Source organism: Weissella muntiaci, from assembly GCF_008107635.1.
In the GTDB taxonomy this organism is placed as follows: Bacteria; Bacillota; Bacilli; order Lactobacillales; family Lactobacillaceae; genus Weissella; species Weissella muntiaci.
In genome coordinates this window covers 115,344-161,456 of the sequence record NZ_SDGZ01000013.1, presented here as the reverse complement: position 1 = coordinate 161,456, position 46,113 = coordinate 115,344, and the positions used below count along the sequence as shown (strand labels likewise).

71 protein-coding genes, 18 tRNA genes and 1 rRNA gene (1 of these 90 cut by a window edge) are annotated in these 46,113 nt (G+C 40.7%); 85 read left to right on the top strand and 5 right to left on the bottom strand.

Annotation, left to right across the window (positions count from 1 at the left end):
- Positions 1 to 97: 97 nt before the first annotated feature.
- The 18 genes from rrf (at position 98) to ESZ50_RS05035 (ending at position 2,687) form a co-directional block, all read left to right on the top strand.
- A 5S ribosomal RNA gene (rrf, locus tag ESZ50_RS05120) occupies positions 98 to 214 on the top strand.
- 4 nt (positions 215 to 218) lie between these two features.
- Positions 219 to 291: transfer RNA gene (locus ESZ50_RS05115), tRNA-Val, on the top strand.
- Between the two features lie 2 nt (positions 292 to 293).
- A tRNA-Lys gene (locus ESZ50_RS05110) sits at positions 294 to 366 on the top strand.
- Between the two features lie 45 nt (positions 367 to 411).
- A tRNA-Thr gene (locus ESZ50_RS05105) sits at positions 412 to 484 on the top strand.
- 4 nt (positions 485 to 488) lie between these two features.
- Positions 489 to 560: transfer RNA gene (locus ESZ50_RS05100), tRNA-Gly, on the top strand.
- A gap of 2 nt (positions 561 to 562) precedes the next feature.
- Positions 563 to 646 (top strand) — tRNA-Leu (locus ESZ50_RS05095).
- A gap of 8 nt (positions 647 to 654) precedes the next feature.
- A tRNA-Arg gene (locus ESZ50_RS05090) sits at positions 655 to 728 on the top strand.
- Between the two features lie 40 nt (positions 729 to 768).
- Positions 769 to 842: transfer RNA gene (locus ESZ50_RS05085), tRNA-Pro, on the top strand.
- Between the two features lie 35 nt (positions 843 to 877).
- Positions 878 to 951, top strand: a tRNA-Met gene (locus ESZ50_RS05080).
- Between the two features lie 9 nt (positions 952 to 960).
- Positions 961 to 1,034: transfer RNA gene (locus tag ESZ50_RS05075), tRNA-Ile, on the top strand.
- Between the two features lie 17 nt (positions 1,035 to 1,051).
- Positions 1,052 to 1,141 (top strand) — tRNA-Ser (locus ESZ50_RS05070).
- A gap of 9 nt (positions 1,142 to 1,150) precedes the next feature.
- Positions 1,151 to 1,224: transfer RNA gene (locus ESZ50_RS05065), tRNA-Met, on the top strand.
- Between the two features lie 6 nt (positions 1,225 to 1,230).
- A tRNA-Asp gene (locus ESZ50_RS05060) sits at positions 1,231 to 1,304 on the top strand.
- 5 nt (positions 1,305 to 1,309) lie between these two features.
- Positions 1,310 to 1,382 (top strand) — tRNA-Phe (locus ESZ50_RS05055).
- A 30-nt stretch (positions 1,383 to 1,412) separates the two neighbouring features.
- Positions 1,413 to 1,484 (top strand) — tRNA-Gly (locus ESZ50_RS05050).
- A gap of 7 nt (positions 1,485 to 1,491) precedes the next feature.
- Positions 1,492 to 1,565 (top strand) — tRNA-Ile (locus tag ESZ50_RS05045).
- Positions 1,566 to 1,589: 24 nt separating this feature from the next.
- A tRNA-Ser gene (locus ESZ50_RS05040) sits at positions 1,590 to 1,677 on the top strand.
- A gap of 170 nt (positions 1,678 to 1,847) precedes the next feature.
- Positions 1,848 to 2,687, top strand: a complete 840-nt coding sequence (locus ESZ50_RS05035) for a helix-turn-helix domain-containing protein (protein WP_148622513.1) — start codon at positions 1,848 to 1,850, stop codon at positions 2,685 to 2,687.
- Between the two features lie 32 nt (positions 2,688 to 2,719).
- On the opposite strand, the gene ESZ50_RS05030 is transcribed toward ESZ50_RS05035, so the two are convergent.
- On the bottom strand, positions 2,720 to 3,667 hold the full coding sequence (locus tag ESZ50_RS05030) for an NAD(P)-dependent oxidoreductase (protein ID WP_148622512.1): 948 nt from the start codon (positions 3,665 to 3,667) through the stop codon (positions 2,720 to 2,722).
- Between the two features lie 162 nt (positions 3,668 to 3,829).
- Here ESZ50_RS05030 and ESZ50_RS05025 point away from each other — a divergent pair, with 162 nt between their 5' ends.
- From ESZ50_RS05025 to ESZ50_RS05010, 4 genes are all read left to right on the top strand, one after another.
- Positions 3,830 to 4,507, top strand: a complete 678-nt coding sequence (locus ESZ50_RS05025) for a glycoside hydrolase family 73 protein (protein WP_148622511.1) — start codon at positions 3,830 to 3,832, stop codon at positions 4,505 to 4,507.
- Positions 4,508 to 4,527: 20 nt separating this feature from the next.
- A complete protein-coding gene (locus tag ESZ50_RS05020; protein ID WP_148622510.1) occupies positions 4,528 to 5,649 on the top strand; it encodes an ATP-grasp domain-containing protein in 1,122 nt (373 codons plus the stop codon).
- Between the two features lie 197 nt (positions 5,650 to 5,846).
- On the top strand, positions 5,847 to 6,875 hold the full coding sequence (locus ESZ50_RS11915; protein WP_148622509.1) for a COG3942 and LysM peptidoglycan-binding domain-containing protein: 1,029 nt from the start codon (positions 5,847 to 5,849) through the stop codon (positions 6,873 to 6,875).
- Between the two features lie 178 nt (positions 6,876 to 7,053).
- On the top strand, positions 7,054 to 7,446 hold the full coding sequence (locus ESZ50_RS05010) for a rhodanese-like domain-containing protein (protein WP_148622508.1): 393 nt from the start codon (positions 7,054 to 7,056) through the stop codon (positions 7,444 to 7,446).
- A 111-nt stretch (positions 7,447 to 7,557) separates the two neighbouring features.
- Here the strand turns inward: ESZ50_RS05010 and ESZ50_RS05005 are convergent, their stop codons facing one another.
- Positions 7,558 to 7,740, bottom strand: a complete 183-nt coding sequence (locus tag ESZ50_RS05005; protein WP_148622507.1) for a DUF3042 family protein — start codon at positions 7,738 to 7,740, stop codon at positions 7,558 to 7,560.
- Between the two features lie 90 nt (positions 7,741 to 7,830).
- Here ESZ50_RS05005 and miaA point away from each other — a divergent pair, with 90 nt between their 5' ends.
- From miaA to ESZ50_RS04970, 7 genes are all read left to right on the top strand, one after another.
- Positions 7,831 to 8,802 carry a tRNA (adenosine(37)-N6)-dimethylallyltransferase MiaA gene (gene miaA, locus ESZ50_RS05000; RefSeq protein WP_246111513.1) on the top strand — a complete coding sequence of 324 codons (972 nt, stop codon included), beginning with the start codon at positions 7,831 to 7,833 and terminating at the stop codon, positions 8,800 to 8,802.
- 66 nt (positions 8,803 to 8,868) lie between these two features.
- The gene (locus ESZ50_RS04995) at positions 8,869 to 9,216 is read left to right on the top strand and encodes a MerR family transcriptional regulator (RefSeq protein WP_148622506.1); all 348 of its coding nucleotides are present in this window, start codon (positions 8,869 to 8,871) and stop codon (positions 9,214 to 9,216) included.
- A 28-nt stretch (positions 9,217 to 9,244) separates the two neighbouring features.
- Entirely contained in the window at positions 9,245 to 10,591 is a 1,347-nt protein-coding gene (gene glnA, locus ESZ50_RS04990) for a type I glutamate--ammonia ligase (protein WP_148622521.1), read from the top strand.
- A 165-nt stretch (positions 10,592 to 10,756) separates the two neighbouring features.
- Positions 10,757 to 11,656, top strand: coding sequence for a hypothetical protein (locus ESZ50_RS04985; RefSeq protein ID WP_148622505.1), 900 nt, complete (start codon positions 10,757 to 10,759; stop codon positions 11,654 to 11,656).
- 1 nt (position 11,657) lies between these two features.
- Positions 11,658 to 12,662: a hypothetical protein gene (locus ESZ50_RS04980; protein ID WP_148622504.1), complete on the top strand. Its 1,005-nt coding sequence runs from the start codon at positions 11,658 to 11,660 to the stop codon at positions 12,660 to 12,662.
- A gap of 10 nt (positions 12,663 to 12,672) precedes the next feature.
- Complete coding sequence (locus ESZ50_RS04975; protein ID WP_148622503.1) at positions 12,673 to 13,179, top strand: dUTPase; 507 nt, start codon at positions 12,673 to 12,675, stop codon at positions 13,177 to 13,179.
- A 74-nt stretch (positions 13,180 to 13,253) separates the two neighbouring features.
- Positions 13,254 to 13,327, top strand: a tRNA-Arg gene (locus ESZ50_RS04970).
- A gap of 79 nt (positions 13,328 to 13,406) precedes the next feature.
- Here the strand turns inward: ESZ50_RS04970 and ESZ50_RS04965 are convergent.
- The 3 genes from ESZ50_RS04965 to ESZ50_RS04955 form a co-directional block, all read right to left on the bottom strand.
- On the bottom strand, positions 13,407 to 14,498 hold the full coding sequence (locus ESZ50_RS04965; protein ID WP_148622502.1) for a site-specific integrase: 1,092 nt from the start codon (positions 14,496 to 14,498) through the stop codon (positions 13,407 to 13,409).
- A 698-nt stretch (positions 14,499 to 15,196) separates the two neighbouring features.
- Positions 15,197 to 15,640, bottom strand: coding sequence for a hypothetical protein (locus tag ESZ50_RS04960; protein WP_148622501.1), 444 nt, complete (start codon positions 15,638 to 15,640; stop codon positions 15,197 to 15,199).
- A gap of 11 nt (positions 15,641 to 15,651) precedes the next feature.
- Positions 15,652 to 15,981 (bottom strand): helix-turn-helix domain-containing protein, encoded by a 330-nt coding sequence (locus ESZ50_RS04955; RefSeq protein WP_246111512.1) that lies wholly within the window; start codon positions 15,979 to 15,981, stop codon positions 15,652 to 15,654.
- Positions 15,982 to 16,272: 291 nt separating this feature from the next.
- Between ESZ50_RS04955 and ESZ50_RS04950 the strand changes: the two genes are divergently transcribed.
- The 56 genes from ESZ50_RS04950 to ESZ50_RS04700 form a co-directional block, all read left to right on the top strand.
- Positions 16,273 to 16,500, top strand: a complete 228-nt coding sequence (locus ESZ50_RS04950; protein ID WP_148622499.1) for a hypothetical protein — start codon at positions 16,273 to 16,275, stop codon at positions 16,498 to 16,500.
- Positions 16,501 to 16,513: 13 nt separating this feature from the next.
- Positions 16,514 to 16,837 (top strand): hypothetical protein, encoded by a 324-nt coding sequence (locus ESZ50_RS04945; protein WP_148622498.1) that lies wholly within the window; start codon positions 16,514 to 16,516, stop codon positions 16,835 to 16,837.
- Positions 16,838 to 16,854: 17 nt separating this feature from the next.
- Positions 16,855 to 17,025, top strand: coding sequence for a hypothetical protein (locus ESZ50_RS11670; protein ID WP_187387555.1), 171 nt, complete (start codon positions 16,855 to 16,857; stop codon positions 17,023 to 17,025).
- Between the two features lie 72 nt (positions 17,026 to 17,097).
- Positions 17,098 to 17,436 (top strand): hypothetical protein, encoded by a 339-nt coding sequence (locus tag ESZ50_RS04940; RefSeq protein WP_148622497.1) that lies wholly within the window; start codon positions 17,098 to 17,100, stop codon positions 17,434 to 17,436.
- A 1-nt stretch (position 17,437) separates the two neighbouring features.
- Positions 17,438 to 17,743, top strand: a complete 306-nt coding sequence (locus ESZ50_RS04935) for a hypothetical protein (protein ID WP_148622496.1) — start codon at positions 17,438 to 17,440, stop codon at positions 17,741 to 17,743.
- Positions 17,736 to 18,500, top strand: coding sequence for a phage recombination protein Bet (gene bet, locus ESZ50_RS04930; RefSeq protein ID WP_148622495.1), 765 nt, complete (start codon positions 17,736 to 17,738; stop codon positions 18,498 to 18,500). Before ESZ50_RS04935 ends, bet begins: the two co-directional genes overlap by 8 nt.
- A gap of 1 nt (position 18,501) precedes the next feature.
- Positions 18,502 to 19,449 carry a DUF1351 domain-containing protein gene (locus ESZ50_RS04925; protein ID WP_148622494.1) on the top strand — a complete coding sequence of 316 codons (948 nt, stop codon included), beginning with the start codon at positions 18,502 to 18,504 and terminating at the stop codon, positions 19,447 to 19,449.
- Positions 19,450 to 19,451: 2 nt separating this feature from the next.
- Positions 19,452 to 20,183, top strand: a complete 732-nt coding sequence (locus ESZ50_RS04920; RefSeq protein WP_148622493.1) for a putative HNHc nuclease — start codon at positions 19,452 to 19,454, stop codon at positions 20,181 to 20,183.
- Positions 20,180 to 20,935: a DnaD domain-containing protein gene (locus tag ESZ50_RS04915; RefSeq protein ID WP_148622492.1), complete on the top strand. Its 756-nt coding sequence runs from the start codon at positions 20,180 to 20,182 to the stop codon at positions 20,933 to 20,935. Before ESZ50_RS04920 ends, ESZ50_RS04915 begins: the two co-directional genes overlap by 4 nt.
- 374 nt (positions 20,936 to 21,309) lie before the next feature.
- A complete protein-coding gene (locus tag ESZ50_RS04910; protein WP_148622491.1) occupies positions 21,310 to 21,537 on the top strand; it encodes a hypothetical protein in 228 nt (75 codons plus the stop codon).
- A complete protein-coding gene (locus ESZ50_RS04905) occupies positions 21,521 to 21,997 on the top strand; it encodes a hypothetical protein (RefSeq protein ID WP_148622490.1) in 477 nt (158 codons plus the stop codon). Before ESZ50_RS04910 ends, ESZ50_RS04905 begins: the two co-directional genes overlap by 17 nt.
- A 24-nt stretch (positions 21,998 to 22,021) precedes the next feature.
- Positions 22,022 to 22,198: a type II toxin-antitoxin system RelB/DinJ family antitoxin gene (locus tag ESZ50_RS04900; protein WP_148622489.1), complete on the top strand. Its 177-nt coding sequence runs from the start codon at positions 22,022 to 22,024 to the stop codon at positions 22,196 to 22,198.
- 2 nt (positions 22,199 to 22,200) lie between these two features.
- Complete coding sequence (locus ESZ50_RS11665) at positions 22,201 to 22,353, top strand: hypothetical protein (RefSeq protein WP_187387554.1); 153 nt, start codon at positions 22,201 to 22,203, stop codon at positions 22,351 to 22,353.
- Entirely contained in the window at positions 22,328 to 22,486 is a 159-nt protein-coding gene (locus ESZ50_RS11660) for a hypothetical protein (protein WP_187387553.1), read from the top strand. Before ESZ50_RS11665 ends, ESZ50_RS11660 begins: the two co-directional genes overlap by 26 nt.
- Positions 22,487 to 22,613: 127 nt before the next feature.
- On the top strand, positions 22,614 to 22,994 hold the full coding sequence (locus ESZ50_RS04895) for a hypothetical protein (protein WP_148622488.1): 381 nt from the start codon (positions 22,614 to 22,616) through the stop codon (positions 22,992 to 22,994).
- Between the two features lie 10 nt (positions 22,995 to 23,004).
- A complete protein-coding gene (locus ESZ50_RS04890) occupies positions 23,005 to 23,202 on the top strand; it encodes a hypothetical protein (protein WP_148622487.1) in 198 nt (65 codons plus the stop codon).
- Complete coding sequence (locus tag ESZ50_RS04885; protein ID WP_148622486.1) at positions 23,199 to 23,471, top strand: hypothetical protein; 273 nt, start codon at positions 23,199 to 23,201, stop codon at positions 23,469 to 23,471. Before ESZ50_RS04890 ends, ESZ50_RS04885 begins: the two co-directional genes overlap by 4 nt.
- Positions 23,472 to 23,473: 2 nt before the next feature.
- The gene (locus ESZ50_RS04880) at positions 23,474 to 23,758 is read left to right on the top strand and encodes a hypothetical protein (RefSeq protein ID WP_148622485.1); all 285 of its coding nucleotides are present in this window, start codon (positions 23,474 to 23,476) and stop codon (positions 23,756 to 23,758) included.
- Positions 23,758 to 24,063: a hypothetical protein gene (locus ESZ50_RS04875; RefSeq protein WP_148622484.1), complete on the top strand. Its 306-nt coding sequence runs from the start codon at positions 23,758 to 23,760 to the stop codon at positions 24,061 to 24,063. Before ESZ50_RS04880 ends, ESZ50_RS04875 begins: the two co-directional genes overlap by 1 nt.
- Positions 24,053 to 24,226 (top strand): hypothetical protein, encoded by a 174-nt coding sequence (locus ESZ50_RS11655; protein WP_187387552.1) that lies wholly within the window; start codon positions 24,053 to 24,055, stop codon positions 24,224 to 24,226. The genes ESZ50_RS04875 and ESZ50_RS11655 overlap by 11 nt, the downstream gene beginning before the upstream one ends.
- On the top strand, positions 24,213 to 24,359 hold the full coding sequence (locus tag ESZ50_RS11650) for a hypothetical protein (RefSeq protein ID WP_187387551.1): 147 nt from the start codon (positions 24,213 to 24,215) through the stop codon (positions 24,357 to 24,359). The genes ESZ50_RS11655 and ESZ50_RS11650 overlap by 14 nt, the downstream gene beginning before the upstream one ends.
- Positions 24,359 to 24,955, top strand: a complete 597-nt coding sequence (locus tag ESZ50_RS04870) for a hypothetical protein (RefSeq protein ID WP_148622483.1) — start codon at positions 24,359 to 24,361, stop codon at positions 24,953 to 24,955. The genes ESZ50_RS11650 and ESZ50_RS04870 overlap by 1 nt, the downstream gene beginning before the upstream one ends.
- Before the next feature lie 28 nt (positions 24,956 to 24,983).
- On the top strand, positions 24,984 to 25,454 hold the full coding sequence (locus ESZ50_RS04865; protein ID WP_148622482.1) for a TRM11 family methyltransferase: 471 nt from the start codon (positions 24,984 to 24,986) through the stop codon (positions 25,452 to 25,454).
- Complete coding sequence (locus ESZ50_RS04860; RefSeq protein ID WP_148622481.1) at positions 25,454 to 25,714, top strand: hypothetical protein; 261 nt, start codon at positions 25,454 to 25,456, stop codon at positions 25,712 to 25,714. Before ESZ50_RS04865 ends, ESZ50_RS04860 begins: the two co-directional genes overlap by 1 nt.
- Positions 25,714 to 26,034, top strand: a complete 321-nt coding sequence (locus ESZ50_RS04855; RefSeq protein WP_148622480.1) for a hypothetical protein — start codon at positions 25,714 to 25,716, stop codon at positions 26,032 to 26,034. Before ESZ50_RS04860 ends, ESZ50_RS04855 begins: the two co-directional genes overlap by 1 nt.
- Positions 26,034 to 26,270, top strand: coding sequence for a DUF3310 domain-containing protein (locus ESZ50_RS04850; RefSeq protein ID WP_148622479.1), 237 nt, complete (start codon positions 26,034 to 26,036; stop codon positions 26,268 to 26,270). The genes ESZ50_RS04855 and ESZ50_RS04850 overlap by 1 nt, the downstream gene beginning before the upstream one ends.
- Positions 26,267 to 26,458 carry a hypothetical protein gene (locus ESZ50_RS04845; protein WP_148622478.1) on the top strand — a complete coding sequence of 64 codons (192 nt, stop codon included), beginning with the start codon at positions 26,267 to 26,269 and terminating at the stop codon, positions 26,456 to 26,458. Before ESZ50_RS04850 ends, ESZ50_RS04845 begins: the two co-directional genes overlap by 4 nt.
- 2 nt (positions 26,459 to 26,460) lie before the next feature.
- Positions 26,461 to 27,021, top strand: coding sequence for a hypothetical protein (locus ESZ50_RS04840; RefSeq protein WP_246111511.1), 561 nt, complete (start codon positions 26,461 to 26,463; stop codon positions 27,019 to 27,021).
- Complete coding sequence (locus ESZ50_RS04835; RefSeq protein ID WP_148622477.1) at positions 27,021 to 27,233, top strand: hypothetical protein; 213 nt, start codon at positions 27,021 to 27,023, stop codon at positions 27,231 to 27,233. The genes ESZ50_RS04840 and ESZ50_RS04835 overlap by 1 nt, the downstream gene beginning before the upstream one ends.
- Entirely contained in the window at positions 27,214 to 27,483 is a 270-nt protein-coding gene (locus ESZ50_RS04830) for a hypothetical protein (protein ID WP_148622476.1), read from the top strand. Before ESZ50_RS04835 ends, ESZ50_RS04830 begins: the two co-directional genes overlap by 20 nt.
- On the top strand, positions 27,476 to 27,832 hold the full coding sequence (locus tag ESZ50_RS04825; protein ID WP_148622475.1) for a hypothetical protein: 357 nt from the start codon (positions 27,476 to 27,478) through the stop codon (positions 27,830 to 27,832). Before ESZ50_RS04830 ends, ESZ50_RS04825 begins: the two co-directional genes overlap by 8 nt.
- Positions 27,833 to 27,847: 15 nt before the next feature.
- Positions 27,848 to 28,252 (top strand): ArpU family phage packaging/lysis transcriptional regulator, encoded by a 405-nt coding sequence (locus tag ESZ50_RS04820; protein ID WP_148622474.1) that lies wholly within the window; start codon positions 27,848 to 27,850, stop codon positions 28,250 to 28,252.
- A gap of 23 nt (positions 28,253 to 28,275) precedes the next feature.
- Complete coding sequence (locus tag ESZ50_RS04815) at positions 28,276 to 28,578, top strand: hypothetical protein (RefSeq protein WP_148622473.1); 303 nt, start codon at positions 28,276 to 28,278, stop codon at positions 28,576 to 28,578.
- Between the two features lie 82 nt (positions 28,579 to 28,660).
- Entirely contained in the window at positions 28,661 to 29,071 is a 411-nt protein-coding gene (locus ESZ50_RS04810; protein ID WP_148622472.1) for an ArpU family phage packaging/lysis transcriptional regulator, read from the top strand.
- Between the two features lie 134 nt (positions 29,072 to 29,205).
- Positions 29,206 to 29,439: a hypothetical protein gene (locus tag ESZ50_RS04805; protein ID WP_148622471.1), complete on the top strand. Its 234-nt coding sequence runs from the start codon at positions 29,206 to 29,208 to the stop codon at positions 29,437 to 29,439.
- A 373-nt stretch (positions 29,440 to 29,812) separates the two neighbouring features.
- Positions 29,813 to 29,885 (top strand) — tRNA-Met (locus tag ESZ50_RS04800).
- Between the two features lie 228 nt (positions 29,886 to 30,113).
- Entirely contained in the window at positions 30,114 to 31,295 is a 1,182-nt protein-coding gene (locus ESZ50_RS04795) for a DNA modification methylase (protein ID WP_246111510.1), read from the top strand.
- Positions 31,296 to 31,315: 20 nt separating this feature from the next.
- Positions 31,316 to 31,837, top strand: a complete 522-nt coding sequence (locus ESZ50_RS04790; RefSeq protein WP_148622470.1) for a hypothetical protein — start codon at positions 31,316 to 31,318, stop codon at positions 31,835 to 31,837.
- On the top strand, positions 31,830 to 33,101 hold the full coding sequence (locus ESZ50_RS04785; RefSeq protein ID WP_148622469.1) for a PBSX family phage terminase large subunit: 1,272 nt from the start codon (positions 31,830 to 31,832) through the stop codon (positions 33,099 to 33,101). The genes ESZ50_RS04790 and ESZ50_RS04785 overlap by 8 nt, the downstream gene beginning before the upstream one ends.
- Before the next feature lie 14 nt (positions 33,102 to 33,115).
- Positions 33,116 to 34,423: an anti-CBASS protein Acb1 family protein gene (locus ESZ50_RS04780; RefSeq protein ID WP_148622468.1), complete on the top strand. Its 1,308-nt coding sequence runs from the start codon at positions 33,116 to 33,118 to the stop codon at positions 34,421 to 34,423.
- Complete coding sequence (locus tag ESZ50_RS04775) at positions 34,423 to 35,658, top strand: phage head morphogenesis protein (protein ID WP_148622467.1); 1,236 nt, start codon at positions 34,423 to 34,425, stop codon at positions 35,656 to 35,658. Before ESZ50_RS04780 ends, ESZ50_RS04775 begins: the two co-directional genes overlap by 1 nt.
- Positions 35,639 to 35,830: a hypothetical protein gene (locus ESZ50_RS04770; RefSeq protein WP_148622466.1), complete on the top strand. Its 192-nt coding sequence runs from the start codon at positions 35,639 to 35,641 to the stop codon at positions 35,828 to 35,830. The genes ESZ50_RS04775 and ESZ50_RS04770 overlap by 20 nt, the downstream gene beginning before the upstream one ends.
- A gap of 64 nt (positions 35,831 to 35,894) precedes the next feature.
- On the top strand, positions 35,895 to 36,308 hold the full coding sequence (locus ESZ50_RS04765) for a LysM peptidoglycan-binding domain-containing protein (RefSeq protein ID WP_148622465.1): 414 nt from the start codon (positions 35,895 to 35,897) through the stop codon (positions 36,306 to 36,308).
- Between the two features lie 11 nt (positions 36,309 to 36,319).
- Positions 36,320 to 37,429 (top strand): DUF2213 domain-containing protein, encoded by a 1,110-nt coding sequence (locus tag ESZ50_RS04760; protein WP_148622464.1) that lies wholly within the window; start codon positions 36,320 to 36,322, stop codon positions 37,427 to 37,429.
- Positions 37,430 to 37,432: 3 nt separating this feature from the next.
- Positions 37,433 to 37,873, top strand: coding sequence for a structural cement protein Gp24 (locus ESZ50_RS04755; protein WP_148622463.1), 441 nt, complete (start codon positions 37,433 to 37,435; stop codon positions 37,871 to 37,873).
- Between the two features lie 14 nt (positions 37,874 to 37,887).
- Positions 37,888 to 38,769 carry an encapsulin gene (locus ESZ50_RS04750; RefSeq protein WP_148622462.1) on the top strand — a complete coding sequence of 294 codons (882 nt, stop codon included), beginning with the start codon at positions 37,888 to 37,890 and terminating at the stop codon, positions 38,767 to 38,769.
- A gap of 15 nt (positions 38,770 to 38,784) precedes the next feature.
- Positions 38,785 to 39,132, top strand: a complete 348-nt coding sequence (locus tag ESZ50_RS04745; protein ID WP_148622461.1) for a hypothetical protein — start codon at positions 38,785 to 38,787, stop codon at positions 39,130 to 39,132.
- 3 nt (positions 39,133 to 39,135) lie between these two features.
- Entirely contained in the window at positions 39,136 to 39,522 is a 387-nt protein-coding gene (locus ESZ50_RS04740; protein WP_148622460.1) for a DUF4054 domain-containing protein, read from the top strand.
- On the top strand, positions 39,519 to 40,034 hold the full coding sequence (locus tag ESZ50_RS04735) for a hypothetical protein (protein ID WP_148622459.1): 516 nt from the start codon (positions 39,519 to 39,521) through the stop codon (positions 40,032 to 40,034). The genes ESZ50_RS04740 and ESZ50_RS04735 overlap by 4 nt, the downstream gene beginning before the upstream one ends.
- On the top strand, positions 40,034 to 40,402 hold the full coding sequence (locus ESZ50_RS04730) for a hypothetical protein (protein ID WP_148622458.1): 369 nt from the start codon (positions 40,034 to 40,036) through the stop codon (positions 40,400 to 40,402). The genes ESZ50_RS04735 and ESZ50_RS04730 overlap by 1 nt, the downstream gene beginning before the upstream one ends.
- Positions 40,386 to 40,862, top strand: coding sequence for a phage neck terminator protein (locus ESZ50_RS04725; protein WP_148622457.1), 477 nt, complete (start codon positions 40,386 to 40,388; stop codon positions 40,860 to 40,862). Before ESZ50_RS04730 ends, ESZ50_RS04725 begins: the two co-directional genes overlap by 17 nt.
- On the top strand, positions 40,862 to 41,914 hold the full coding sequence (locus tag ESZ50_RS04720) for a DUF3383 family protein (protein WP_148622456.1): 1,053 nt from the start codon (positions 40,862 to 40,864) through the stop codon (positions 41,912 to 41,914). Before ESZ50_RS04725 ends, ESZ50_RS04720 begins: the two co-directional genes overlap by 1 nt.
- Before the next feature lie 12 nt (positions 41,915 to 41,926).
- Positions 41,927 to 42,349 carry a phage structural protein gene (locus tag ESZ50_RS04715; RefSeq protein ID WP_148622455.1) on the top strand — a complete coding sequence of 141 codons (423 nt, stop codon included), beginning with the start codon at positions 41,927 to 41,929 and terminating at the stop codon, positions 42,347 to 42,349.
- A 48-nt stretch (positions 42,350 to 42,397) separates the two neighbouring features.
- On the top strand, positions 42,398 to 42,838 hold the full coding sequence (locus ESZ50_RS04710) for a hypothetical protein (RefSeq protein ID WP_148622454.1): 441 nt from the start codon (positions 42,398 to 42,400) through the stop codon (positions 42,836 to 42,838).
- Positions 42,801 to 43,025: a hypothetical protein gene (locus ESZ50_RS04705; protein ID WP_148622453.1), complete on the top strand. Its 225-nt coding sequence runs from the start codon at positions 42,801 to 42,803 to the stop codon at positions 43,023 to 43,025. Before ESZ50_RS04710 ends, ESZ50_RS04705 begins: the two co-directional genes overlap by 38 nt.
- A 16-nt stretch (positions 43,026 to 43,041) precedes the next feature.
- On the top strand, positions 43,042 to 46,113 hold the 5' portion of the coding sequence (locus ESZ50_RS04700; RefSeq protein WP_148622452.1) for a hypothetical protein. The gene runs 1,554 nt beyond the window's last position; the window shows 3,072 of its 4,626 coding nt (coding positions 1–3,072); its start codon is at positions 43,042 to 43,044; its stop codon lies beyond the right edge, outside the window.

Sequence of the window (46,113 nt, the reverse complement as noted above, 5' to 3'; positions counted from 1 at the left end):
CCAAGTAAAAGCAGTGTAATAAAATCGGCTAATAAAATGATTGACAAATAGGTTCAGTTTTGAGATAATTAATCTCATAATGCTATTAAATAGCACGTGTCGTGATGATGGCACTGAGGATACACCTGTTCCCATACCGAACACAGAAGTTAAGCTCAGTAGCGCCGAAAGTAGTTGGAGGATCTCTTCCTGCGAGGATAGGACATCGCGATGCATTTGGACGTTTAGCTCAGCTGGGAGAGCACCTGCCTTACAAGCAGGGGGTCACAGGTTCGATCCCTGTAACGTCCATCGGGTTGTTAGCTCAGCTGGTAGAGCATCGGACTTTTAATCCGCTGGTCCAGGGTTCGAGCCCCTGACAACCCATTGGCATGTGTTTGCTTGCCATCCGGTCAAAAACATATACATGTCGCCGACTTAGCTCAGTTGGTAGAGCATCGCTCTTGTAAAGCGGGGGTCGAAGGTTCGAGTCCTTTAGTCGGCATCATGCGAACGTAGTTCAGCGGTAGAACACTACCTTGCCATGGTAGGGGTCGCGGGTTCGATTCCCGTCGTTCGCTTTGCTGGCTTGGCGGAATAGGCAGACGCACAGGACTTAAAATCCTGCGATGGAGACATCGTACCGGTTCGATCCCGGTAGCCAGCATAAGTATTGCACCTATAGCGCAATTGGATAGAGTGTCTGACTACGAATCAGAAGGTTGCAGGTTCGAGTCCTGCTAGGTGCATTGTAAAGAATATATCTTTACAGGTTAATATTGGTTTGCTCGGGACGTAGCTCAGCTTGGTAGAGCACCTGGTTTGGGACCAGGGGGTCGCAGGTTCGAATCCTGTCGTCCCGATTGACGTTTAACGTCTAATATTGGAGTATTTTTTTCGCGGTGTAGCTCAGCTGGCTAGAGCGTTCGGTTCATACCCGAGAGGTCGAGGGTTCGATTCCCCCCGCCGCGATTTGACTCAGGACCTTTAGCTCAGTTGGTTAGAGCAGACGGCTCATAACCGTCCGGTCGTTGGTTCGAGTCCAACAAGGTCCATTGGACTGATACTTCATGGAGATATACCCAAGTCTGGCTGAAGGGAACGGTCTTGAAAACCGTCAGGTCGGGAAACCGGCGCGGGGGTTCGAATCCCTCTATCTCCTTTTTATTATCGCGGGTTGGAGCAGTCTGGTAGCTCGTCGGGCCCATAACCCGAAGGTCGTAGGTTCAAATCCTACACCCGCAATTATTTGGTCGCATGGTCTAGCTGGTTAGGACGCCTGCCTGTCACGCAGGAGATCACGGGTTCGAGTCCCGTTGTGACCGTTTATGGCTCGGTAGCTCAGTCGGTAGAGCAATGCATTGAAGCTGCATGTGTCGGCGGTTCGATTCCGTCCCGCGCCATTGGTGAGAGCCATATAATTTAATAGCTATGCGGATGTAGTACAATGGCTAGTGCTCCAGCCTTCCAAGCTGGGAATGCGGGTTCGATTCCCGTCGTCCGCTTCTTTATAGGATTGTAGCTCAGCTGGTTAGAGCGCACCGCTGATAACGGTGAGGTCGGAGGTTCGAGTCCTCTCAGTCCTATAGTTGAAGAGCAATCTTTGACATGGGGACATACTCAAGAGGCTGAAGAGGCGCCCCTGCTAAGGGTGTAGGTCGGGAAACTGGCGCGAGGGTTCGAATCCCTCTGTCCCCGTATGATGAGCGAAAGCTCTTTTTTTATTAATTAAATTTATTGAAGCAGTGCATTTAATGTACTGCTTTTTTTATCGATACGAATTATGAACGGGGCTAGATTGTTAATGGGGTCGCTTGTTTGTGAAATCACAAATGCTAAACTGAATTTTGAAAAGGAGGTATAGAATTGTGATTGTAAATGGTGAATTCATAAGGAATCGACGAATCAGGTTGGGACTATCACAACGAATGGTGGCGGATGACATTTGCCACCAGTCACTTGTATCTAGATTGGAGAATACGAATCATATTACGAGTATGACAATACTACTCAGAATTTGTGACCGACTACAGATATCAATCTCTGATGTAACAAAGGGAAGTCATAGTGAACTGAGACCTTTACAGACAGCAAGGGAAGCCTTAAATTGTCAGCAATGGCATAAGGTTGGACAAATATTATCAAATCAAAAATTACAGAATTCTTTACTACCACATTCATTGGCTGAGTTTCATCTGCTGTACGCTAAAATGTATATCGGGCAAGAAAACTATATGGCGGCAATTCGTTCCTTACAATTGGCAATAAAGTCTACCGGGGCGAATAAGTTAATCTTGCTCGTAGAAATGTATGCAGAAATGGCCTATGTTTGGCTAGTAATGGGTGATCAAAATAATGCGCAGGAGATGTTGACTGAGACATTGCGTAAACGTGCTCGGCTAACGAAATATCAGATAGAGGCCGGTCGCGAAATAATTGTATTAGTGCATTATCGGATTGCACAGATCTATTATGCGTTTGAGAATTTCTTGCATGCAAATGAAGAGTTAGAAAAAGCAATCGAGCAAATTATTAGCAATGAATCATATCATTTGTTAGTAGAGATTCAAATCTTAAAGGCCCACTGTGCAAAATATCTGCATAAGACGGAGGAGAAGCAGAAGGCACTTATGTTGGCATACGCGGCAGCAGAGTTCTCTAAAGATGCTGGTTTAAAGGAAATGGTCAAACCGTACTTTACCTATTAAAAAAGACATGCGTTTATGCATGTCTGAGCGGGTTAATATCCTTTGGCTAGGTTAACGACGTTTATTGTTAAAGGTCGTCCAGTGAGATAATTAGAAATATTTTGCTCAAAAATATCGAATAAATTACTTGCTGGAGTTTGAGCGTTATGCTCTACCCAACTGGTATGTTGGGTAAGTAATAGTTGCGGATGATTCCAAAGTGGCGAGTCAGCAGGCAAGGGTTCCGGAGTTGTAACATCAAGTGCAGCATGACGGACTTGATGTTGATCAAGTGCGGATAGTAATGCCGATGCGTCTGTTGTCGTACCGCGTCCAACGTTAATGTACAGGAAGGCTTGATCAAGTTGCGCAAAGAATGCTTGATTGAAGAATGCTTCAGTTTCATTAGTTGATGGTAGGACATTAACAATTGTTTGAACTTGGTTAAGTGCATCTTGATAGTTATTGAGAGCAAAGGTTTTATCAAAGTTATTTGCTGGATGTCCGGTTGAGTTTACACCATACACAGTGCCACCTAATGCCTTTAATTGGCGGGCAATTTCTTGACCAATCTGGCCGGTGCCAAAGATAAGGGTTGGTAACTCTGCAATGCTATATTGATCAAGCATGGTTTGCCAACTTTGTTGTTTGCTATAATAATCCAGTCCACGGGCAAAGTATAAGATATATCCCAAAACAGACTGAGCGATTGGAACTGATTTAAGACCACTAGCATTGGTTAGAATGACATTTGCATCTTTTAGTTGTTTTAATGGAAAATAATCGACTCCAGCAGAAATCGACTGAATCCATTGCAACTTATGGTTGGGTGTACTGAGGATTTTTTGTCCAAGTATAGGTTCCCAACCGTACATAATTTCGATTGAGGCATAATCCTTTTCCTGGATGTCAATTGGTGATAGGATGATAAAATCACGTTCTGATAATGATTTTGTTTGCTCAGGCGTTAAGTCTGCGAGCGCGAGTATTGTGTGTGCCATAATAAAATTGTTACCTCTCTAGCGTTTACTTTCCTTATAGTTTAACTGTGACTGGTAAAAAAACAAGCACTTAGGTTGAGATAATTTTAATTTATAAATGATATGCTCAATTATTAAATTCATCATGATAGAATTAAAAGGATTAGGTTTGGAGGTAATAGGATGGCTAAACGCAAAAAAAAAGGAGCTTGGCGAAAAAGGCTTCAACAATTAAAGCCGGCGAACCTTTTTTTGCGAAGAGGCCGAGTCCTTTGGGGACGTGTATTATTAGCGTTGATTCTGATTGTTGGTATTTCAATCTACGCAACGGACTTGGAGCGCCAAGTTAAGGAGCAGGCGGCGGTGAATTTAGCAAAGAAGCCGTTTGATCAACTAACTAAAGATCAATTTATTGCGCGACTTAAACCTGAAGCTGAGAGTCTGGAAACGACTTATAAGGTACGAGCATCGATTTCGATTGCTCAAGCTGCTTTGGAATCTGATTGGGGACACTCAAAACTTTCAACTCAATACTATAACTTCTTTGGTGTCAAGGCTGCTAGTGGCCAGCCGTCAGTAACGATGGCAACGAAAGAATTTGAAAATGGAACATGGATTACGGTTGATGGATCCTTTCGACGATATAGTTCATGGCAGGAATCCTTGGAAGCTCATGCAAAATTACTTGTAAACGGTACGACGGATAATCCACAGCGTTATGCTGGCGTAATTAATGGGGCAACCTATGAAGATTCTGCCAATGCTCTATACCAAGGTGGATATGCGACTGACCCGGATTATTCGAAGAAGGTCATCCAGATAATAAAAACCTACCAATTGTATAAATACGATAAAAGCTAATGAAAGGGATTTTAACAACTATGCAAGAAACACTTTTACCAGGTCTGACAATTGGAATCTATGGACAGAATCGGGCAAGCCAAGATTTGGTTATCGCCGCTAAGAAAATGGGTTACCACACTGCGGTTTTGTCAGTGGAATCGAAGGCCCCAGCTTTAGAATATGCAGATCTGAAGTTCATTGCCCAATCGGAAAACTGGCAACAGGTTCAGAATGAGTTTTCTACACTTTCAAATATGATTACTTATGGTTCATCATGGTTACCAAGTCAGTTGATTGATAAATTGGACCTAGAGAAATTGCCACAGGGTAAGGAAATGCTGGAGCTAACTGATGATCATGCAATGTCACGAGCGCTCTTCGAAAGCCAATCAATGAACATTTTACCTTATGTAATGGTATCAACATTAAATGAAGTGGTTGAGGCTGCTAAGCAATTGGGCTTCCCGGTTGTAGTTAAGCCAATCTTTAAGCATCAACAACATGAACGGACGGTTGTACTGCAAGGTGAATGGGATTTGGGAAATGTGGCCAGTCTGATCGATGGAAGTACGTTGATCGTCCAAACTTGGTTAGACAATGTTCGCGAGTTCGCGATGACTGCGGTTCGTAATCAAAAGGGTGAATTTGTCTTTTACCCATTGCGTCAAACCGAAGTTGATGAAAATGGCCTACGACGAGCGTGGATTGTTGAAAATGTTACGCCTGAATTTAGCGATGAGGTGCGTGCAATAACACAGCGACTAGGTGATGCTGTTAATTATGTTGGTGCATACTCAGTTTCGTTTTTGTATGGTAACAATGGCTTCTTATATGTACGTGATCTAGCGGCTGGAATAACCGAAACTGCGCGTGTTTATGACTTGGCCACAAATATCGCTGTTCCAGAGCAACATTTGAGAGCGATCACTGGTCAAGCCTTGATCAATGTTGAACTGATTAAACCTACGGTGCTCATGCCCTTTGTGGATGGGCAGAAGCCAGCTTTGTACCGTCACTGGCAAATCAAACCGGAATGGCGTATTAGTACATTCTGGGAACATCAAGAAAAACAAGCTGGCTATGTTCTAGCGAGTGGCGAAAAAACAGATGATCTTTTGAATCAGTTAAAGATCGCCAATGTTTGGAATTTTAAAGAATAACGCTGAAAAGGAGTCCTTTCACCATGAGAGGACTCTTTTTTGTAAGGATTTGCCGCTCTAATTAAGAGAGTGGGTTACCTGTGACATCTGTTCAATTGTTAATTTTCTGTAAAGAGTCTGTCATAAATCTGTCGTATAATAAATTTTGGTTAACTCTTTAAAGAAAAATACAACAACTGATAGGAATCTTATTAAACATGAATAAAGATACATTTCTAGCAAAAAATACAAATAAAGGTTTAGTTGCTGCCTCTGTTATGGCCGCTGCCGCTGCAATTCCAATGCTACAGACAACGGATGCTTCAGCTGATACAACAAATTGGCAAGCAAATTCATTGACACAAGTACAACAAGAACTACAAAATGCAGGATCAACTTATAAAATTAACAATGGAGATACAGTTTCAGTAATTGCTCAAGCGAGTGGTTTGACTGTTGAACAAATTGCACAATTAAATAGCTTGAACAATGTTGATTTGATCATTGCCGGAAATGATCTATCATTGGATGAAAATGGGAATGTGACCATTGTTCCCGCTGCCACGTCGGAGGTTGCTACATCAGAGGCTGTATCAACAACAGACACAGGTGCAGCAGATTCAGCAACTGAAGCTGATATTGCCGCATCAGAGGCCGCTGCTGCGTCAGAAGCAGCTGTTGTCGCATCACAAGCCGCTGCGGCATCACAAGCCGTTGCCGCATCAGAAGCAGCAGCGGCATCAGAAGCAGCAGCTTCATTGGCCGCATCGCAAGCTGCAGCACAAAGTATTGAGGCAGCTCAGGCAACTACCACAACTGCCCAGCCCGCACAAACTGCGCAAAGCAATGATACAACAACTGCCAGCACAGCAGATACCAACACAAATGTAACGACAAACACAGATAACACTGCAAGTACTTCAACTGAAGGAAACACGTATCCTTATGGTCAATGCACTTGGTATGTGAAGAGTACGTTAGGTTGGGTTGGTAATTACTGGGGTAATGCTAACCAATGGCCAGCTTCAGCGCAAGCAGCTGGGCACAGCACTAGTTATACGCCAGCAGCTGGAACTGTTGCATACTTTGCTCCTGGTCTTGATGGTGCATCAGGATATGGACACGTTGCAGTAGTTGATTCAGTTAATGGTGATGGGACAATCAATATTTCAGAAATGAACTATGCTGGTTCTTTGTATCACAGTCGTACTGTAAGTGCATCAGGAATCTTGTTCATTTATCAATAAAAAGAAAATGAGAGGCTTAGCAGTTATTTCGAGTAGAATAGCTGGATGGCCTTTTTGTGTGTTATTGTTAATATCTAACTAGGAATTTTTAAAAATTATACAAAAGATGGCTTGAAAGCTAGTCAGGAACAACAGAACTTTGGTAAAGTTACTTGACTAAGTGAAGGGATCAAATTATATGCTTATTACTGTTTTGGTAATCATTGTTGCCATTTGGGCAATCTATACCGTTGGAACGATGTTGTACAATCGAATGACAATCAAAAACTATTCGACCTCGTTGGAGAATATTGCTTTTGATGCGAAGATGACAGGACAACAAATTATTGATTTACGCGATCCAAGTGCATTTAGGGTAAAGCACATTATGGGAGCTCGGAATATTCAAGCGGGTCTATTGAAGAGTTCTTTAGATGCAATTCGAAAAGATAAGCCGATTTTCTTATACGATGAGCGTGGACTACAATTGGCGGGTGCACTGCGTCAATTACATAAGGCTGGTTATAATGATGTTTACACACTTAAAGGTGGGTTTACAACATGGACAGGCAAGACAAAGTCAAATGCATAATTGTGAGATCAAATTGTTAAGCGCATAGCGTATAACAATTTGATTTTTTTTATAAAAAAAGCTCAGCGCAAGTTATTTGCGCTGAGCTGGTAAAGTCATATAAAATAGTAATTAGTAGCGGGCACTGTGTGAGTGAGCAGCTTTACGAGCACTATTACGATTAGTTGCTTCGAACTTAGCTTCTTCTTCTTCCAGAGGCTTGATAGCAACCTTGTGGAATGTAAAAGCTGCCGTGGCAACGGCGGCAACCGTTCCAGCAACGCCTGTCAAAATACCTAAACCGAACTTCTTCATAATGAAGTCCCTCCCTTAATTGTTATTAATATAAGTTTACCATATTTAGGGAAATTTAATATCTTTAACTTTCAGAGCTGCTGGTTAGATATGACTTATGCTGTAAAACTTACATTTGAAATCGGAGTAAATATGGATGCACAAGCAAAAGTGATTGTTATTGTTGGACCGACGGCTGTGGGGAAAACGGCGTTGTCAATTGAAATCGCGCGCCGGTTTAATGGTGAAATTGTATCAGGTGACTCGATGCAGATCTACCGTGGTCTATCAATTGGGACGGCCAAGGCCAGTACCGAGGAACAGGCCTTGGCGCCACATCATTTAATTGATGTAGCGAATCCTGAAGAACAATTCTCTGTAGCACAGTTTGTCGCAATGGCGAAAAAGGAAATTGCTGAAATTGTTGATCGAGGTCACTTACCAATCATAGTTGGTGGAACTGGCTTCTATGTTCAAGCACTGTTAGGGGATCGTCCGTTGGCTGATATCAAATTTGAACTGCCTGAACAAGAAGTGCTTACATGGACAAATCGGGCAAGAAAAGAGGGCGAACAAGTTGTCAGGGATGCGCTAGCGCAACTTGATTCGATAAGTGCTGAAAGAATTTTACCTGGGCAAACGCGACGCTTGGTACGAGCATTGCTGGTTTCAAAGCATAGTGGCAAGCCTTTTTCGGCAATGCGGCCAGAGCAACAGCGAAATTACGATGCGTTTGTGATTGGTTTAAACACCGATCGCACCCTTTTGCATGAACGGATCAATGAACGTGTTAATTTAATGATGGAAACTGGCTTGTTGGATGAAGCGCGTTTGGTAAAAGAATTACCGGATCGGTCCACTGCGAAAATGGCGATTGGGTATAAAGAACTATTTCCATATTTGGATGGAGCAATTACCCTAAACGAAGCTAGTGAGAATTTAAAGACGGCTTCGCGTAGATATGCCAAACGCCAGTTAACTTGGTTTAACAATCAATTCGATGATATTCATTGGTACAACTTGGTTGAACATAAAGGTGATCTGCAACGAATCATTGACGATTTAAAAGAATTCGTGTCATAAAACCTAACATTGACGCAATGTTTATTGATAATTTGAGCTATTATATCTACAAGGAGGTCAGAACGTATGGTTGAACGGGAATTACGGCATGAAATGGCAGTATTACCAATTGGCGTTGTGCGAGAACTGACCGGCTTGTCAGATCGACAAATCCGTTATTACGATCAGCAGGAGCTTATTACGCCACAGCGCGGTAATGGAAAACAGCGACGATACTCGTTAAAGGATGTTGATCGGCTATTTGAGATTGCCGACTATCTCGATTTAGGATATTCGATCGCTGATATTCATGAAATGGATGCAAAGAAGCTGGCCGCATCTCATCGTGAAGATGAAGCGGCTATGAGGCGTGTGTTTGCTGACGAGTTGTTACGGATTGGTCGATTTAGTAAGGGAAATTCGTTTAGACAGTGATGGCGAGGATTAAACAGAGGAGTTTATGATGGTATACAAGGCATACAGTAAAGATGATATTCGTGAATTGATTAAACAAGAGAATGTTGAATTTCTAAGACTACAATTCTCAGATGTATTTGGGACGATTAAAAATGTTGAAGTTCCTGTATCACAACTGGAGAAGGTGCTAGCTAATAATTTGATGTTTGATGGTTCTTCAATTGAAGGTTTTGTGCGAATTGAAGAGTCTGATATGTATTTATATCCTGATCTAACGACCTTTATGATTTTTCCATGGGCTACCGATGAGCGTGGCGGAAAAGTGGCGCGATTGATTGCTGATATCTATACAGCAGATCGTCAACCTTTCGCAGGCGACCCCCGCGGAAATCTAAAACGGGTTCTAAAGGATATGAATGATGGCGGATTTAAAGCCTTTAATATCGGAACGGAACCAGAATTCTTTTTATTCAAGCTAGATGAAAAGGGTAATCCGACAACACAACTAAATGACAAAGGAAGTTATTTTGATTTGGCACCTTTGGATATGGGTGAGAATACTCGGCGCGAAATCGTGCTGGAAATGGAACGGATGGGCTTTGAAGTTGAGGCTGCACATCACGAGGTTGCACCGGGACAACATGAAGTTGATTTTAAATATGCAAATGCTTTGGATGCGGCCGATAATATTCAGACGTTTAAACTAATCGTTAAAACAATTGCGCGTAAGCATGGTTTATATGCGACCTTTTTACCAAAGCCAATTTCTGGAATTAACGGAAATGGAATGCATATGAATATGTCATTGTTCAATGAGGCTGGAAATGTTTTCTTTGATGAACAGGATGAGATGCAGTTATCACAATCAGCATATCACTTCCTAGGCGGACTGTTGAAGCATGGGGCAAACTTCACGGCGGTTACTAATCCTACGATTAATTCCTATAAGCGACTAACACCAGGTTTTGAGGCGCCAGTCTATGTAGCTTGGTCGGGATCTAACCGTTCGCCAATGATTCGCGTTCCTGCTGCACGTGGTAACTCGACGCGATTAGAGCTTCGTTCAGTTGATCCAACAACTAACCCTTATCTTGCATTTGCGAGTGTCTTGGCTGCTGGTTTGGATGGAATTAAGCGTGAGTTGGAACCAAACCATGCGGTTGATCAGAATATTTATCTGATGGACGAAGCAGAACGCAAGCGTGCTGGAATTACGGATTTGCCAGATACGCTATTAGATGCGATTGAGGCACTGGAAGGTGATGTAATCATTAAAGATGCGTTGGGTGATACGTTACTAAGGACGTTTGTTGATGCAAAGCGTTTGGAATATCAAGCGTACCGACGCGAGGTATCACAATGGGAATTGGATACTTATCTTGAGCAATATTAATGTTAATTAGGAGCGTTCAATGCTGAAAAGGCATTGACGCTTTTTTTGTAAGGAGCTCAATAAATATTAAATAAAAATAAGGTTCTGACCTCGAAAGGGCGATTTTATTTTATATTCTAATATATAGATATAAAATAGGGGTAGATAACTATAAGGGGAAAGATCATGGACAAAACACCATATTTGACAACTGAATTGCCTGATGGTGAAAAGGTATTAGGCAGCAAGATTCAAAGTAAGATTACTTATTTGACCCAGATTCAAACGGCGATTGATGCTGGCGATGATCGGCTAGTGTATGAGTTGCTTGATAGCAAGCGTTACAACGAGACTATTCGATCGGTACGACAGGCTGATTCAAATCGTGAGTTGGCTCATCTGATTGATGACCTTCAAGACGAAGTTAGTCATCATTTAGGCAAGAACTTGGTCAAATATTTGGCGCAACGCTTTCCATTCTTTTTCTACGAAGAAATCAAGGTGGGAGTTTTCCAGCTATATTTTGGAAACTGGTGGGATCGACGCCATTTTGGTGTCTTGGATCCACTGACAGTCAGTTTTATTTTTGATGATCAAGAATTTGAAATGTTGGCACAAGCGGTAGCGCTTAGTGAGAACAATGAGCGTTACCATACAAGAATTATTGAAGAAACTACCCAAGCAAATGCTGCATTACAACAAGTGGTCAGTGAGCAAGCCGAACGTGATGCTAAGCGAATGCAACTGATGAGTCAGATTAGTTCAATTGATGAACAACGTGCGGGATTGTTTGGTGGTCGAACCAACACGGATGAACGTCGTCAAATTGAGTTACAATTGCAGCAGTTAGATGCGGCAGATGCCAAAGCCCTAACTGCTCCAGAATTGATTGAGAAGAACAACGCTCAGATTCTAAATTATTCAAAGGCTGATACGATTCTAATTTATGAGCAAAAAGCGATTAATGATGAGTTTGGTGATTTTGAGAAATTTAAGGATGCGCTACGAAACCTATATGCGGATTACTTGAACTCTTTGATAGATGGTTCGGATGCAGCAGATGCCGAGCTGATTGCGGAGGTGTAATATGTCTAAGTTATTAGAGGAACGGGTTGTTGCTTACACCGATTTGCTAACAGAGGACATTAACCGGACCGTGTTAATGACGAATAACTTACGTGAATTGGCACAAACTAAAGATGCACAACGAATTCATCAATTACTCAGCGACTTAAGCGGCGGCCCTTTGCAAAACGAATGGGTTAAAGTCCCACGTCAGTATTCCGTGGCGGACATCTATATGTTGGCTTTGGATCGTTTGATGACCTTTGCAGGTTTGAATTCTTATGAAATCTTTACTCCCGAGGATCGAGAAGAAATTACTTTGATCCCTAACGAAATTAATCTACCAGCAGCATTTCAGTTTGTGGTTGATGAACAGGATCCAGCTGGAGCGTATCTTGTTGAGGTGAATACTGGTCTGCGGATTCTCTATTGGTCGCCAGTCAATAAGCGTTTGTTGTTCAATGCTGATGATTTAACAGATTTATTAGTTGCTCGTTATCGGAAACAGACTACAGCGGCGCGTATTCGTGTATTTACAGAATTGATCACACAATTTGCGTATTATCTTGAGCGCGAATTTGCTTACGATGTTGATTATAATATTTTGGAAACCCAAGATGAATTCTTATATCAGTTGGTTCAGCTTGATATGCCAGCGGGTATGCTTGATCGATTGTTTATTCTTTCAGCTGAAAGTGACTTCTTCCTGCAAGGTATTAAGAACGGTGCAGGGATGGTTCTTAATAACGGCATTGAGATCCGAATATTCTATGTGCCTGATCCAACTGTGGCTGGCGGACAAAGATGGCAGTTCCAAGTCATTGATGGCTTAGATGCTGTGTCATGGCTGGACGTTCTACTGGATTATGATTTCATTGGCGCTTGGTATTTGATTGAGCGACAGTACATTGCAATTAAGAGTGATGGTGTAATTTTTGGGAATCAAGCCGCAGAATTAACGGCTGATCCATTAGTCGAAAAGCGACCAATGATCGAAATTGAAGTGTTGCAACCAAGAAAGGTCTAACGAAATTCAAATGAGCTTAGATTTTGTTGAATATTTGCGAATGGCGCGGGGAACGTTTCGCTCAGCTAATGCAGAGTGGGAAGAGCCCATTAGTCCTAAGGATCTATTGTTAAACGATTATTTAAATCTGGATGTAGCACTAAGTGAGTTATTATTAGCCAGTAAAACATTGAACATAAATAGTAATAATTCAGCTTTAGCACGAGGGACTGCTTCAACAATTAATGAACTGTATGCAACGGCCCTAAGTTCTTTTTTAATGATTAGCCATAAGCAGCAGTGGACACATTTGATGGTGCTAGAGGAGGCAGATTTAGCTAAATTCGCACGTTTTCCGCAACAGCGTTTAGCACACCAATTTGTTGGTATTAAGACAATGTTGTGGAACAGCTACCATCAGCGAACACAGAATGACTTTTCACACGCATGGCGTTCATTTTTAAAATTGGGTTTGAATGAGCTAAAGCTCTCACAAGCGAACTTGGATCAAGCAGTGCGTGAAGTGCTGGCCGATTAGGGATTGACTTAATTAGTGTTTGCCAAATCGATGATAAAACAGTAAAATAGTATGTGGTTTAAATATCCATACTTGTACCTGTAGCACAACTGGATAGTGCACTCGGTTTCTACCCGAGCGGTTGTGGGTTCGAGTCCCACCAGGTACATAAATTGATTCTCGTAAGTCCTTTGTTATAAGGGGTTGCGGGAATTTTTTTGTTAATTGTAGGCATAATGTAGGCACAACTACATTTGACTAAGCAACGAGATCGACCGCTTGATTTCATCTTCTCTCTTTTCTTTAAGGAGATGTGTGTAGGTGCTTAGAGTTATCTCAATGTTGGCGTGTCCCAATCGCTCTGACACGTATTGAATATCGACACCTTTTGAGATGAGCCAACTAGCATGAGTGTGTCGCAATCCGTGAAAGGTGATAACCTTCTCTGCATTTATCGCACTTAGGTCTCTCCTGAGTTGTTTATTAACAGCATTACTAGTTGGTGGAAATTCACTGTTACCACCAAATACGAACTGTGAGCGGGGGTATATTACATGTAAATCTTCTAATTGTCGGATAAAGGGCTCTGTCACTTCGATATCTCGTATTGAGTTTTTGGTTTTAGTACCTTTGAAAACTTTTGTCACTTGATCCCAACTTTTAGTGATTGAAATGATATTGCTTTCGTTATCAATGCTGTCCCATGTAATACCGGCTAATTCAGCATACCGTGCACCTGTTTGAAGGGCAGCCAATATCATCATGTCTGACATTGAACGCTCTGAGATCGGCTTAGAATTGACTGAGGCAATCAAATTTCCCATATCGGTTTGTTCTAAAAATTTTAAATCATCATCTTTGACAGGCTTTCCGGAAAACTTTGCACCGTATGTAAAGTCCTTTTGAATATAACCGTCTGCAACAGCGTCACGGACCATTTGCCTAACTCTTGTATTAAATTTCTTGACGGTCGAAACGCTATGGGTCAAGGCATATTTATTTAAAAATCGTTGCCAATGTACTCGTGTTATTGTTTCTAATTTTGTATTTGGAAAGTTTTCTCGGAGCGTTTTTAGTATATATACATACCAGCGCTGCGCATCACGACCAACTGTATTTTTTTTGAATGTTGTGTACCATTCACTGAAAAAATCTGGAAAAGTTTGCCCGCTGTCGAGAATAAGATCATTGTTTTGTTTTTCAACCTCTGTTTCGTTTGCCCATCTCTGAGCTGAAACTTTTGTACTAAAACCGGACTTTGTTTTATGTTTACGTTTACCATTCATTAAAAGTGAAACGTCGGCTGTCCAAGTTTTACCTCGTTTATATATGTAGGCCATAGCTTAAACCTAACCTTCCTATTAAAAAATTGAGTAGTTTAAAGACATACTCAGGTCTGATATACTAATAAACAGAATCGAGTTTGTCTTTAGATGTGCGAGGTTCAAAGCTCTAACCACATCCTTATGCTTCCAGGCGAGGGGATGTGGTTTTTTATTTTGAACGTAATAAGTACCAAACGATTAATACCAATAACCAGAAGCCACCGGTTAATGCTATCAGTAACAAATTGAATAACACCCAGAATACTCTCACAATTACACTCCGAAGCTTTTAACGTGGATCATTATTGCACGTAGTAAAAAACACTATTTCTTTTTATAAATGTAATTTACGCTTTTATATTGGTTCAGCTGAATGTCAAGTCTAAGCTGGAAAATCCTTAACAAAGAAAAGAAAATCCCCAAAATTAGAAAAAGCCCCATTAGGGTAATAGTAGTTAAATTAGGACTTAGGTTATCCGAAAAACTAGAACTAAAGAAGGAGATTATGCCGAAAATATCAGCTATGGCAAATGAAATCCAACTGCAATTAATAGTCCAAATAAACATAGGCAACTCCTATTGTTACGCTAATAACTAGTTGTTTTAATTGTTGTTAAAAACTTGTCTTGTATAAATAAGAAAGGCTCGTAATATTAATCATTTTAGATTTTAAACTACGACATTCATAAAGTTATACATTTCACTTTGAAGTGTTAAATTAAACTCCCACGGTGGGGAGTGATTAATTCTGTTATTTCTCTATTCGCAATCTCGTAAAATTCCATAGAAAGTTGTGACCATTTTAAAAATATAGTTACGTCAATGGGGACGGGGTAGTTACCTTCAAAACCTGTTAACCATTCCTTTGCTTTGTTATGTACCATATAACGATTAGCAAGGGCTTCATTGGAAAGATGTTGTTGAGGCGCACTTAGATTGGTAAGGGGAATGCCATCTATTTCATGTCCTAATTCATGGAGTAGAACTTTAAGCGTGGCTTCTTCATTCAAATTATCTTTTATAAATATAGTTCCATTTGGGTAGCGAACATCGGCAATAATGTCAGGGTTGTACTTACCTTTTGAATTAAACGGCGCATAACTTGGAACCCAAAGAAGAAGGACACCATAACTCTCAGCAATAATTTCAAATCTCATAGTTAATTACCTCATTCTGGCTTGTTTCGTACGTACGCCTTGATGAGGTCTTTCATCGTTTTTCTATCCTGATCGTTCAATTCTTTACCATCGTATGATTCGGTGCTATCCAGTAATCTGTCTAATTCAGCGTCAGTTGTTTTTTTAGTTACAGTGACGATGTTTTTTTCTTTTTCATCAGTATCTCCTAATAGGTAATCCACGGAAACGTTGAGTGTATCTGCGACCTTTTTAAGATTATCAACTTTAGGGGTGGATTTTTGCCAGTCGTAAATAGCATTCTCATTTAACCCTGATGACAAGGCCAATTGCTTTAATGATATCTTCTTTTCTTTGGCCACATTTTTCGTTCGTTCATAAAGAGTAGTCATAAAATTTCCATTTCCACGACTTTTAGCAAGAAGTTTCTTATTTTGTATTGATTAGTAGGAAGTTTCATGTTAATATAGTCGTATAGCAAAGTTATTTGATAAATTTGTTGCTAAAAAGGATGTACGAAAGCGATTGTTAAGCTGCGCCACAGCTTGCAAATCAAGTACATGCTTGTTAGTTCCTTTAATACTGTCATTATATTAGGAAGTTTCCTGACTGTCAAATAAATTTGGTAAAAAAGTAGGAAGGATGGTGTAAATATGACAGACAAAGCAATCTTAGAATTTAAAACCGCTGACTTGAGTCGCAAAATTTCAGCGATGCGTGAGTTGCGAAACATGTCTAATTCAGAGTTAGCAGATTTTGTTTCAGAAAAGACTAATACAAATACTTCTAGTGCTGATATTAGCAACTTATTAGCGGGAAGAACTAAAGGTCCGGCTGCTGAAAAGAAAATCAGAGTCATGCGTGAACTATTTAATGTATAAGGAGGACTAGAAAATGGCTGAGGCTTCAATAACATTGCCAGACAGTCTATTAAGTGCTTTAGGCAATGAAGTCGTTAATCAACTTATAGAAGTAGTCGAAGCAAAACTTGAACATTATGACGAATTTGTACAAATTTACGCTTCGACAGCTGGAAAGCGTTCTTTGGTTGAAAATTACCTGGGTGGCATGAGCGGTGCGGACTTTGAATATTATTGGGGTGAACGAGTACGAGCTGAACCTGGTCTAACAATTCCTAAAGGACAAAGGGGTGGGCAACTGTTATACCACGGTAGGAAGGTTCAAAAATTTATTGCTGATCATGCTGCTGAAATTTGATATAGGAGGACAAAGAAATGCCACTTTCATTACAAGGGTTTATCGGTACAGCGATCATCATAGGTGGATTTTTTGCTTGGATGGTGTTGGTAGCGATTACTGATGATTTCATTGATCGTTTCAAACAATTTCGTAAAACACAAAAAAACGCACTAGCGGCTGCAACCACTAATGCGCAACGTAAATAACACAGAACCGAAATCTACTCTTCAATTTTAGCATGAAGAGTGGATTTGCACGTATAGAAAAGAGAATAAATTATGTCTCAAAAAACTGCACAGCAAGCTAAGGAAGAACTTATTAAGCGGATATCAGGGATGTCATTAGCTGAAATTGACGCTATGTCATCTCAAGTAGATGAGTTATTAGCGACAAAATATGAGCTTATTGTACCTTGGAGAACAGCAATAGGGATTGACGATTTAAATTTTCTCTGGGACAAGCACTCATCAGCATTTGTACTAGATAACTTGTATGAAAATCCAAAGTCGGAACTTCAACGTCATTTTACTGAAGATGAATTGGAAGATTTTTTAAACAAGGCGCATTCAACAGATGAAGAACGTCAATTAATTTTATCAAGCAAGAAAGAGGTCTGAAATGTCAGTACCTAATAGCATGATTGATCCAGACGAACCAAAAGTTTTTGACGTTGATTGGCAAGACCATGAGATTGCATTTGGCGCTGAGAATGTGTATCAGGACCCGCAAGTACCAAGTCGCTATATACAACTGAATTTCAGTCAATTAACAGAAGTCGATATGTATGCAGAGCAACATTACGAGAAGCTCGGTATGTACCAAGAAGCCATGCTGTATCGACGAGGTAAGAATGATATTTTCACAGCTAAAGAACTTTTGGAAGAAATTCAAAAAGATTGGGAAGAGGTAAACACAAATGACTGAATTGGATATCTATAATCCTAAAAATTTAACAGCAGAAACTATTAAGGCTTTGTTACCTGGTGGAACTAACGCAAGCAATGAAGAAATCGCATCCTTACTTGCTATTGTACGAAATCAAAACATGAACCCTTTTACTAGGGAAGTTTACTTTGTAAAGTACGGAAGTGCACCGGCACAAATTGTTGTATCCCGTGATTTCTATCGGAAACGAGCATTTAAAAATTCTAGTTTCAATGGCATACAAGTGGGCGTGATCGTTCAAAGTGAAGATGGCGAGATTGAAGAACTTGAGGGAGGTTTCTATCCAAAAGAGAAAACTTTGGTTGGAGCTTGGTCGAAAGTATCGCTAAAAGAAATTGATGTTCCTGTGTATGTTTCAGTTCGGTATGACGAATATGTACAAATGAAAGGCGACAAGCCAAATTCAATGTGGAGCAAAAAGCCGGCAACTATGTTAACTAAAGTCGCTGAGAGCCAAGCGCTTCGTATGGCATTCCCTGATGAATTTTCAGGAACTTACGGCGAGGAAGAATATCCAGCTAATCAAGAGAGACGTGATATTACTCCTGATAACAAGCCAACATCAGAAGAGATCGCAAACTTTAACAAGGATGAGTATATCGCACAAAGAACGGCCGCGCTGGAAGAGAAGCAATCAACGGTACATCAATCTAGCGATAATGTCGAACCACCTGCTGATAAGGATGAGCCACTTAACGCACCGTCAGCGGAACGATTAGATATGGGGGCTTTCTAAAATGGAAAATGTAGAGATGATCAATGTTGATTACCAAGCGGCAACAATCAATATTCCACAAAAGCAAAAATTTGAACAGTACGTTAACGATTTGGTCTTGAAGTATCAAGACTTTGCAGTCGATAGCAACAATTTAACAGCTGCAAGAAGTACCAGAGCCGAGATTAACAAGGTGTTGAATGAAATTGATACCCAACGGAAAGATGTAAAGCGGGCTTATAACGAGCCACTAAAAACATTTGAGAACTGGGTAAAACAAGCAACGTCAGCTTTATCGGATGTAAAAAACACCATTGACGAAGGTATTAAAGTTCAAGAGCACGCAGAGCAAGTTCAACGTGTACAAGTGGTAAGAGACCTAATTCATGAGGCTGTTACTGATACCCAGATTGATGAACGTATATTTACGGAGTCAATTGAAGATTGGGCTAAAAACATAAACTTCAACAAGGATTTCAAACCAAAGAAAGTGCTTGTTGAAAGTATCCAATTTGAGGTTGATAAGGAGTTAGAGCGACAAGCTGAACGTGAGAAGGATGTATCAGCCATCGCAAATTTTGCATTTAGTAATAATATTCCAGACAGTGCATACATTCGGATGCTGGATAACGGAGAGAGTTTTGCTAATATTCTGCTGGTTATGCAATCAGACGTTCAAAAAGAGCGGGATCGACAGGCGTATATAGCCAAACAAGCGGCAGAGTCGGCGCAAGAGAACGAAACGGAGGAAGTAGCACCGAAGACACCAGAAAAACTGTTGAAGACGACAGGAGCCGTTACAAGCGATATTTCAGATGTAACAAGTGAATATGCAACCTATCGGGCAAAAATTGAGCTGGACTTTGAAAGTGTAGAAGAGAAGGACCGTTGGAAGCAAGTAATGGCCGACAATGGTTTTGCAGAATATAAGTTGCTTAGTTGGGATCGAATTACCGACAAGAAGGAATAATAATGTCAGAATTTGATATTTTCGGTCATGCCGTAAAAATCGTAGGCAACAAGGTAACTATTGTCGTTGAAAATTCAAAGGACCTGAAGAACTTGTCGTTGCAACTTACACAGGAGCAACCGCAAGTAGTTCTTCATATACCAGATGAACGACACGTTAGCATGATGCAAATTAAGAAAGCCCACGCCTTAATGAACGATATAGCTAAGTCGGTTGGCGATGATGCAAGGGATATGAAACATAGACTTAAATATTTGTTTATGGAAGAAGAGGGAAGTGGGTACTTTAGCTTCGCCTCAACTGATGTGACGACCGCAAGAAAGTTCATTAATTTTCTTTTGGACTTTGCATTAGAGAACAATATCCCTCTTGAACATCGTGGAATAGATTATGTTGATCAGAACTATTTAGAAGCATATATGTATATGGCTTTGAAGCACCGTGCCTGTGTCTTATGTGGACGACCAGCAGATGTGCATCACGTTGATACAGTCGGCATGGGGAATGACAGAAGGTTAGTTGATCATCGGAATAAGCGCTTAATAGCTTTATGTCGTATTCATCATGGCGAGGCTCACGACATGGGATGGGATACATTTTCAGAAGTTAATCACGTTGTCGGGATAATTTTGCCACCTGAGACGTTGAAGAGTTTAGGCATTATGACGCAACAAAGAATGGATGAATTGGATGGTAAACGTCCAGTAACACTATCAGATGAAGGGAGCCAATGATGGCGATATTACGAAAGAAATTAAGGCAAAACTATACGGTAGTTGCCAATGAAATCATTCGTGATGCTACATTGACATGGAAAGCGCGTGGGATATTACAGTACCTTTTGCACTTACCAGAAGACTGGGAAATTCATTTACAAGAAATTGCAAAGCATTCTGTCGATGGATATGCATCATTTATGAGTGGCATAAAGGAACTCAGAGAAAAGGGGTATTTCAAGACTACCAAGGAGAATAGTGCCAACGGAGTCATTTATTCTCATAATGTCTCTGACACGAGAGGATATTTCTTAAAAGATGAAGATAGCCCAGTCGCGATTTTAGCTAGCGGGAAACCCGCAAGCGAAACCCCGTTACGGGAAACCCGTAGCGGGAAACCCGCTGCGGGAAATCGAGACCTACTAAGTACTAACCAACTAATTACTAATGAACTAAGTACTGACTCACAAATTACTGAGATTATTGGTGGCGGTGATGATGATGAACAAATCAATCAGCGTGCGCGCGAAGCGGACCATCATGCGGTAATAGCAAAAGCCAAAGAAGTTTTTGGTGGTAACTTGAATAATGTTCAATTAGAAACTATGGAGCGTTTATATAACAAATACCAGAGTTCGCCAGGATTACTAATGAATGCGATTCACAAAATGGCTAAAAATGGTACAGCAAACTTTACGTACTTACAGAAAACGGCAGAAACGTTGCTGAATGAAGAAAATGCAATGTTAGCAACAATATCAACTGAATAAGAAAGGGGCAGCATCATCTGTCCTAAGTAGCAATTAACTACCAATGAGAGTTTTAGAGCTTGAGACGACTCTATTAGACCACTATGTATCATTTCACATTTTCAACCTTCTCCTTATTTGTTTAAAAGGTGGTTTAGAAAAATGTAATGTGAGGCGGAAAACTTGCAGAGCATTCTCTTGTTGGGTGGACATACCTAGTTAATTGTTACTTAGGGCAGATGATGCGCAGAAGAACATGTATCAAGTGGAATATACAAATGGAGATGGTAAGCAAAGAGTCCAGAAGTGCCTAGGTAAGGTATGGGCTGAAAAAATGGTGCGATCTTATAAAAAGTTTGGTTTCAAAAACGTCTCAATGACTATGGTGACTGATTATGTACGCAGTTAAAAGTCGCAAAGTAATCAATGGCAGAAGGCAACAAGTCATTAGGTATTTCAGTAACAAGAAAGCTGCACTTAGTTATCGTAATTCAATTTACTCAATGGAGTTTCCTGCTTGGATCGAGCAAGGGCAAAGTGACAAAAAGCAGGGCGCACTTTCAGATGCACTGCGCAGAATACAACTTATTCAACGAGGTTCAAACGATGAAACTAAGAGCTGAGTTACCCCATAAAGGCAAACCGTCTGTTGGACAAGCGATTAATTCTAACGATCGAATTAAGAACGTCAACTTAAAGTCAGCAATGGTTAAAGTTATCCGAGATATTGGCGCAGCAGAAGCGTGGGTCTACATGGGAAATCAAGAAACATTCATTCCCTTTAGCGTAGATAAGCCATGTGCAGTTATGTATACGGTTCATCCACCTAAAAATTATAGGTTCGATCCGCAAAATTTTTGGCCCACGATTAAACCGTTTGAAGATGGTATGACAAGCGCCGGTTTTTGGACAGACGACAACTCAAAAGTTATCCCGCTACATCTTTCCATTGCTGGAGAGAAGAGTGGGACGGATAACTACGTATTTGAGTTAGAAATTGTCGACTTGAAGGACCTACCAGAATTGATGATTAAGCATTTCAGTTTAATCGCAGCAAATTACTCAGGCAGCATAGTGCATTAAAAAATGAATTGGAGATTATAAATCATGACAGAGAAGTTAATTCAATTACGAGTATCATCCGACGTTAAGGATAAGGCAGACAAAATTTTAACTGAGCGTGGGTTAAGCACTCAATCTGCAATCAAAATGTTTCTAACTCAGATCGCAAATACTAAAGAGACACCATTTGATAATTTGTTTCTAGCGAAGGGGAAAGAGTGATTATGGACATGCTAATGCACGTGCGCCTTTGGTTATATCTGCATGGGCTTGAGATATCAATGTTTATTGGTGCTCTAGGACTAGTCGTAGTAGCGTGGACGTTTGTTCTTATGAGAAAGGACAAGAAGTATGAAGCTGACAAACATCGCCGGTGAAGTAATTGCCGACGATATGCAAGCAGATAATCAGATAATTCGAACGACGGTCAGCGTTAAACAGTCGAGCAAGATGCCGCAAGAAGCAAGAGATGACTTGTTGGAATACGCGAAGAGGTTGTTTGATGATTGATTGGCTGATTAAAGGTGTGGCATATATCGCACCAAGAATGCTAATAGCTTTTTGGATGTTGTTGGTAGCGTATTTAATAACACGGTATTGGCAACATACTAAACACTGGGACAAGGATAGGTAAAACATGAGTAAAGAAGAATTGTTATTGAAACAACTTACAGATGCTATTTCGGCAGGAGTAGATAAAATGACGCCAGTGGCACAAGAGTATGTGCACCAATTTGTTGTAAGTCAAAGTGTTGGGGCGTTTTTTTGCGGCATTTTAACGGTGGCAACCGCTTGGTTAACTGTATTTTTCTTTAAACAGGGACACAAGAACTCTCAACGTATTTTAGAAACAGACCGATATTCTAACGAAAGAGACATTCTAGATTCAAAAAGAACTTGTTATAACGTTGCGATTGGTGTAACTACTTTTGTGGCGTTAGTGTCATTTTGCTTATTTGCTTCTGATGTTGCAAATGCATTGGCTCCACTACCTGCAATCATTTCAAGTTTGAATTAAGGAGTAAATCATGAGTAAAAGTGTTCGAGCAATTCAGTTTGCGGATAACTATGTGATTGTGAATAAGACTGGAGAATTTTACATGTCCAACGGTAAATTTATGCCATTGGGTCATGGAGCGGCAATTACTTTTGGAGTCTGGGCTGAGGCAAGTTCAGCTGCTAGAAAGCTGGAGAAGCAACTAAAAAAGAACAGGATTAAGTCATGAAAGTTGTAAATAGCGAGACAGGCCAGGTATTTGAAGCCTGGAAGGTTGAAAAAATCGGCATTACGTTAGCTCCAGTATGGGTAAGAGAAGTGATTAGCCACGGAGCAATGAGTATTCCAGCCAACAGGGGCTATTCAGAATACTTTACGGTTAAAGATGGTAAAACGATCGGCATTAATCTTGGAGATTATATTCTCAAAGGACCAAGGTTCTCTGTAATTCCGGTAAACAGGCAAGAATTCGAAAAGACTTACAAGAAGGTGGATTAATCATGAAATTAGTAACTATGCGAGTTGATTTTAATGTTGATGGATTGAAAAGTCATGTTGAATTTGAAATCAAGACAAACCTTAGCAAGGGCGACTTGCTAACTAGAGAGTGGTGGGAAGATTGGGATGTGAACCAGAAGTTCACAAATAATCCTCATGATTTACGGTACGACGAAGGGCAAGATGCATTCTTAATTACTTATGACGGAGACAATATTGAGATTGACCCTGATGAGTTTGGCGACGAAGTAGATGCAATTTCAATTGTAAAAGAGGAGAGGGTCTAATGACATTTGACAAAGTAGAAAAATTAGATGGTTTGGTCCCATTCGCTGTTGCTTTACAGGTAGTAAATGATAAAGATAAGGTCGGCACTTTTGATATTCGAGGAGAAAGTAGCACCGGCATTATTTTGGGACAAGTGGCCGCTGAAGAACGAGAGTACATTGATCGGACCAACTTGGAAAATCCGGAAGACTGGAAAGAGGTATTTGGAAGTGTTGAAAGCCCGAATAAGAGTGCTAAGCTCCATAAACTCTATACTTACGACCAAGTTAAAGAATTGATCGAGGCTTTGAGCAATGAAGGTTAAGGTGAAATACAGTGCACTGGTAAAACGTGGAGATATTGGAGATGTAGTTGAGCGATTTATGGTGCAAGATATTAATCTGAAATTAATGCTTGTTGATTTTGGATATATGACAATTTGGATGATGGAACGTGATGTAGAGGTGGTAGAAGATGACCACGACTAAACAGAAGCAACAAGATCGAGAGTTCTGTCTTGCCTTGGCTAAAAAGTCATGGGACATTTTACTCGCTAATGATCGTCAAGAAGAGTATGCAGATGTGTTGATTGCACAGCAGGAAGCGTTAGGAGTTAAGTAATGGAAGATCATTTTCAAAAATTGTCTGAAGATATGAATAAACTTGTTAAACCTGATTTGGAGCTTTTCGATTCATTTACATTACAGGGACCTTATTCATTAAACGGTTACGTGGTGGTTCCTAATAGTTTTCCACTTGATTATGTTGATGAGTTCTATTCAGAAATTGACGACCAATTAATTGGAGGACTTACGTATTCTGGTTATGCAGTTGTATATGATGGGGAGTTGTCGTTGCTGTCACTGGATAATAGTCCTTGGCTAAAGCTGGGAACTGTTGAATTGTCTGAGAATGACAGGCGAGTAATAAAACAGGTTAAAAACAACAGTGTTAGAGTTCTTGGGTTTGACGATGCCCACATTGACCCGAATGAGCTTGATGTGAAAGAAGGGGCAGAGGATTTAGCAAAGCAATTGAAGTTATTATTACCAAATTGTGCAGTGTGTAATAACCCAATCACAGAAGAATATTTAATGGTTGGAGATAACTATCTGCAAGTTAAATATTTTGATGATGAAGAATCAAATATATTCTGTTCTGAAGACTGCTTAATGAAATCGCTAAGTGTTCTAAGTGTATATATTGATAGCGAGTGATATGAATATTGATAAAAGGAGTTAAGTAATGGCACGGGTTCTTGATATGACAGCAGGTTCAAGAATGATGTGGTTTGAAAAGGACAATCCAATAGCAACGTTCGTTGATAAGCCTGTGGAGTATGAAGAATTACCAACAGGACATGTGATAGATGTTAATCCGGATGTTGTTGCTGATTGGACTAAGGGATTGCCGTTTGATGATAACAGTTTTGACGGGGCAGTATTTGACCCACCACATCTGATACATGCTGGAGATAGTAGTTGGTTGGCCAAGAAATATGGAACTCTTGATGAGTTGACGTGGCCGTTCATTATCCGTGATGGATTTGATGAAGCTATGAGAGTGCTAAAGCCAAATGCGACTTTAGTGTTCAAATGGAATGATAGTCAGATACCATTGCCAGAGTTATTGGCTGAGATACCTTATAGGCCATTATTTGGACAGAAGCGTAAAAAGACACATTGGTTAGTATTTATGAAATTGGAGGCGGAGTAATGAGTGAAGTTGTTGAGGCATGGTCCTTTTTGCGGGAAGTAGAAAAGACTGAAAAAGAGGAACGCTCAGTGGCAAATATCGACTGGCTGAAAGCAAATAAAATAAATTTTGAATTTGGGTCAAATTGGCAGGTAATCATTGAAATTGGTACACATAAGTTTGATTTTTGGACAACAACCGGAAGCTGGTTCGATCGTAAGAATAGTAAGCATGGTCGAGGGCGAGAATCGTTATTAAGGGCTTTGAAGGAGGCAGAGTAATGAAACGAGTATTGCTATGGGAAAACAAGAAACGCCCTGGAATGTATGCACCGTTTTCTAGTGAGGTTGCTAATTGGGATGATGGCGATGTTGATGCACCAATTGCAATGGGGTTTAATAACGATAATTATGCTGAAGCAGCGGCACATTACCACAGAATAGACAAGTTGTTATCAGATAATTTAGGTGATAAGTGGCCGTTCACACGAGGATTATTTAAATACTATCATTTGACGCCCGTTGAACTAACTGATGAAGAGTTTGAAACGTGGAGACGTAATGAAGAGACTGGCACTGATTCACGTTGGGAGGTGGAGTAATGGCAGAGAATAAAAATTTAGTGAATCATCCAGATCACTATAAGAAATTTAGTTTTGAAGCTATTGAAGTGATTGATGAAGTGGTTCCAGCATTTGGGCCTAAGTTATCGTTCAGTATTGGAAATGCTTTGAAGTATATCTTGCGGGCACCATTCAAAGGAACAACTAGGCAAGACCTCGAAAAAGCTGCATGGTATTTGGAACACGCTATTGAATTATTGGATATGAAGCAATGACAGTCAAACTAACACAGACACAACTTGGTTTAATTAAGGTTGTTCAAAATTTTGAACCAGAGTATATGGCACAACGTGTATTAGCAAATTTTTACATGGATGACAAATTCGGTGAAGAAATTTTATTAACCGATATTATGGCCGTGTATGAGGAGAGAGTGGAAGTTGAGATCGTGGGGGCGAAGTAATTGTGATTACAAAACAAAATGTAGCTAGTCGCTTACTAGATGACGTGTCTACAGCGTTTAAATTCAATGCTGCTGATAGTGAAATAAGCCAAAAATTAATACTGTATGAACAGACTGGAGAAGCAATAAAATACTTTGACGCACATCAAGACGAGTTGTCCGATTATGCATACTGGTTCTTCTTGTCTACACTCTGGGTTAGTTATACAGGATTTAGCGACTTGAATGTTTGGAAACGTCTATTTTCTAGCAGGCGGCCAAACAAAAGTATAAGCATAATGAAACCGAGTGAATTAAAGGCTCTAGCTTTGATGCCAAAGAAATTAGCGGCGTTTAGAGTTCATCGTAAAAATGAAACGGACTGGATTGCCTATACTTTATCATTGGAGACTGCAAAGAGATTTGCGGCAGAACGTGGGGTAACTCATATTGATGTTTACGAAATAAAAAAACGTGATATCACAGGGCTATTCTTACGACGTGGTGAAAATGAAGTGATCTTAGTTGATAAGAAACTTGCCAGGCACATTAATACTTTGCAAGTTAAACAAGGAGAAGATTGATGGAACTAATTGCAAATATGTTTAAATCATTCATTACCGCAATTCTTGCCTATTTGCTACTAGGAATTTGGATTAATTGCGGAAGTCTAGAGCCGACTATGAAAACTCCAGGGATTGCTTGGTGGTTGGATGGTGCAATGTTCCTGTTTTGGATCGTTGGGTTTATAGCATTAAGTTTTAATGGAGGGGACAATGGAAGCACCACCGAATAACGTTATAATGTGGCTTGCTAGTATTGGTTTTAAACCATTGAAACCTGATGCGTTAGCTGACACAATTCAGATTTTGGATAGGGTAAAACCGTCTAATCTTTCTTTCGTATATCACCCTCATGGTGTGCCAGATATGGTAGCGACTGCTACCGTCCCGATGTCTGTTTTAAATTGGTACAGGACTGATAGCGCAGAAGCAGAACTTGCACAGTTATATCTACATGGCACGAAAGGACAACAAGATGGCTGATAAGATTGATAAAATTTTACAAAGCTATTTTAGCGGAGATATGGCTAAGGATATTGAGGCTCGAAAAGAATTTGTTAATGTAAGGGGTCGAGTTGATGATGTCACGCTGGAGAATGATCCACAGCTTTTGGTAATGCAACATCATTTCAATATTTGCAAGATGTGGACTGATGATTTACCTGGAATTCGCTTAGAAGTAATTGGTGGAATTTATAAAAAAGAACTAACTTGGCTAGAGGCGTCATTTGAATATAACGTATCCAGAACGACAATTGCGGAATGGAGAAACTTACTCAAGCGACATATAAAGCCTTGGTTGTTCATATCAACAAATGAAAACAATAAATAACAGGAGTAAGATATTATGTATACTTTGCCAGAGCTAGATAAGTCGGAAACAAAAAAATTGAGTATGAATTTTTTTAAAAAAGAATTAGATAGAATTGAAAATATAGCTGGGTCGAGTTTAGGCGTGTCGTTAAATTTTACAAATATGAAGCATCATTCTAATACAAACGTGACAGAAGAAGTTGCTAGTCAACGTATGGATGCTAGGGAGTTACTGAAATATATATGGGCATCTATAAACGAATTATCAGAGCAAGAGCGTGATGTAATTTTGATGCGATATATAAAGAGATTTATGTGGGCGAAAATTAGCAAAGAACTCCATTGTAGTGAAGTAAGGGGGCATGAAATTTTAAATAAGGCTCTTATCAATTTTGCTGAAAAAACTAACGCTAGGCTGGGATTAGCTGTGTATAGATGAAATAGTTTGAGGACGAAATACTTATGAAAGTTACACATACTGGAATAGAGGATGCCTGGCAAATCAAAGAAATATTCGGACATGATGCGCAAAAGTGGGATTGGCCGGTTTGGGTTATTGAGGCTTTAGATAAAGGTACAAGATCACAAGAAAATAGCATTGAGTGGGATCATGGAATATTAACTGTCCGTGGGAAAGATGCCAACCTTGGTTTTGGTGAAGTTGATGATTGGCTACTCAAAAATGCTAGGGGTGATTTGTACGTGGTCAGTAAGGAGGAGTTTTGGGCAGATTATAAGGTGGTTATTACCAAAGATGGACAATAAAAAACGCCAACTCTGCGAGCTGACGTGTGGTAAAAGAACTATTGGTGAGTTCATTTTATCATACGGAGGCTAGTTGGGGTATATGAGTGATCAGAAAACGGCTTATAACACGAGACATTGGTTAAAAGGCGATTTCCAAATGTTCTTAAAGAAGTCAAAGTTAGCGACAGTTCTTCCTTCATCAATGCAATTATCTGATATGCCTGGTGGTGGTCCGGCTGTCTCTGTTGATGATAAATTGGTGGGTTATTTTGAGGCAAAGGTGGTCGTTGATACGGTTTGTAACGTGTTTAGCGTGCTGGGTCATAAACAGAAGCGTATTTTGGAACTTTGCTTCATTGATGGACTTGAAGATTGGCAGGTAATGGAACGGGTTGAGATTGAATCGGAGCCAACGTATTATCGGACTAAACAAAAAGCACTTGTTGAATTTGCTGAATTATATGGGCCGTTCAATGATCTCAGAGATGAGGGCAGCGAGTATTTATTCTAAGAAGAGCGAATAACTAAATGTTATTTAGCTCTTTTTTGTCTCAAAACAGACATATACACGTCTCCTGATAAACACCTTCACATTAAGGTTCAGAGCTATTATTAATATATAAGGTAAAGGAAGAGGTAAATAAAATGAGTAACGACATGATGATAAAGAAAGCATTGGCCCGAGTAGATGAGATTAAGCAAATGCCAATTGATCAAGCGATCGGCGTTTTGTACTTAGAAGGCAATTCAGAAAAGCTATTCGATGCTGATGATACATACGACGCAATTACCGCACTAGAGGATAGAGATAGCACAACAAATATTGACGATATTTTTAAACGACTTTCCGCACAAATTTGGTTTTATGAATATAAGTAAGAAAGCAGCCATAAGTTAAAAGGCTGCTTTTTTATGTGATAGGTGAGTGATAGTAATTTGATAGCAAATTGAGAGTGAAATGAGAGGTGCGTGATAGGCAGAACGTAATATTATGATATTGTTCAAAAATTGAATAACAGCAGTGGCGAAGTAGGCGTATGCAATTAATGCATGACCGAATAGGCCGTTTGCGTAAGGTGCGAATCTTTACCTGTTGTATATGGACACAGGTTGTTCAGAAAGCCCACGGTAAATCGTGGCACACATCGAGTTGCAGAGTTTGCCTTTATCCACTTTATGCGGATGACATACTAGTTTAGGCAAACACAGCCAACACCAATTAGAGCTGATAGAAATATCAGCTTTTTATTTTGCTCTTTTAACTCAATAGGTAGAGTAGGCAGCTCATAACTGTCCGGTTGTTGGTTCGAGTCCAGCAAGGAGCATATCAACTAGTCAAAGGAGCATAGTCGAGGTTAATGGCACAGTTGAATTATAGAAAGAATGAAGCTCAGATAATTGGAAATCTTGATCGAGAGACAAAAACACCTGCATTGAGAGATTGGCAAATAACTGAGATTAATCAAGAGATACAAAAACAAAGATACAAGCCGCGAACTCGTGTAAGACATTACGGGTAAGTGGTTATTTTTATTTGAAAAGGAGATAGCAACGTGGCACAAAAGATTAATGATGTACCAATTAATAGTATTACCCCTTATGAGAATAATGCGCGGCATAATGATGTAGCAGTTGATGCGGTAGCAGCGTCAATTAGCGATTTTGGATTCCAGGTGCCAATCATTGTCGATGTAGATAATGTGATCATCACAGGTCATACACGATTAAAGGCAGCACAAAAATTGGGGCTAGAGACGGTTCCAGTTATAGTCGCTGATAATCTATCCCCTAAAGAAGTAAAAGCGTTCAGATTGGCCGACAATAAGACTGGAGAGCTGGCTACTTGGGATGAAGGTATATTACGAGAAGAATTAGCAGAATTAGCTACGTTCGACATCGATGTAACTGAATATGGATTCGAACTTGAAGATTTGAATGTTATTGAGGAGACTGAGGCGGTTGAAGATGAGGACTTTGATGTCACTCCACCTGATGAACCAACGAGTAAAGTAGGTCAGATTTACCAATTAGGGCGTCATCGTCTAATGGTAGGAGATTCAACTAATCAAGAACATGTTTCTAAATTGATGAATGGAGAAAAGGCAGACTTATTGATTACGGACCCGCCGTATAATGTGGCTTATGAAGGTAAGACTAAAGATGCTTTGAAAATTCAGAATGATAAGAGCGACTCAGCTACATTCCATGCGTTTCTTTTTGATGCTTTTACTGCAGCTAAGGAAGCAGTGAAGAAGGGTGCATCATTTTATGTATGGTATGCCAGTTCAGAAGTTGTTAATTTCCATACTGCGTTAGTTGAAGCGGGGTTCTTGGTAAAACAGGAGTTGATTTGGAATAAGAATGCAATGGTCCTAGGTCGTCAAGATTATCAATGGAAGCATGAACCATGTCTATATGGTTGGTTAGACGGAGATAGTCATAAATGGCATTCGGATAGGAGCCAAGTTACAGTAATGGATTTTGATAAGCCACAGCGTAACGGGGAACACCCAACGATGAAACCAATTGCTCTATTTGATTATCAGATAAAGAACTCAACCAAGCAGGGGGACCTAGTGTTGGATTTGTTCGGGGGAAGTGGAACAACCATGATTGCCGCAGAGCAAAGTAATCGCAATGCTTATCTAATGGAACTAGACCCAAGATATGCTGATGTGATTATTAACCGTTGGCAGGCGTTCACAGGGCAGACAGCGGAGTTAGTTAGTGAATAAGGAAGTGGAGGTGTAACGGTATGGCTGATAAGCTGACACCGAAGCAAGAGGCTTTTGCTTGGGCTGTTGGCTTAGAAGGAAAGACTTACACACAGGCTTATAAAGATGTGTATGACGTAAAGCCTACAACCCTTGATAAGACAGTCTGGCGGAAGGCTTCGGACGTTGCAAATAACGGCAAGGTTACGGCAAGGATTGACGAACTTAAACGTATGAAAGCTGTTGAAATGCAAAGGTCTTTTCATTGGACTATGCAAGACGCTGTTAATGAATTGCTTTTTGTCATAAAGAAAAATCGTAATGACTTATTGCGTTCTGATAGAGATGGTTACGCTGCACGAGAAGCAAATAATAAAGCTATCTTAGGTGCTGTTAGCCAACTTGAAGATTTGAGGCGTGAAAATGATAAATATCTAAGCGACTCAAACAGGAAGCTGCGTGCTGAGGCTGATATTGCCGAAGCTAAGGCTAAGATGTTGACAGATGACAGCATATCAGTTGACACTACGATTGTAATTGGGGAGAAGTACGAGGATGAATAAGCAAATAACATTGTCGTTTCCTAAGCCGGCAAACGTGTTCAACAAGCAGGTCTTTGAGAATTTATTTGATTATGAGTCACGTATTGACCTTTGGTACGGTGGTGCTTCGTCTGGTAAGTCTCATGGAGTTGTTCAGAAAGTAATAATCAAGGCACTTCAGAAGTGGAAATATCCAAGGCGCATTTTAATACTTCGCAAAGTAAATACGACAATCAAGGATTCAATCTTTCAGGACTTTATTGAACGATTAAGTGATTGGGGGTTGCTAGGCGCAAGTAAGGTGCGTAACTCTGATTATCGTATTACATTGCCTAATGGTGCTGAACTAATCTTCAAAGGGTTAGATAATCCGGAAAAGATTAAGTCGATCAAGGGTGTGTCCGATATTGTTATGGAAGAAGCTACGGAGTTCACTCTGGATGACTTTACACAGCTAAATTTGCGTTTGCGTGAGAAAAAGCATGATAAAAAACAAATATTTATTATGTTTAATCCAGTTAGTAAGGCAAATTGGGTGTATAAAACGTTCTTTGAGAAGAAATTCAGCGATACTCACATACATTTATCCACGTACTTAGATAATAGGTTCAGTGATGAAAACACGGTTAGGACAATCAGGCAGTTAGCGGAGACCAATGCGGCATATTATAAAATTTATGCTTTGGGTGAGTTTGCGACACTTGATAAGCTGATATTCCCGACATTTGAAAAGCGCTTGCTGAACGTTGAGAGCGAAGAAATGCGTAAACTACCCAGCTTCTTCGGTCTTGATTTTGGTTATACGAATGATCCAACTGCCTTTATACACATAAAGGTAGACGAGAAATTACAAACCATTTATGTAATGCAGGAATACACCAAGGTTGGAATGTTGAATAATGATATTGCAGATGTTATTAGTTCATTGGGCTATCGTAAGGAAATAATCATTGCTGACGCCGCAGAACCTAAGTCTATCGAAGAAATACGCAGGGCAGGTATTGCAAGGCTTAGAGCGGCTAATAAGGGCCCTGATAGTGTGCTTCATGGTATATCAGATTTACAACAGTTCAAGATAGTCGTTGATGAGCGAGCGTCGAGGACAATTGAGGAATTTGAAAACTATACCTGGAAGCGTGATAAAAAGACGAGTGAGTATATCAATCAACCGGACGATACAACGCACTTTGATCACGCTATTGACGCTATTAGGTACGCATTTCAACAATATATGGGTACAAGTGGCAATAAGACGATGTTTAACAGATTCGGTATTAAGAAGTAAGAAAGGAGGTAGATATGTCACGTAAGAATAAACGGCATAAGCGGATAACTAAGCGACCGTTGATCACCGATTCAAGTGAGAGCGGGTTAGGATATGCTCCACGTCGTGGAATTGAAATCCCGTCTCAATCCGTTTCAATTTCTGATACATTGGACACATTCCAAGTTGACCGGATATATCATCACAATTCTATTGGCAAGAATATTGTTGATTTACCAGCAGAAGATATGACTCGTAATGGTTGGAAGTTATCAATGGACGATGCAGAACTTGCAGCGGATATCACTGATCGGTTAAAAGAGTTGAATGTTAAATCAGCTTTGACACAGCTATTTAAGTATCAGCGTTTATATGGAACAGGGGCTATATTCATCGGAGTTGATGAGAATAATACGCCTGACCAAGAGATTAACGTTAATAATTTAAAGAAGCTGCTATTCTTGACGCCGTTCTCTAGGAAGAAGATTGGTAACTTAGATTACAGTGATGACGTAACTAACGAACACTATGGGAAAATATCAAGGATTAGTGTAGATGGCACAGACATCGATCACACACGGTTCTTATTGGCAAATGGTGAGAAGTTTGAGACTGAACGATACGGACGGTCAATCTTTGAGTATATTGAAGATGAACTTGAAGCAAGTAAGACTGGTATAACTAGTATTTCAAAGTTACTTGGTGATTTTTCGTTTAAGGTGTACAAAAGCCCAGAGATTGATGCAATGGATCCAGAAGATAAGTTGCTCCTTGGGACAGTTGCTAATCGACAATTTGAGACGGATGCACTAGCCATGATCGGTGAGAATGAAAGCCTTGATAATGTTGGTAAAGCTGTCACAGGTATTAAGGAATTAACCGACTATACTTGGGAAAGAATTGCAGCAGCAGCTCGAATGCCTAAGTCAATCATTATGGGACAAGAATCAGGTACGTTGACCGGAGCCCAATATGATTTGATGAACTACTATTCACGTATCAAGACGCTACAAGAGAACGAATTAAGGCCGCACTTGGAATATATAGTGCGGCTTTTGTTGTGGGCTAGTGATGAGCCTGGTGGTTCTATTGACCCTGATTCGATGGATTGGTCTATTGAGTTCAATGATTTGTTCCAATTAGATGAGTCTACCGCAACTGATATCGGGTATAAAAAGGCTCAAACAGACCAGATTTATCTAAAGGCTGGTGTTGCTTCTCAAGATGAAATAAGAGAAACCAGATTTGGAAACTTTGGTGGTACTGATACTGATAATCTAAATACAGATAGCGCTGATGTGGTTAGTGCGAGCTGGTTTAGTAGGTTGAGAGGTCGTCGCTAATGAGTGAAGCATTTTATCCATTTGCAACTGAGAAGGCATACGAACGAAAATTAGTGGGTTTGATTGATGAACTACATAAAGCGATTAATCGTTTTTTAGTAGGGCTTAATAATAAGGGGTTAATTACTGATAGCAACGATGATGACATAAAGAAGCAATGGAACGATTACTTTAATCAACTATCACAAAGTGTCGGTGTTGAGATGGCTGCTAACTTGGCAGTGACCATGTTAAGCAGCGCTGAACGCATGGCAAATAGTGCGATTTTATCTCAATTACAAAGCGTTGCCGATTTTGAAACCCCTGCTTATGAACGTTATGAGAAGATGTTTGGAATAGAGCCTTCTGATGATGAAAAGACCTATTTAAAGAACAAAATATCGGAGAATGTGAATTATATTAGCGGTCTTAGCAGTGATTATTTAGATCGTGTGTCCGGTATCGTTTATCGGGGAGTAACAAATAATCACAGTTTAAAGTTCATGACAGAGCAGATACAAAATGCTACACAGATATCTGAACGAAGAGCAAAAACGATTGCTCGGAGCGAAACAGGGAGTGCTTACGGGGCATTTACCAAGATGAAGCAAGAAAGTGCTGGCATAAAGTATTTTAGATGGTCAACGGTTGGAGACAGTCGAGTTCGTGATGAACATCAGGCAATTGATGGAAAAGTCTTCCCTTGGTCTGGTGGATGGGGTGGTGTATTTCCTGGAGAGCCAATAAACTGCCGTTGTACAGCTGAACCAGTATTTGATGATGAATTGGACGAGAGTGAGTTGTTTGATCCTGATGATCTGGAAGCGAAAGAGCTTACTAGAAAGCATAGTGCTAAGAACGCTTTGAATTATGACGGACCAATGCCCGCAAAAGAGTTCAAACATGCTACTGATTGGTTTATTAAGCAGGGCGGTGTGATAACAAGTGGACTAGAGATTGATGATTTCCTTGATAAACGGGGTGCACTTGGTATAACATACGCTCAGGATGTGGTCTTTTTAAAGACAGATGCTGATAGAGCAACCGTTTATGAGGAAATGTTTCATGCTAATCAGCTATTCCAAGGGAAAATTCCATCTGGTGATGAACAGCCGATTAAAAATGAGATTGAAGCCCAAAATTACTTAATTAATAATTGGCGTATGTTAAAATTAAGTAAGAAGCAACTGGCAGAAACCAAGGTCAATTTAGAATATTGGAAGGAGCAACTTGAAAATGTACGAAGTAATCGATGAATTCCCTGTTATTAGGGATGAAGTATTGTTGACAGTTAGCCCCCGTCCTAAATCGCTAAGACCAGGGGATAAGCTAGAAACAATTAATGGCACATTTAAGTTTTTGCATTATCCAATGGGTGTTAGGGACCCAGATGATCAATTAACTATCGCCGCAAAGAAATTAATGTAATTAGAAGCACTCTATCAGATGATGGGTGCTTTTTATTTTGCACAAAATTATAGGAGGAACAATCATGGCAACTTATGCAGATGTATTAGTAACTAAGGACAATACAGTCAGCGAGATTAAAGATTGGCTTGTAAAGCACAACCAAGAAGCACCATCAAATGCTACAAAGGCAGAATTGTTGGAGTTGGTTAATGCAACGGTTGCAGCTGAATCCGGAACTAGTGAATCAGAATCCACAACGACAGATACATCAGCATCGGAATCTACTTCTGAATCAGATGTACTGGGGAGCGAATCGGAGACGATTGTTGAACCGGATGAGCCGGCGGTTGATGATCCACGATACACAGTCAAGGATGGCGATACTATTGCCTCGGTTGCAACGTCTTTTCATCTTAGTGTTGCTAAGCTACGTCAATTCAACCTACCGCTTAAGTATACTTTGACAGTTGGCCAGCAATTGAACGTCACACAATAAAGGAAGTTGATATGAATATTATTGATACGATTAGGGCCCCTATCGGTGAATTACAACTCACTGATGAGGGCTATTTGTATATAGAGAGTTCGCCAATAGCTAGACCAGGGGTTTTCCCTTATATGACGATTAGTGGACTCAGCAGGCAAGCCAAGCTACCGGAAGATTTGTTCAGTGAGACAACTATTCAGTCAGCAAATGGCAAGCCGATTACTAATGATCACCCTACAGTTCAAGTGAATGCCGAAAACTTTAAGCAATACGAAGTCGGTATGACCATGAACGACGCAGCGATTAAAAATAACATGCTAACAATCTCTATGAATATTACTGACCCTGAGACAATTAAGGCGGTACAAGCTGGGAAAAGAGAGTTAAGCATTGGGTTTTCAACTGATAACTATGAAGTACCAGGCGCATATAACGGTGTTGAGTACGACATCGAACAGAAGAACATCCGAATTAATCATGTTGCTATTGTTGAAAAGGGGCGAGCAGGTAGTGAGGTAGCTCTCAATTTAGACAAGTCTGATGTTTATGACGCCTATTTGATTGATGAAACATCAAATCATAATACCGGAGGAGGTATGAACGTGGAAACTATTAAGGTTAATGGCAAGGTAATCAAATTATCTGATGAAGACGCTCAAGCACAAATTGACAAGATTGTTGCTGATTTGAAGAAGAAAACTGAAAATGACTCAGCTGTATCTTTGGAAACAATCAACGGTCTAACAGCTGCTAACAACAAACTGGAAGGCGAGAATGCTGCGCTATCAGGTAAGGTTAAGCAATTTGAAGCAGACGCAGATGATCTAAAAGCGAAGGCATACGCACAAGCACGTTCTCGTGTTGATTTGGAAGCTAAGGCTACCCAGATTTTGGGGGACTCAGCTGACATGAAGCTATCTGATCGTGAAATGAAGATTGCGATGATTGCTGAGGTGAATCCGGCAGTGAAGATTGAAGCAGACGCATCTGATGATTATGTGAATGCTGCGTTTGATGTTTCAGTAACAAGTGCTCAAAAAGTTCCTAATCTAGGAGTGAACCAAGTAGCTGATAACGAAGATGAAATTGCGAAAATGCGCAATAAGCGTTTATTCCAAAAGGAGGTCTAGGAAATGAGTGAAAATAAACAAGGACGTCAATACATGGACGGAAAGATTAGCGTTGGTCATGTTGCAGATACGTCATTGCAACAAGTTCGTACTGAACCAGCTGGAGAGGTTATTCCTTACGGTGCACCATTAACATTGGTTGACGGTGTCGTTAAGGTAGCAAAGCCTGGAGATAGCTTCATTGGTATCGCTCGCGCCTTCGAGGGGTTGATTGATACCTTTGAAACCAAGGTTGGTGCATTTAATGAAAAGGAACCAGTATCAGTTTTGTACGCTGGTTCTATTGGAGTTGTTGTTGCAGAAGCAATTACGAGCGGAGCCAAGGCTATTATTGCCGCTGATGGTAAGTTCAAAGCAGCTGTAGCAGAAACTGAACAAAAAGATATTGTTGGTACGTTCTGGACTGACGGTTCAGTTGACGGAATTGCAACGTTGCATATTTAAGGGGGAATTATCAAATGGTTACATCAAACGGAGTAATGGAGCGTAAAGACCTCCAACATTTGGAACAATCAGTTCTGAAAGCACCTGAAGGAGAATTGATTGGTCGTCAATTGTTAACAGTTGATACATCGGTCCACCCAGGTGCTGAAGCATACGCTTATGACGAAATGACTCGTTCGGGAGTCGCAAAGATCATTGCGAACGGTGATACAACATTGCCATTTGTAGACCTAGACTACAATCGCAAGTCAGTGCGTATTGTTAGTATTGCACTGGCTGCGCAATATACCCTTCAAGAGTTGCGTGCAGCTGCAATGTCTAATCGCCCAGTTCAAACTGAAAAGGTTGAGGCAGTTCGTCGAGGGATGGCGGAAAAGGAGGACCAGCTTATCTTTACTGGCGATCCGAAATACAATATTTATGGTTTAACTAATACCCCAGGTATTTTAACGGACCAATTTACAAAGACAATCGAGACTATGACCACCGATGAGGTTTTGGAGTCAATCCGTAAGGCCCGCAAGAAGCTCACAACTCAAATCGGCTTTACTGGCACAAAACCTGTATTGGTTTTGCCACAAGACCAATATGAGGAGTTGGCAGGTCGTCGTTATGGGGATACTGATACTCGTACATTGTTGCAAATTATCAACGAGTATAATTGGTTCTCCGATATCCGAGCTACCCAAGCGTTGAAGGGTATTGGAGACGGTGCTACAGATGCAATGTTGATGTTTAATAATGCACCAGATGTCGTAAAGCTGATTTTGCCATTGGATAATGCAATGTTGCCACAAGAGAATTACTCAACACGCACTGTGGTTGGATTTGAAGAACGTACAGCTGGTGCTGTTGTTCGCAATCCATATCAAGTCTTGCGTGTGTCAGGTATTTAGTAGGAGGTAAGGTTCATGATTGTTTCTAACAAAGGTGATTTTGTTCGATTTATTGGAGATATCCGTTTAGTACCTGGTACGAATGATGTTTCAGAAGCCGAGCTAAAAAAGTTGAAGGCGGTTGATTCTTCAAATCCAGTATTTGCAGCTGTGATGGAAGACCTTGTTTTACCAGAAGGGGAAACGAAGCTGTCTTCATACAAGGTGGATGATGCTAAAAAGTTGATTGATGAGACTTTTGATGTTGCTCTACTTGGTAATTTCCGAGATGAAGAAGCTGCCGATGCAAATCGTAAGACGGTTCTTGATTACATCGATAAGAAAGTCGACGAGATCATGAATGGAGATGAAAAGGAGGCTTAATTTATGAGCTATACCTTTGATAAAGAAGCTGTATCCAAGTCTGCTAAGTTGCGACACACTTCATTTGCTGAAATTCCAGACGATGTGTCTGTTGAGTTGGCGAGTGAAGCGTATGGCATTGTTCAACTTGATAGGGTTCCAGATAAGATTATGGAAATGGCAGTTAAGCTCTACACTGCGCATTTAATGTTCACGTATCAAAATGGCGGTATTTCATCAACGTCAACAGGCGAGAATACTAAAGTTAAGGTTGGCCCAATTGAGACTTCAAATTCAGGAGGTACAACTTCATTTGATACGAAACAGGATGATATTTTTTATCGTGACTATAAGACACTTATTAGCGGGGGTACTCGTCGCTACGGTGCGGGATTGGTTGTAGTTAAATGAGCGTTGTTATTAAGGATGACAATCATATTCCGGAAATTATCATGCAGTTGGAGCATTTGAAGGACTATCATGTACGAGTTGGAATACTTGGCGGCGGAGAAATTGGAATGATTGCGGGAGTGCAGGAATTTGGTGCACATATTGTGGCTAAGAACCCAAGTGGTTATTTATGGATACCTACAAAAGGCGAAAACGGCGGCAAAGATGGTGTTCTTAAACTGCGTGAAGTAACTATCCCAGAACGTTCGTTTATCCGGTCTACCTTTGCTGAGAAGCAAGGGGAGTGGAATACTTTTGCTGAAAAGTTAATATTCGAAGTTGCTAATGGCAGCATTGGCGCAAGAATGGCTTATCAGCGACTTGGAGAGCGGATGGCAAGAGATATTCGCAACAAGATTAAAAGTACACACAGCCCTGCGAATGCGCCACTGACAATCAATAACAAGGGTTCATCAAGTCCTTTGATTGATACGGGCCGGCTTCGTCAATCGGTAACTTATGAGGTGATTTAATGAGTTTGTATGTTAATGCAAGGTCAATCCTTGATAAGGTTCAAATGACTAACCCAATTGAGGTTTTGCTTGATGAACCAATCATTTCTTATGACCCCTTTCTACCTGCAAATAATGTTGAATCTACAGCAACAACCATGACGCAATTTGTGCAAGGTGACGGCGGGTTTGATGATGTTAGCAGATATGAATGGATTACTACGCTTGATGTTCCAATTGGGACAAAGTTAAAATTTGACGGCAAGATTTGGACCATTGTTGGCAAAGATAACTACCAAGCTACAGGCTTTACTGATGCCATTATCTATAAGGCACAAGAAGCTGATTCAACACAACGAAAGGAGGCAGATAATGGAAAGTGGCAGTAATAGTTACACTAATCTAGCTAGTGCTATCGAAACTATTGTTAAAAGCGTGCTGAATTTAGATTTAGTACCGCACAATAGCAATAGCAAACGACCAGGCGATGAATTTGTAACCTATTCGCTTACTTCGCCATATTTGCCAAATTCAGTTAATCATTCAATTGAAGATGGCTTTAGTGTAGAAGTTTCACTTGCGATACACGGAAGCCATGAACAAGAGAATAATTTAAACGCTCTTAAGCTAAGGTCAGCTTTTGAGCGTTTTTCTATTCAGGATGAATTGAAAGCAAAAGACATATATTTCGAACGAATAATCGGGCATTACACGCAACCACAGCTAATGCTTGGAGAGTCATACGAGCATATTGTAAGGCTCGATTTACGATTCGGAATAATGCCTTCAAATTTGGAAGTCGATACAGATGTAATCGACGAAATCACAATCTCTAAGGAGGAGAACTAATGACATTATCAGATGTTACTGTCTCAATTGAAGTGCAACAATCATCAGCGTCTGCTGGGTATGGAATTCCTGCTTATTTTGTACCTGGTGACACGAATACTTATAAGGAGTATTCAACGTTGGAAAGTATTCAAGCTGCTTACAAGCCTGCCGATTCAGTGTATGGCTTTGCTACAGAATATTTTGCTCAACCGGATCATCCACAAGTCATGGCAGTTATCACGTTTGCGGACTTGGAAGAAGCAATGAAGTTGTTTGATAACAAGGGTTGGTACTTTGCCATTCTTGCAGACGAGGCGATGACCAAGGATATCAAGCCACAGAATGATACTAAGGTATTGACGCTTTCAAATATCATTGAGAGTTCTCAATACCGAATGATGATCGTTCTTGACCGTTATGCTAATGCTGATGCAATTGCGTCAGATGATGTTTTGAAGGGTAGCCTTGATGGGAACGAACGTACAATTCTGATGGTTAAGAAGTCATCTACTGCAACTGCAAGTGATGCACAACGACTTGATGCAGCATTAGTTGGACGTTATGGTGCATATACTGTTGGAAGTTTGAATTGGCATGACCTTATTGCTCCAACAATGACCGCAGATGATTGGGACGCTATCAGTTTGAATGCGATCTTGAAGTCGGGTTCAATGGCCTTTGTAAACAAGGCAAACAATGTTGCACAAACTACTAGTGGTGTAACAATGTCTGGTCAATATATCGATGTAATCATGGGTATTGATTGGACTGGTTCTAACATTAAGGCAAGTTTGCAAAATATCTTAACTCAAAGTAACAAGGTTCCGTATGACCAAGCCGGAATTGCTTTGCTTAAGGCAACTGTTGAAGGTGTACTTGCAAAAGCATATACCAATGGAATTATTGATGCTGATGACGCAGGGCAAGCCTCTTACTCAGTAACCGCAAAGGACCGTAGTGAAATGCGAGAATCTGATCAACAGGCTCGTGTATTCACGGGGCTAAGTTATCAATATGTACCTGCAAACGCCATCGACCAAATTAAGGTCTTTGGCGCAATCAATATGTAAGGAGAGTAACCAATGGTTGCACAAAATCAAAAGACGCAATATCAACCAAGTTATAATGCGCAAGACGTTCATTTATTTGTAAATAACGTTGAAATTAATGGTTTCCAAGAGGGAACAATGGTTCAAGTCGCATTCCAAAATCAACTTGTGACTATGAATGCCGATGCCAAGGGCGAGGGTTACGCGACAATTAGTAACGATCATCGTGGAACTATTACCGTCAATTTATCAGAGTTATCTGTTGATAATTCAATGCTATCTAAGCTGGCAACTAGCAAGCAACAATTCCCAGTCAAGTTGGTACACCATGATGAGTCGTGGTCTGGACAAGGTTGGGTTCAAAAGATGCCGGACGCTCAATTTGGTGCAACTGCATCAGGTCGTTCATGGCAACTTATGGTCCCTGAGCTGAATTATTTGAACGACAACGTCTAATTGCAAAATCGAAGTAACTAAACATTTGAATTTCTGGAGGAAATAACTATGACTGAGCAAAACGAAACAATCGGAACTTTGGTAACACCTGAAGCTGGACAAGCACCTGCCGCTACTGTACCAACTACACCGGCAACACCCACTGCACCATCAGAGCCAGTGGATCAACTCTTGCAAACTTACCGTGATAATATCGCTAAGCGTGGAGAGACTGGTGGACTACGTGGACAAATCAAGGAAATTAATGTTCAAGGTAAACCAGTGATTTTCACACATCCAGGAATTCGAAAGGCAATGGAGATTATTGCAGCAGGTAACATGCAAAGTTATATCGCAAATCCAGGATACGTTGACACTTTAATTAAGACAATGGTTTCTTACCCTGAAGAAATTCGTAAGGAAGGTTTAGATTACTTTGATGATCACGTTGATATGTTTGAAGAATTAGTTGGTGCGGCCGACGAATTTCTTGGCAAGTTTGTTAACTAGAAGCCAAGGTGACATAGAGTTTAGTAATCGTTTCGACGAGGACTATCAGTATGATTTTCCAATAATGATGGGGTTGGCAACGAGAGAAGACATGGAATATATGTCGATTGACGATATTGCGTATCTGAACTACAAGGCGAATGCTTTGTATAAGATTCAACATCCGGAAGTTGAATGGGAAAACTAGAAAGAAAGGCTTAAAAATGGGAGATATTCGTAAACTATCGATCGGGGTCGCTTTTGATGTTCAATCTGCTGCTTTACGTGAGGTAGATAGTGATATCACCGGCCTTATACATAATTCAGAACGATTGGATAGTTTTGCAACAAGAGCGTTTGAAAAAATCAGTGCTGGAGCAAGCAAGGGAAAGGCTTCAACTGCTGAACTTGGCGGAGCAGTACAAAAGTCCGCAGCATCCTTTGAAAAATTGGAAGCCGGAGCAACCAAAGCAAGTGAGAAGTTAACAGTATTATCAGAGCACGGGAAACAAGCTGGTAGTGGTATTTACGAAGGCCTTAATAGGGCAGATGGAGCGGTTACTCGATCATTAACCGCAATGGAAAAGCTCAAATATGTGCTTAAAGGAGTTACGCCCGAAGGCAAGTCAATCGGTGCAGGGATTGCTTCGGGAGCAAATAAAGGTATTGAGGCGGTAGACCGAGAGATTAGCGCAATAGGACGTTTGAAGTCTGCTCTTGGTGGAATAAAGGGGTCTAATAATCTAGGTAACGTAAATACCGGCAATGTATCAACTTCTGAAAAAGGCGGCAAAGTATCAGGCGCCTTCAAAGATAGCATGGCTATGTTTGGCCCTGGAATGCTACTTGCTTCAGGAGTTATGGGTCTAGCTAATGGCGTTGGAGGAATGTTTTCCAATGGTTGGGAAACGTTAAAAGAACGTCAATCTGGTCAGGCTATGTGGGCTACATCAATTCAAGATGCGCACAGCAATGTCAAGGGTCGGCAATTAACGCTACAGTCGGCACGGGCAAATGATGCAATTATGGATACTGCCACCAAAGCTGGAAATGATTTTTCAGAGGCAAACTCAATTGCAAAGCAAATTTACTCATCAGATGGTGGTGTCTATGCTGGTAATCTAGGGAAGACCCAAAGTATGCTTAAGGGTATGTTCAATATTCAAGACGCCAATGCATTGAACACCCGTGAAATGGAGCAATTTAAGACAGCTGTCGGTAATATTGGTGATACCGGTAAGATGTCCGGAAATGCTGCTAAAAGTTTGAATTTGCTCGACGGTAAAATCACACGGAAGATGCGTGATGAGTATAAGAAGCGTAATGGTCATGAATTAGGCAAGAACAAGAATGGTGGCTGGGATTACAGTCAAATGGATGCCGAAACTGCCTTCGCAGCAATTGACGGTTATGGAAATTCAGGTGGTGTAGGTAAGGCTTCTGATCGGTATAATTCAACCTTGCCAGGTGTATTGCGAGCTGGTAAACAAGCTAGTGGAACCTTTGTTTCACAGATAATGGATACTTTTGGAAAACAAGTTGCAAAAGGTGGAGCATTTAAGGACGTCCTGGGAGGACTTTCGAATAGCCTTACAGATTCTAAGGGCCTTCGATCTAAAGCTGATGCAGTTGCTAAAGCGCTAGCTGGCGTTGCTGATATATTTGGTAAAATCATTCAAGCAACAACGCCTCTGGTTGGATTGCTTGGTAAAGTTTGGGATAAAACAGCCGCCTTTCGAGGTGGCTTTTTAGATGGAATTGTTTCAGGCTTGGATAAAGTTAAAAGCGGGATTGATAAGTTAAAAGAATGGGGTGGCAAGGCTCAAAGTGCAATTGAGAAAATGTTACCAAAAGGATTCGATAAGGACTTTGATAAAGTTACCGGTGGGTTAGGTAAATTCTTTGGAGAGTTGGCTATTGGAGTTGGCGTCATTAAAGGATTGACTAAACTGCCAGGCATTGGTGGACTTTTAAAGGGTGGCCTTGGGTTCGCTGGAAAGGTTACCAAATTAGATAAAGTACCTGGCTTGAGTAAGTTATTTGGCGGCGGAAAAACACCAAAGGGTAGCAATCGAGATTTAAACGAGAATACCTCTGCACTACAAAGGTTGACAGCTGCTCTTAATGGTAATGGAGACGGTTCATACAATGAAGATGGTGACGGATATTCCGAAGGTGGAAAGAAGGGCAAGAAATTATCTACTCGTTCCAACCGTAAATATAACAAAGCGGCTTCGAAGTACGAACGTCAAGTTGAAAAGTATGGAGCAGAATCTAAGCAAGCAAAGCGTGCAGGAAGCAAGCTATCCAAGTATTCAGATAAGTCGGGTTCTTATGTTGGAAAGCTAGAATCAAAGTATGAGCGTGTTGCAGGTCGTAAGGGTGCGCATTCACGTAAAGCTACGAAACTTCGTGGAAGAATTGCAACGGCAAGTGATGAAGCCCTTGCAATCGGTGGCAGAGTTGAATCGACGAGAGCAGGCTCTGTTGCAACGAGAACAACACGTTTAGCAGCTTCAAAGGGTGGTCGATTAGGCCGTGCTTTTGGTCGTGTTGGCGGAGTAGTTGGAAAAGCTGGCGGTGCGTTTGGTAAAGTCGGTGGTGCTGTTGGTAAGATTAGTGGTTTTGCTTCTAAAATACCTGGTGCGGGACTTGTTAGAGGAGCTGGTAAGGTAGCTGGAAAACTTGGAGGAGTTGCAAATCTAGCCTTTATGGGATTAGATGTTGCAAGTGCTGCAAGCATGAAACCTGGTAAGACTAGACGTAAAGCCGTGGGTGGCGCAGTAGGATCAGGTGTTGGTGGAGTTGTTGGTGGAGCGCTTGGTTCTTTGCTCGGGCCAGTCGGAACCGTTGCTGGCGGTATGGCTGGTTCATGGTTAGGTGAGAAGGCTGGTAAGGCAATCGGTGGGCTTAACTTTAAGAAGATGGCAAAGGGCGCTGGAGAGTTTGGTAAGTCTGTAAAGAAAAATGTATCTGGTGCAATGGAAAGTGCTGGAAAGGTTGCCGGAAAAGTAGGCAAGAGTGTCGGTAATTTCTTTACATCGCATAGTAAGGCAGGCGCAAAGATTGGTTCAAACCTTGGGAAGGGTCTGAAAGCATTTAAAGCAAACCCGCAAAAGGCGATTAAATCAGAAATGAAGTCTCTTGCAAAGAGTGGACCAATTATGGGACCTCTTAAACTGATCGGAGACGCTGGTAAGAATATATTTAAGGGCGTGAAAATGCCAAAGTGGATGACAAGCATTGGAAATACTTTCAGCAAGATAAAGATGCCAAAGCTATCAAATCCATTTAAG

Coding starts and splice junctions, on each gene's coding strand:
- ESZ50_RS04880 (WP_148622485.1), top strand. CDS start 23,474: ATGAAATTAGTAACTATGCGAGTTGATTTTAATGTTGATGGATTGAAA.
- ESZ50_RS04960 (WP_148622501.1), bottom strand. CDS start 15,640: ATGAGATTTGAAATTATTGCTGAGAGTTATGGTGTCCTTCTTCTTTGG.
- ESZ50_RS04945 (WP_148622498.1), top strand. CDS start 16,514: ATGGCTGAGGCTTCAATAACATTGCCAGACAGTCTATTAAGTGCTTTA.
- ESZ50_RS04940 (WP_148622497.1), top strand. CDS start 17,098: ATGTCTCAAAAAACTGCACAGCAAGCTAAGGAAGAACTTATTAAGCGG.
- ESZ50_RS04980 (WP_148622504.1), top strand. CDS start 11,658: ATGTCTAAGTTATTAGAGGAACGGGTTGTTGCTTACACCGATTTGCTA.
- ESZ50_RS05010 (WP_148622508.1), top strand. CDS start 7,054: ATGCTTATTACTGTTTTGGTAATCATTGTTGCCATTTGGGCAATCTAT.
- ESZ50_RS04845 (WP_148622478.1), top strand. CDS start 26,267: ATGACAGTCAAACTAACACAGACACAACTTGGTTTAATTAAGGTTGTT.
- ESZ50_RS04735 (WP_148622459.1), top strand. CDS start 39,519: ATGAGCGTTGTTATTAAGGATGACAATCATATTCCGGAAATTATCATG.
- ESZ50_RS04985 (WP_148622505.1), top strand. CDS start 10,757: ATGGACAAAACACCATATTTGACAACTGAATTGCCTGATGGTGAAAAG.
- bet (WP_148622495.1), top strand. CDS start 17,736: ATGACTGAATTGGATATCTATAATCCTAAAAATTTAACAGCAGAAACT.
- ESZ50_RS04740 (WP_148622460.1), top strand. CDS start 39,136: ATGAGCTATACCTTTGATAAAGAAGCTGTATCCAAGTCTGCTAAGTTG.
- ESZ50_RS04790 (WP_148622470.1), top strand. CDS start 31,316: ATGGCTGATAAGCTGACACCGAAGCAAGAGGCTTTTGCTTGGGCTGTT.
- ESZ50_RS04770 (WP_148622466.1), top strand. CDS start 35,639: ATGTACGAAGTAATCGATGAATTCCCTGTTATTAGGGATGAAGTATTG.
- ESZ50_RS04905 (WP_148622490.1), top strand. CDS start 21,521: ATGAAACTAAGAGCTGAGTTACCCCATAAAGGCAAACCGTCTGTTGGA.
- ESZ50_RS04910 (WP_148622491.1), top strand. CDS start 21,310: ATGTACGCAGTTAAAAGTCGCAAAGTAATCAATGGCAGAAGGCAACAA.
- ESZ50_RS04850 (WP_148622479.1), top strand. CDS start 26,034: ATGGCAGAGAATAAAAATTTAGTGAATCATCCAGATCACTATAAGAAA.
- ESZ50_RS04920 (WP_148622493.1), top strand. CDS start 19,452: ATGTCAGAATTTGATATTTTCGGTCATGCCGTAAAAATCGTAGGCAAC.
- ESZ50_RS04745 (WP_148622461.1), top strand. CDS start 38,785: ATGATTGTTTCTAACAAAGGTGATTTTGTTCGATTTATTGGAGATATC.
- ESZ50_RS04780 (WP_148622468.1), top strand. CDS start 33,116: ATGTCACGTAAGAATAAACGGCATAAGCGGATAACTAAGCGACCGTTG.
- ESZ50_RS04900 (WP_148622489.1), top strand. CDS start 22,022: ATGACAGAGAAGTTAATTCAATTACGAGTATCATCCGACGTTAAGGAT.
- ESZ50_RS05005 (WP_148622507.1), bottom strand. CDS start 7,740: ATGAAGAAGTTCGGTTTAGGTATTTTGACAGGCGTTGCTGGAACGGTT.
- ESZ50_RS04730 (WP_148622458.1), top strand. CDS start 40,034: ATGAGTTTGTATGTTAATGCAAGGTCAATCCTTGATAAGGTTCAAATG.
- ESZ50_RS04775 (WP_148622467.1), top strand. CDS start 34,423: ATGAGTGAAGCATTTTATCCATTTGCAACTGAGAAGGCATACGAACGA.
- ESZ50_RS04710 (WP_148622454.1), top strand. CDS start 42,398: ATGACTGAGCAAAACGAAACAATCGGAACTTTGGTAACACCTGAAGCT.
- ESZ50_RS04925 (WP_148622494.1), top strand. CDS start 18,502: ATGGAAAATGTAGAGATGATCAATGTTGATTACCAAGCGGCAACAATC.
- ESZ50_RS04890 (WP_148622487.1), top strand. CDS start 23,005: ATGAGTAAAAGTGTTCGAGCAATTCAGTTTGCGGATAACTATGTGATT.
- ESZ50_RS04750 (WP_148622462.1), top strand. CDS start 37,888: ATGGTTACATCAAACGGAGTAATGGAGCGTAAAGACCTCCAACATTTG.
- ESZ50_RS04810 (WP_148622472.1), top strand. CDS start 28,661: ATGAGTGATCAGAAAACGGCTTATAACACGAGACATTGGTTAAAAGGC.
- ESZ50_RS11655 (WP_187387552.1), top strand. CDS start 24,053: ATGAAGGTTAAGGTGAAATACAGTGCACTGGTAAAACGTGGAGATATT.
- ESZ50_RS04885 (WP_148622486.1), top strand. CDS start 23,199: ATGAAAGTTGTAAATAGCGAGACAGGCCAGGTATTTGAAGCCTGGAAG.
- ESZ50_RS04995 (WP_148622506.1), top strand. CDS start 8,869: ATGGTTGAACGGGAATTACGGCATGAAATGGCAGTATTACCAATTGGC.
- ESZ50_RS04825 (WP_148622475.1), top strand. CDS start 27,476: ATGGCTGATAAGATTGATAAAATTTTACAAAGCTATTTTAGCGGAGAT.
- ESZ50_RS04785 (WP_148622469.1), top strand. CDS start 31,830: ATGAATAAGCAAATAACATTGTCGTTTCCTAAGCCGGCAAACGTGTTC.
- ESZ50_RS04975 (WP_148622503.1), top strand. CDS start 12,673: ATGAGCTTAGATTTTGTTGAATATTTGCGAATGGCGCGGGGAACGTTT.
- ESZ50_RS05020 (WP_148622510.1), top strand. CDS start 4,528: ATGCAAGAAACACTTTTACCAGGTCTGACAATTGGAATCTATGGACAG.
- ESZ50_RS04950 (WP_148622499.1), top strand. CDS start 16,273: ATGACAGACAAAGCAATCTTAGAATTTAAAACCGCTGACTTGAGTCGC.
- ESZ50_RS04755 (WP_148622463.1), top strand. CDS start 37,433: ATGAGTGAAAATAAACAAGGACGTCAATACATGGACGGAAAGATTAGC.
- ESZ50_RS04815 (WP_148622473.1), top strand. CDS start 28,276: ATGAAAGTTACACATACTGGAATAGAGGATGCCTGGCAAATCAAAGAA.
- ESZ50_RS05025 (WP_148622511.1), top strand. CDS start 3,830: ATGGCTAAACGCAAAAAAAAAGGAGCTTGGCGAAAAAGGCTTCAACAA.
- ESZ50_RS04720 (WP_148622456.1), top strand. CDS start 40,862: ATGACATTATCAGATGTTACTGTCTCAATTGAAGTGCAACAATCATCA.
- ESZ50_RS04830 (WP_148622476.1), top strand. CDS start 27,214: ATGGAAGCACCACCGAATAACGTTATAATGTGGCTTGCTAGTATTGGT.
- ESZ50_RS04760 (WP_148622464.1), top strand. CDS start 36,320: ATGAATATTATTGATACGATTAGGGCCCCTATCGGTGAATTACAACTC.
- ESZ50_RS05030 (WP_148622512.1), bottom strand. CDS start 3,667: ATGGCACACACAATACTCGCGCTCGCAGACTTAACGCCTGAGCAAACA.
- ESZ50_RS04715 (WP_148622455.1), top strand. CDS start 41,927: ATGGTTGCACAAAATCAAAAGACGCAATATCAACCAAGTTATAATGCG.
- ESZ50_RS04820 (WP_148622474.1), top strand. CDS start 27,848: ATGTATACTTTGCCAGAGCTAGATAAGTCGGAAACAAAAAAATTGAGT.
- ESZ50_RS04865 (WP_148622482.1), top strand. CDS start 24,984: ATGGCACGGGTTCTTGATATGACAGCAGGTTCAAGAATGATGTGGTTT.
- ESZ50_RS11665 (WP_187387554.1), top strand. CDS start 22,201: ATGGACATGCTAATGCACGTGCGCCTTTGGTTATATCTGCATGGGCTT.
- ESZ50_RS04875 (WP_148622484.1), top strand. CDS start 23,758: ATGACATTTGACAAAGTAGAAAAATTAGATGGTTTGGTCCCATTCGCT.
- ESZ50_RS11670 (WP_187387555.1), top strand. CDS start 16,855: ATGCCACTTTCATTACAAGGGTTTATCGGTACAGCGATCATCATAGGT.
- ESZ50_RS04895 (WP_148622488.1), top strand. CDS start 22,614: ATGAGTAAAGAAGAATTGTTATTGAAACAACTTACAGATGCTATTTCG.
- ESZ50_RS04725 (WP_148622457.1), top strand. CDS start 40,386: ATGGAAAGTGGCAGTAATAGTTACACTAATCTAGCTAGTGCTATCGAA.
- ESZ50_RS04935 (WP_148622496.1), top strand. CDS start 17,438: ATGTCAGTACCTAATAGCATGATTGATCCAGACGAACCAAAAGTTTTT.
- ESZ50_RS11915 (WP_148622509.1), top strand. CDS start 5,847: ATGAATAAAGATACATTTCTAGCAAAAAATACAAATAAAGGTTTAGTT.
- ESZ50_RS11660 (WP_187387553.1), top strand. CDS start 22,328: ATGAAGCTGACAAACATCGCCGGTGAAGTAATTGCCGACGATATGCAA.
- ESZ50_RS04835 (WP_148622477.1), top strand. CDS start 27,021: ATGGAACTAATTGCAAATATGTTTAAATCATTCATTACCGCAATTCTT.
- miaA (WP_246111513.1), top strand. CDS start 7,831: ATGACTTATGCTGTAAAACTTACATTTGAAATCGGAGTAAATATGGAT.
- ESZ50_RS04805 (WP_148622471.1), top strand. CDS start 29,206: ATGAGTAACGACATGATGATAAAGAAAGCATTGGCCCGAGTAGATGAG.
- ESZ50_RS11650 (WP_187387551.1), top strand. CDS start 24,213: ATGACCACGACTAAACAGAAGCAACAAGATCGAGAGTTCTGTCTTGCC.
- ESZ50_RS04765 (WP_148622465.1), top strand. CDS start 35,895: ATGGCAACTTATGCAGATGTATTAGTAACTAAGGACAATACAGTCAGC.
- glnA (WP_148622521.1), top strand. CDS start 9,245: ATGGTATACAAGGCATACAGTAAAGATGATATTCGTGAATTGATTAAA.
- ESZ50_RS04860 (WP_148622481.1), top strand. CDS start 25,454: ATGAGTGAAGTTGTTGAGGCATGGTCCTTTTTGCGGGAAGTAGAAAAG.
- ESZ50_RS04915 (WP_148622492.1), top strand. CDS start 20,180: ATGATGGCGATATTACGAAAGAAATTAAGGCAAAACTATACGGTAGTT.
- ESZ50_RS04870 (WP_148622483.1), top strand. CDS start 24,359: ATGGAAGATCATTTTCAAAAATTGTCTGAAGATATGAATAAACTTGTT.
- ESZ50_RS04855 (WP_148622480.1), top strand. CDS start 25,714: ATGAAACGAGTATTGCTATGGGAAAACAAGAAACGCCCTGGAATGTAT.
- ESZ50_RS04965 (WP_148622502.1), bottom strand. CDS start 14,498: ATGGCCTACATATATAAACGAGGTAAAACTTGGACAGCCGACGTTTCA.